General features: G+C 44.5%; 54 protein-coding genes and 2 pseudogenes (1 of these 56 running past the window's edge). 30 read left to right on the plus strand and 26 right to left on the minus strand.

The window, feature by feature from the left end; genetic code table 11:
- Both AAA943_RS18370 and AAA943_RS18375 read right to left on the minus strand, forming a co-directional pair.
- Positions 1 to 123: the 5' end (the start) of an RNA polymerase sigma factor gene (locus tag AAA943_RS18370; RefSeq protein ID WP_338225757.1), read on the minus strand. The gene continues 375 nt to the left of window position 1, outside the view; only the first 123 of its 498 coding nucleotides appear in the window; the start codon lies at positions 121 to 123; the stop codon falls past the left edge of the window.
- Complete coding sequence (locus AAA943_RS18375) at positions 120 to 947, minus strand: alpha/beta fold hydrolase (protein WP_338225758.1); 828 nt, start codon at positions 945 to 947, stop codon at positions 120 to 122. The genes AAA943_RS18370 and AAA943_RS18375 overlap by 4 nt, the downstream gene beginning before the upstream one ends.
- A 309-nt stretch (positions 948 to 1,256) precedes the next feature.
- On the opposite strand from AAA943_RS18375, the gene AAA943_RS18380 reads away from it, so the two are divergent.
- Both AAA943_RS18380 and AAA943_RS18385 read left to right on the plus strand, forming a co-directional pair.
- Positions 1,257 to 1,751, plus strand: coding sequence for an ECF-type sigma factor (locus tag AAA943_RS18380; RefSeq protein ID WP_338225759.1), 495 nt, complete (start codon positions 1,257 to 1,259; stop codon positions 1,749 to 1,751).
- A gap of 4 nt (positions 1,752 to 1,755) precedes the next feature.
- On the plus strand, positions 1,756 to 4,341 hold the full coding sequence (locus AAA943_RS18385; protein WP_338225760.1) for a tetratricopeptide repeat protein: 2,586 nt from the start codon (positions 1,756 to 1,758) through the stop codon (positions 4,339 to 4,341).
- 38 nt (positions 4,342 to 4,379) lie between these two features.
- Here AAA943_RS18385 and AAA943_RS18390 read toward each other — a convergent pair whose 3' ends face one another.
- Both AAA943_RS18390 and AAA943_RS18395 read right to left on the minus strand, forming a co-directional pair.
- Positions 4,380 to 5,918: a thiol-activated cytolysin family protein gene (locus tag AAA943_RS18390; protein ID WP_338225761.1), complete on the minus strand. Its 1,539-nt coding sequence runs from the start codon at positions 5,916 to 5,918 to the stop codon at positions 4,380 to 4,382.
- A 125-nt stretch (positions 5,919 to 6,043) separates the two neighbouring features.
- Positions 6,044 to 6,787 (minus strand): DUF4197 domain-containing protein, encoded by a 744-nt coding sequence (locus AAA943_RS18395; RefSeq protein ID WP_338225762.1) that lies wholly within the window; start codon positions 6,785 to 6,787, stop codon positions 6,044 to 6,046.
- 211 nt (positions 6,788 to 6,998) lie between these two features.
- On the opposite strand from AAA943_RS18395, the gene AAA943_RS18400 reads away from it, so the two are divergent.
- Positions 6,999 to 8,213, plus strand: coding sequence for an arginine deiminase (locus AAA943_RS18400; RefSeq protein ID WP_338225763.1), 1,215 nt, complete (start codon positions 6,999 to 7,001; stop codon positions 8,211 to 8,213).
- Positions 8,214 to 8,296: 83 nt separating this feature from the next.
- Here the strand turns inward: AAA943_RS18400 and AAA943_RS18405 are convergent, their stop codons facing one another.
- Positions 8,297 to 11,029, minus strand: coding sequence for a putative LPS assembly protein LptD (locus tag AAA943_RS18405; RefSeq protein ID WP_338225810.1), 2,733 nt, complete (start codon positions 11,027 to 11,029; stop codon positions 8,297 to 8,299).
- A 61-nt stretch (positions 11,030 to 11,090) separates the two neighbouring features.
- Between AAA943_RS18405 and AAA943_RS18410 the strand changes: the two genes are divergently transcribed.
- The 3 genes from AAA943_RS18410 (at position 11,091) to AAA943_RS18420 (ending at position 14,524) form a co-directional block, all read left to right on the plus strand.
- Entirely contained in the window at positions 11,091 to 11,891 is an 801-nt protein-coding gene (locus AAA943_RS18410; RefSeq protein ID WP_338225764.1) for an N-acetylmuramoyl-L-alanine amidase family protein, read from the plus strand.
- Between the two features lie 153 nt (positions 11,892 to 12,044).
- A complete protein-coding gene (locus tag AAA943_RS18415) occupies positions 12,045 to 13,640 on the plus strand; it encodes an acyl-CoA carboxylase subunit beta (RefSeq protein ID WP_420915619.1) in 1,596 nt (531 codons plus the stop codon).
- A 38-nt stretch (positions 13,641 to 13,678) separates the two neighbouring features.
- Positions 13,679 to 14,524, plus strand: a complete 846-nt coding sequence (locus AAA943_RS18420) for a transglutaminase-like domain-containing protein (RefSeq protein WP_338225766.1) — start codon at positions 13,679 to 13,681, stop codon at positions 14,522 to 14,524.
- Here AAA943_RS18420 and AAA943_RS18425 read toward each other — a convergent pair.
- Positions 14,518 to 15,093 carry a redoxin domain-containing protein gene (locus AAA943_RS18425; protein WP_338225767.1) on the minus strand — a complete coding sequence of 192 codons (576 nt, stop codon included), beginning with the start codon at positions 15,091 to 15,093 and terminating at the stop codon, positions 14,518 to 14,520. The genes AAA943_RS18420 and AAA943_RS18425 overlap by 7 nt on opposite strands.
- Positions 15,094 to 15,188: 95 nt before the next feature.
- Positions 15,189 to 15,818 carry a 4'-phosphopantetheinyl transferase family protein gene (locus AAA943_RS18430; protein ID WP_338225768.1) on the minus strand — a complete coding sequence of 210 codons (630 nt, stop codon included), beginning with the start codon at positions 15,816 to 15,818 and terminating at the stop codon, positions 15,189 to 15,191.
- Between the two features lie 36 nt (positions 15,819 to 15,854).
- Here AAA943_RS18430 and AAA943_RS18435 point away from each other — a divergent pair, with 36 nt between their 5' ends.
- The 4 genes from AAA943_RS18435 (at position 15,855) to AAA943_RS18450 (ending at position 18,666) form a co-directional block, all read left to right on the plus strand.
- Positions 15,855 to 16,775, plus strand: a complete 921-nt coding sequence (locus tag AAA943_RS18435) for a WD40 repeat domain-containing protein (RefSeq protein WP_338225769.1) — start codon at positions 15,855 to 15,857, stop codon at positions 16,773 to 16,775.
- A 93-nt stretch (positions 16,776 to 16,868) separates the two neighbouring features.
- Positions 16,869 to 17,837 (plus strand): DivIVA domain-containing protein, encoded by a 969-nt coding sequence (locus AAA943_RS18440; protein WP_338225770.1) that lies wholly within the window; start codon positions 16,869 to 16,871, stop codon positions 17,835 to 17,837.
- Positions 17,837 to 18,202 carry a dihydroneopterin aldolase gene (gene folB / locus AAA943_RS18445; protein ID WP_338225771.1) on the plus strand — a complete coding sequence of 122 codons (366 nt, stop codon included), beginning with the start codon at positions 17,837 to 17,839 and terminating at the stop codon, positions 18,200 to 18,202. The genes AAA943_RS18440 and folB overlap by 1 nt, the downstream gene beginning before the upstream one ends.
- 5 nt (positions 18,203 to 18,207) lie before the next feature.
- Positions 18,208 to 18,666, plus strand: a complete 459-nt coding sequence (locus AAA943_RS18450; RefSeq protein WP_338225772.1) for a DUF4268 domain-containing protein — start codon at positions 18,208 to 18,210, stop codon at positions 18,664 to 18,666.
- Here AAA943_RS18450 and AAA943_RS18455 read toward each other — a convergent pair.
- Both AAA943_RS18455 and AAA943_RS18460 read right to left on the minus strand, forming a co-directional pair.
- Positions 18,663 to 19,154: a DUF6265 family protein gene (locus AAA943_RS18455; protein WP_338225773.1), complete on the minus strand. Its 492-nt coding sequence runs from the start codon at positions 19,152 to 19,154 to the stop codon at positions 18,663 to 18,665. The two genes, AAA943_RS18450 and AAA943_RS18455, sit on opposite strands and share 4 nt — an antisense overlap.
- 38 nt (positions 19,155 to 19,192) lie before the next feature.
- A complete protein-coding gene (locus AAA943_RS18460) occupies positions 19,193 to 19,507 on the minus strand; it encodes a HesB/IscA family protein (RefSeq protein ID WP_338225774.1) in 315 nt (104 codons plus the stop codon).
- Between the two features lie 114 nt (positions 19,508 to 19,621).
- Between AAA943_RS18460 and AAA943_RS18465 the strand changes: the two genes are divergently transcribed.
- From AAA943_RS18465 to dtd, 5 genes are read left to right on the plus strand one after another with little or no spacing between them, the layout of a single operon-like run.
- A complete protein-coding gene (locus AAA943_RS18465) occupies positions 19,622 to 20,143 on the plus strand; it encodes a DUF7935 family protein (protein WP_338225775.1) in 522 nt (173 codons plus the stop codon).
- A gap of 4 nt (positions 20,144 to 20,147) precedes the next feature.
- Positions 20,148 to 20,561, plus strand: a complete 414-nt coding sequence (locus tag AAA943_RS18470) for a YkvA family protein (RefSeq protein ID WP_338225776.1) — start codon at positions 20,148 to 20,150, stop codon at positions 20,559 to 20,561.
- A gap of 40 nt (positions 20,562 to 20,601) precedes the next feature.
- On the plus strand, positions 20,602 to 21,225 hold the full coding sequence (locus AAA943_RS18475; RefSeq protein WP_338225777.1) for a thioredoxin family protein: 624 nt from the start codon (positions 20,602 to 20,604) through the stop codon (positions 21,223 to 21,225).
- A complete protein-coding gene (locus AAA943_RS18480; RefSeq protein ID WP_338225778.1) occupies positions 21,222 to 21,941 on the plus strand; it encodes a Rossmann-fold NAD(P)-binding domain-containing protein in 720 nt (239 codons plus the stop codon). The genes AAA943_RS18475 and AAA943_RS18480 overlap by 4 nt, the downstream gene beginning before the upstream one ends.
- On the plus strand, positions 21,938 to 22,390 hold the full coding sequence (gene dtd, locus AAA943_RS18485) for a D-aminoacyl-tRNA deacylase (RefSeq protein WP_338225779.1): 453 nt from the start codon (positions 21,938 to 21,940) through the stop codon (positions 22,388 to 22,390). Before AAA943_RS18480 ends, dtd begins: the two co-directional genes overlap by 4 nt.
- Positions 22,391 to 22,439: 49 nt before the next feature.
- On the opposite strand, the gene AAA943_RS18490 is transcribed toward dtd, so the two are convergent.
- Complete coding sequence (locus tag AAA943_RS18490) at positions 22,440 to 23,498, minus strand: leishmanolysin-related zinc metalloendopeptidase (protein ID WP_338225780.1); 1,059 nt, start codon at positions 23,496 to 23,498, stop codon at positions 22,440 to 22,442.
- A 214-nt stretch (positions 23,499 to 23,712) separates the two neighbouring features.
- Here AAA943_RS18490 and AAA943_RS18495 point away from each other — a divergent pair, with 214 nt between their 5' ends.
- Positions 23,713 to 25,170: a sulfatase family protein gene (locus AAA943_RS18495; protein ID WP_338225781.1), complete on the plus strand. Its 1,458-nt coding sequence runs from the start codon at positions 23,713 to 23,715 to the stop codon at positions 25,168 to 25,170.
- A gap of 1 nt (position 25,171) precedes the next feature.
- Here AAA943_RS18495 and thiL read toward each other — a convergent pair whose 3' ends face one another.
- Positions 25,172 to 26,200 (minus strand): thiamine-phosphate kinase, encoded by a 1,029-nt coding sequence (gene thiL, locus AAA943_RS18500; protein ID WP_338225782.1) that lies wholly within the window; start codon positions 26,198 to 26,200, stop codon positions 25,172 to 25,174.
- 152 nt (positions 26,201 to 26,352) lie between these two features.
- On the minus strand, positions 26,353 to 26,760 hold the full coding sequence (gene mce, locus AAA943_RS18505) for a methylmalonyl-CoA epimerase (protein WP_338225783.1): 408 nt from the start codon (positions 26,758 to 26,760) through the stop codon (positions 26,353 to 26,355).
- Positions 26,761 to 26,848: 88 nt separating this feature from the next.
- Between mce and AAA943_RS18510 the strand changes: the two genes are divergently transcribed.
- The 6 genes from AAA943_RS18510 (at position 26,849) to AAA943_RS18535 (ending at position 31,693) form a co-directional block, all read left to right on the plus strand.
- Positions 26,849 to 27,175, plus strand: coding sequence for a HesB/IscA family protein (locus tag AAA943_RS18510; protein ID WP_338225784.1), 327 nt, complete (start codon positions 26,849 to 26,851; stop codon positions 27,173 to 27,175).
- Between the two features lie 142 nt (positions 27,176 to 27,317).
- Positions 27,318 to 28,412 (plus strand): glycine cleavage system aminomethyltransferase GcvT, encoded by a 1,095-nt coding sequence (gene gcvT, locus AAA943_RS18515; RefSeq protein WP_338225785.1) that lies wholly within the window; start codon positions 27,318 to 27,320, stop codon positions 28,410 to 28,412.
- Positions 28,412 to 29,122: a 2-phosphosulfolactate phosphatase gene (locus tag AAA943_RS18520; protein WP_338225786.1), complete on the plus strand. Its 711-nt coding sequence runs from the start codon at positions 28,412 to 28,414 to the stop codon at positions 29,120 to 29,122. Before gcvT ends, AAA943_RS18520 begins: the two co-directional genes overlap by 1 nt.
- Before the next feature lie 66 nt (positions 29,123 to 29,188).
- Positions 29,189 to 29,668, plus strand: a complete 480-nt coding sequence (locus AAA943_RS18525; RefSeq protein ID WP_338225787.1) for a hypothetical protein — start codon at positions 29,189 to 29,191, stop codon at positions 29,666 to 29,668.
- 92 nt (positions 29,669 to 29,760) lie between these two features.
- Entirely contained in the window at positions 29,761 to 29,997 is a 237-nt protein-coding gene (locus AAA943_RS18530) for an HP1242/YdcH family protein (RefSeq protein ID WP_338225788.1), read from the plus strand.
- A gap of 142 nt (positions 29,998 to 30,139) precedes the next feature.
- The gene (locus tag AAA943_RS18535; RefSeq protein WP_338225789.1) at positions 30,140 to 31,693 is read left to right on the plus strand and encodes a M81 family metallopeptidase; all 1,554 of its coding nucleotides are present in this window, start codon (positions 30,140 to 30,142) and stop codon (positions 31,691 to 31,693) included.
- 11 nt (positions 31,694 to 31,704) lie between these two features.
- Here AAA943_RS18535 and AAA943_RS18540 read toward each other — a convergent pair whose 3' ends face one another.
- The 6 genes from AAA943_RS18540 to AAA943_RS18565 form a co-directional block, all read right to left on the minus strand.
- Positions 31,705 to 32,751, minus strand: a complete 1,047-nt coding sequence (locus tag AAA943_RS18540; RefSeq protein WP_338225790.1) for a BamA/TamA family outer membrane protein — start codon at positions 32,749 to 32,751, stop codon at positions 31,705 to 31,707.
- A gap of 105 nt (positions 32,752 to 32,856) precedes the next feature.
- On the minus strand, positions 32,857 to 33,183 hold the full coding sequence (locus AAA943_RS18545) for a nucleotide pyrophosphohydrolase (RefSeq protein WP_338225811.1): 327 nt from the start codon (positions 33,181 to 33,183) through the stop codon (positions 32,857 to 32,859).
- A gap of 19 nt (positions 33,184 to 33,202) precedes the next feature.
- Positions 33,203 to 33,775 carry a DUF4136 domain-containing protein gene (locus tag AAA943_RS18550; RefSeq protein WP_338225791.1) on the minus strand — a complete coding sequence of 191 codons (573 nt, stop codon included), beginning with the start codon at positions 33,773 to 33,775 and terminating at the stop codon, positions 33,203 to 33,205.
- Between the two features lie 63 nt (positions 33,776 to 33,838).
- The gene (locus AAA943_RS18555; RefSeq protein ID WP_338225792.1) at positions 33,839 to 34,435 is read right to left on the minus strand and encodes an OmpW family protein; all 597 of its coding nucleotides are present in this window, start codon (positions 34,433 to 34,435) and stop codon (positions 33,839 to 33,841) included.
- Between the two features lie 8 nt (positions 34,436 to 34,443).
- A complete protein-coding gene (locus tag AAA943_RS18560) occupies positions 34,444 to 35,058 on the minus strand; it encodes a DUF4136 domain-containing protein (protein WP_338225793.1) in 615 nt (204 codons plus the stop codon).
- Between the two features lie 121 nt (positions 35,059 to 35,179).
- Positions 35,180 to 36,451, minus strand: coding sequence for an aminotransferase class V-fold PLP-dependent enzyme (locus AAA943_RS18565; protein WP_338225794.1), 1,272 nt, complete (start codon positions 36,449 to 36,451; stop codon positions 35,180 to 35,182).
- A 140-nt stretch (positions 36,452 to 36,591) separates the two neighbouring features.
- On the opposite strand from AAA943_RS18565, the gene AAA943_RS18570 reads away from it, so the two are divergent.
- The gene (locus AAA943_RS18570) at positions 36,592 to 36,972 is read left to right on the plus strand and encodes an iron chaperone (RefSeq protein ID WP_338225795.1); all 381 of its coding nucleotides are present in this window, start codon (positions 36,592 to 36,594) and stop codon (positions 36,970 to 36,972) included.
- Here AAA943_RS18570 and AAA943_RS18575 read toward each other — a convergent pair whose 3' ends face one another.
- The 3 genes from AAA943_RS18575 to rlmD all read right to left on the minus strand — a co-directional run bounded on the left by AAA943_RS18575 (position 36,973) and on the right by rlmD (position 40,394).
- Positions 36,973 to 38,448 carry an ATP-binding cassette domain-containing protein gene (locus AAA943_RS18575; protein WP_338225796.1) on the minus strand — a complete coding sequence of 492 codons (1,476 nt, stop codon included), beginning with the start codon at positions 38,446 to 38,448 and terminating at the stop codon, positions 36,973 to 36,975.
- 165 nt (positions 38,449 to 38,613) lie between these two features.
- The gene (locus tag AAA943_RS18580) at positions 38,614 to 38,991 is read right to left on the minus strand and encodes a hypothetical protein (RefSeq protein WP_338225797.1); all 378 of its coding nucleotides are present in this window, start codon (positions 38,989 to 38,991) and stop codon (positions 38,614 to 38,616) included.
- Positions 38,988 to 40,394, minus strand: a complete 1,407-nt coding sequence (gene rlmD, locus AAA943_RS18585) for a 23S rRNA (uracil(1939)-C(5))-methyltransferase RlmD (RefSeq protein ID WP_338225798.1) — start codon at positions 40,392 to 40,394, stop codon at positions 38,988 to 38,990. Before rlmD ends, AAA943_RS18580 begins: the two co-directional genes overlap by 4 nt.
- Positions 40,395 to 40,784: 390 nt before the next feature.
- On the opposite strand from rlmD, the gene AAA943_RS18590 reads away from it, so the two are divergent.
- The 4 genes from AAA943_RS18590 (at position 40,785) to AAA943_RS18605 (ending at position 47,453) form a co-directional block, all read left to right on the plus strand.
- The gene (locus AAA943_RS18590) at positions 40,785 to 41,597 is read left to right on the plus strand and encodes an SDR family oxidoreductase (protein WP_338225812.1); all 813 of its coding nucleotides are present in this window, start codon (positions 40,785 to 40,787) and stop codon (positions 41,595 to 41,597) included.
- On the plus strand, positions 41,598 to 45,458 hold the full coding sequence (locus tag AAA943_RS18595; protein ID WP_338225799.1) for an AAA domain-containing protein: 3,861 nt from the start codon (positions 41,598 to 41,600) through the stop codon (positions 45,456 to 45,458).
- A 361-nt stretch (positions 45,459 to 45,819) separates the two neighbouring features.
- Positions 45,820 to 46,158, plus strand: coding sequence for a helix-turn-helix domain-containing protein (locus tag AAA943_RS18600; protein ID WP_338225800.1), 339 nt, complete (start codon positions 45,820 to 45,822; stop codon positions 46,156 to 46,158).
- Positions 46,152 to 47,453, plus strand: coding sequence for a type II toxin-antitoxin system HipA family toxin (locus AAA943_RS18605; RefSeq protein ID WP_338225801.1), 1,302 nt, complete (start codon positions 46,152 to 46,154; stop codon positions 47,451 to 47,453). The genes AAA943_RS18600 and AAA943_RS18605 overlap by 7 nt, the downstream gene beginning before the upstream one ends.
- Here the strand turns inward: AAA943_RS18605 and AAA943_RS18610 are convergent.
- The 3 genes from AAA943_RS18610 to AAA943_RS18620 form a co-directional block, all read right to left on the minus strand.
- A complete protein-coding gene (locus tag AAA943_RS18610) occupies positions 47,450 to 48,343 on the minus strand; it encodes a hypothetical protein (protein WP_338225802.1) in 894 nt (297 codons plus the stop codon). The two genes, AAA943_RS18605 and AAA943_RS18610, sit on opposite strands and share 4 nt — an antisense overlap.
- Before the next feature lie 270 nt (positions 48,344 to 48,613).
- Positions 48,614 to 49,957, minus strand: coding sequence for a coiled-coil domain-containing protein (locus tag AAA943_RS18615; protein WP_338225803.1), 1,344 nt, complete (start codon positions 49,955 to 49,957; stop codon positions 48,614 to 48,616).
- A 64-nt stretch (positions 49,958 to 50,021) separates the two neighbouring features.
- Positions 50,022 to 50,792, minus strand: a complete 771-nt coding sequence (locus AAA943_RS18620) for a YdcF family protein (protein ID WP_338225804.1) — start codon at positions 50,790 to 50,792, stop codon at positions 50,022 to 50,024.
- Between the two features lie 207 nt (positions 50,793 to 50,999).
- On the opposite strand from AAA943_RS18620, the pseudogene AAA943_RS18625 reads away from it, so the two are divergent.
- Positions 51,000 to 51,407: pseudogene (locus AAA943_RS18625) on the plus strand (nucleotidyltransferase substrate binding protein).
- Positions 51,407 to 51,715: a nucleotidyltransferase domain-containing protein gene (locus AAA943_RS18630; protein WP_338225805.1), complete on the plus strand. Its 309-nt coding sequence runs from the start codon at positions 51,407 to 51,409 to the stop codon at positions 51,713 to 51,715. The pseudogene AAA943_RS18625 and the gene AAA943_RS18630 overlap by 1 nt, the downstream one beginning before the upstream one ends.
- A 16-nt stretch (positions 51,716 to 51,731) precedes the next feature.
- On the opposite strand, the gene AAA943_RS18635 is transcribed toward AAA943_RS18630, so the two are convergent.
- On the minus strand, positions 51,732 to 52,040 hold the full coding sequence (locus tag AAA943_RS18635; RefSeq protein WP_338225806.1) for a DUF3784 domain-containing protein: 309 nt from the start codon (positions 52,038 to 52,040) through the stop codon (positions 51,732 to 51,734).
- Positions 52,041 to 52,166: 126 nt separating this feature from the next.
- Between AAA943_RS18635 and AAA943_RS18640 the strand changes: the two genes are divergently transcribed.
- Positions 52,167 to 55,112 (plus strand): FAD-binding and (Fe-S)-binding domain-containing protein, encoded by a 2,946-nt coding sequence (locus tag AAA943_RS18640; RefSeq protein WP_338225807.1) that lies wholly within the window; start codon positions 52,167 to 52,169, stop codon positions 55,110 to 55,112.
- A gap of 25 nt (positions 55,113 to 55,137) precedes the next feature.
- On the opposite strand, the pseudogene AAA943_RS21935 reads toward AAA943_RS18640, so the two are convergent.
- A pseudogene (locus tag AAA943_RS21935) lies at positions 55,138 to 55,300 on the minus strand (IS30 family transposase); the annotation flags it as partial.

Consider the following 55,300-nt stretch of genomic DNA (forward strand, 5'->3'; position numbering starts at 1 on the left):
CTCCTGGGTGAGATCTTTGGCCTGATCTTGATCTCCTTTCATAAAACCCATGCATAGCTGCATCACCATAGGGTAGTGGGATTGATAGAGGAAGTCAAAGTTTGTTTTTTGGCTTGGGTTCACTGGGCAAGGAAGGTCGTTAGCTGTTCATGAAACCATCCCGGCTGATCGAGCATCAGGTAATGCTTACTGTCTGCTGCCAAAGCAAATGTTTTATTGGGAAGGGTTGAATATTGATTTTTCATCGTTTCCAAGGCGCCCGGGCCAAAGGGCTGTCCTGCCACGAGGATAAGTACGGGAACTTTAATGGTAGGCAAAAGCGGCCGGTTGTCCAATTTAAGCAGATCTACATATCCATAGACAAAAGTCTTCCGATCAGCTGATGTCATCCAGGATTTTACCTGTTCTTGGTCTTCTGGTTTGGTCATCATGTTTTTGGTCATTTGATCCAAATAGGCACTTTGTGCAGCTTCATCCATTGCAAGCAATTGATCATTGTAGGGGCTTTCGTAGCCCAAGGCTTCTGCAGGTACTCCGGGCATCATCACTTCCCGCATGCAGGCAAGGGCATCCACGATCACGACTTTTTGGATTCGATTCGGAAAGTGTGCTGCCAAATCCAAAGCCAGATTACCGCCCATGCTGTGCCCGATTAGGGTAAGTTTATCCAGTTGTTGGCTTTCGATATACTGGATTAGATCGGATTTAAGCTTGCCGTACCAGGGCATTTCCACAGGAGCGACCCCACCAAAACCCGCATAGGTCACCACATGCACCTGGTGTCCCGGAACACTCTGGACGGTGGAATCCCAAACCTCTCCCGGCGTAGCAAATCCCGGAAGAAACAGAATTGGCTCTCCCATTCCGGAGGTTATGACAGAAATGGAAGATTGAGCGAAAAGTCCGGTCTGAATGGTCAAGAGGACGAGGAAAAGGTAGTTTTTCATAATCGAATTAGTTTCAAGTTTATTGAAGGAGAATCCTGTTTTTTCTACTTAGAAAACCAAAGCCTTTTTTTGTTACACTCCATTGAAAAGGATTTACTTTTTCTTCAAAAAAAATCCTATTCTGGCACCATGACTATTCATTTGCTAGAAATGAAAATGGGATAAACTACAAATCAAGAATTTGAATTTTTGAAATAATCGGCTTATAGCTAGGCTTTTATGGGTTTTGGTTTTATTTTCAATCTCACTGATTTTCTAAGGATGCGCGACGTTACGATGACGGGGAGTATGAACCCCCACTTTTCGGCAATGAAAGCCCAATTTTTGAGGTGCTACGACGAACTCTCCCGAATGGCTAGGCAAAAGCTAAGGATGGAATATCAATCGAGTACACTAGACACAGCGGCTTTGGTTCATGAAGCCTATCTGAAAATGGATAATCATGAAAAAGGCTATGTGGACAAAAATCACTTCTTAGCCATAGCCGCTATAGTTATGCGAAGGTTTTTGGTGGATTATGCCCGGCAAAAAAAGCGTCAAAAGCGTGGAGGTGACCAAATCCAATTGACCTATGGCGCAGCAAATCGGGCGGTAATGACCTCACCGGAGGAAGTACTGCAGCTGAATGATGCCTTGAATAGACTCAAAGCACTCAATAACCGGCATAGTCGGGTGGTGGAGTTCCATTTTTTTGGGGGGTACAAGCATGAGGAGATCGCCGAAATGATGGGCGTGTCCATTGATACGGTAAGGAGAGATTGGCGTCTTGCCAAAGCTTGGTTGAGTAAGGAACTAAGAACCTAAAGGGATGAAAAGAGGAGATGGAAAGTGGGATCAGGTCGAAGTACTTTTTCATGAATTGACTGTCCTTTCGCCCGAGGAGCGTACAATCCGACTCAAAGCGGTTGCTGAAATAGATCTTGAACTTTTTGATCAATTGACCTCCCTACTTCAGGCGGATATGGAATCGCATCCCCTGTTTCAGGCGGATCCAAAAAGTGTTTTTTCCATTTTGGAAAACGACCATGAACTTTTAGGCGATAGAATCGGCGCTTTTCAGTTGCAAGAGGTAGTTGGGCAGGGTGCGATGGGCACTGTTTTCAAAGGAATCAGGGCAGATGGCCAATTTGATCAGGTAGTGGCTATCAAGCTGATGAAACCTTTGCTGATCAATCCCGCTTATCGAAGTTTTTTTGAACGTGAGCGCCAAATCCTTGCGAAGCTAAATCACCCGAATATAGCCCGGCTGTATGACGGAGGTTTCACCACGGATGAAAGGCCCTTCTTTACCATGGAATGGGTCTCGGGTCTCAATTTTTTGGAGTATTGCAAATTGCATAGCTTGGGATTGAAGGAGCGGCTCAGGCTATTTGGGCAGGTCTGTCAGGCTGTTCGCTACGCCCATCAATCGCTGATCGCTCATTTGGACCTCAAGCCGCAGAATATCATTGTCAATGAAGAGGGGCAAGTCAAGCTTTTGGATTTTGGAGTCTCCCAAATGCTGGATGAAAGTCAGGAGCAGGAGGGAAGTTTTACCTTAGCCTATGCTTCTCCAGAGCAAATCGAGAGAAATCATCCCAATACCGTTTCGGATATCTATTCCTTGGGAGTGGTATTGTTTGAATTACTGACGGAGCACCACCCCTTTCAGCCTTATTTCAAGGAGCCAGATCAACTGAAAAACAAAGTTTTGACCAGTGAACATCAGTCTTTTGTCTTTTCAGCGGATTTTGGCAGAGTCCCTTTTGGGGATGAATTGAGGCTGATCTGCGGTAAAGCCATGGAGAAGTATCCGGATGACCGGTATGCCTCGGTGGATGAGCTGGTTCGGGATTTGGATGATTTCGACCAATACTACCCTGTAGCAGCCCATCCTAATCCATGGACTTACCGAGCCAAGAAATATATTCGGAGAAACAGGACAGTTCTTGCTGTGGCCTGTTCCGCCGCAATTCTGCTCCTTTCCATGGGCTTATTCTACACAATTCAGCTGAGAGAGCAGCGGAATATTGCAATAGCAGAGGCTAAGCGAGCCAATCAGATTACTAATCTCATCACTGACGTTTTTTCGGCGGCAGACCCGAATATTGGGGGCGCGGATACCATTACAGCTGTTCAGCTATTGGATGAGGGTTTGAAAAATCTTGAAAAAAACCTGGGGGACGATCCTTCCCTTTATGCGGATATGCTTCTCCGCTTGGGTCCTGCATATTTAAGTCTTGGGCAATACGAAAAAGCAAAAAAGACTATTGAGGAAGCTTATGGAATCAATCTCAGTTTGGGTGATGTATCCGAAGAGACTTTGGCTAGGAATGAGTTATTGATGTCAAGTTCTCATTTTATGTATGGAGAACCGGACTCTTCAGTTTTTTATTCAGAAAAAGCAATCAATCGACTCAGAGATGCTGGGATTAATGAGGGTGAGTTATTGGCAAGTGCTTCATTGGAACTCGGGACCGCTTATTACGAAATGGCTAGCTATTCGAGAGCGGATTCAGCTCTGACGGTAGGGTTACGCCTTTCTAAATTGGCTGACCCTAATCCTAATGTGGAATTGGCCACCCTTCTTCATATGAAAGGAGCTACAGCCCGAAAGTTGGACCGAATGGATTCCGCAAAATTGTATCTGACCGAATCATTGGAGATGAAAAGGAAGCTTTTTGATGAGCCACATCTGGAAATAGCCTATGCCTACAACTATTTCGGCAGCTTTTATCAGGACATGAATGATTACGAGCAGGCTTTGGGCTATGTGAAAAAGTCTTTGGAACAGCGGGAAGCTATTCTAGGGAAATTTCATGTCGAAACAGTGGCCAGTATGGGGAATTTGGGACGGACTTATATTGGTCTTGGGAAACCCGAAGAAGCAGTTCCATTGTACCAATCAGCCATTGCGGTGATTGATTCAATTTTTGGAAAATCCCATTACTACTACGGAGCGCTAAACGGAAGCTTGGGAAATGCCTATTACTCGGCGGGAGATTTGAAAAATGCACGGGAGGTTTATGAAATAAATCTCAAAATTTTTGATGAATTGCTTTCTGTAAAAGACCCCCGAAAGGCCAGCCCGAGGCAAAATCTGGGGAAAATTGCTATGGATGAGGGACGTTTTAATGAAGCTCGATTGTTCTTTGAAGAAAGTTTGGAAATCAGACAAAACTTGCTTCCTAAGGGTAATATTCAAATCGCCCAAAGCCAACAAGCTCTCGGAGAAAGCCTGCTAGCGATGGGAGATTTTTCTACCGCCATAGAATATCTTGAAAAAGCTTTGGAAACTGCCAGTCAAAATCCTGAAGAAAATCAAAAGTTGATCAATCAGCTGAACGCATCTTTGGCTGATGCTTTTGGAATTCAGGAAATCAGGAGAAAGCTTCCTTCTATTCCTCTCTTGTAGCAGCCGGGAATTAGGCGGTCCAATTCCCGGCCAATGAGCTAGCAATTAACCTGATTCAATACGATTTGGGTGCAAAGGTTTCTGGCAGTAGTCTCCAAACATACTTGAGTCGGTTTGTTGTAAATCCGGTCTGCAAGGAATTTCCAGGCGAAACCATCCTGAACTTCAACCGTCAATCGGATATCATATGCACCTGCAGGTACCTCTTTCACCACTTTTCTGTTTTGTACAATTTCTCCACTACTGATAGCCTTATTGGAGGGAACTCCATTTACCATGACTTTATAGGTAATTGTAAATCGGACATCTATTCCGCAAATCCCGCTTCGATTATTCAGGGAGATTTCTCTGGCTGGATGTTTCTTTTCCTCGCAGGTTTGGACGTCATATTCCGTGGTGTAACCTAGTTTGGCAGTGGTATTGTCTTTTAGATAATGGAGCTTATAGGAGATAGGTACACCCGGATTGTTTCTCGAATAGACAGCATTTTCTCCTTTGATGATGTACTCCAGGTCTGCAAAGTTTTTGGCGCTGACTGCCTCTGATGCCACTGAAGCATTGCCTCCGATCGTGACTACGGTGATGTTGGAGGTGTTTAGGATGGCCTTATACTTTGCCTCTAGGGTTCCTGAGACTTGGGTCAATCCTGTGGCATAATTCAAAGCTCCTTCCAATTCTGCGGAGGTAGCACTGGTGGTAGTGATCATCCGAAACATGATGATGCGGCCGTAATTGACTGCTTGCACATAAGCTGGTGGAGTATCCGGTCCGAACTTTTGCTCAATCTCGGTGATACTGGCATCCGGACCAAATACTTGTCCCGGACTGGTCGGAGGATCCATGGTCACCGAATAAAAGACCTGCTTGAAGGACATCATAGCCACCCTTTCGGTGTTGGAGGACTGAAAGTTGAACTGGGTTTCCACATCTCCCCGGGCCCATTCCACATTTAAGCCGATGTCCATACTTACTTGTCGGCTGCTGTAGGAAGTACGGGCAATGTAGCTTGAATTGGCAGCATTGACATAGCCTTCCTGATAGGCATTGGCATTCCACCACTCCAAGGCCTCATCGATTTTGGTTTGCACATTGGAATTGGAGGGCTTGTCTACTTTTAGACTTCCGTTTTGTCCCATTCCGGGTAGATCTATCCTCAGCGTCATCGGTGCCCGATCCACTCCTGCTGGAGTAGGAAGGCCTCCCAAAGTAGCCTTATCTGCAATCACCAAGGCTCCCGGATAGATAATCCCATTCGTAGGTCTGAGGATGGCGATATCTTCAAAGTTGTTTTTGAGGTCATATTTGATTGTTCTGCATTCCAGATTTCCGCCCGGAATAGGGGAGGAATTTACCCGGTTGCTGATTTCTGTGCGCTGAGAGCCTCCGGGGATACTTTGTACATTCAGGAGTGAATTTGGGTCTGAGTTCAACCCTCTGAGATAGTCTGTGATGCTTTCTGCATCAGGAGAGGTAAATATCGGATCATCCCCTCCTCCAAGCGTGTCACAGCCCACTAGAGCTGAAGTAAGCAAAAAGGTAAAAAGTACTTTTCGCTGATTTTTGAAAATAGCATTCATGGCAAATAGAGTTTTTTGGTTGTGACTCTATAGGCGACAAATGCTCTGGAAAGTGGTAATGAAGTCTCGAAAAAAAAATGAATTTTTATTAAAAAACGGCCTTTGGGTGGCCTAAAGCAATTATTTTATTTCTGTCGATCGGCATACCCAAACACCTTTTGCAGCAAGGGACTTGTTCTGGCACCCACATTTTGCCGGATTTTTAACTCTTCCTTTGCGATTTCCAAAAAAAGTCCATCAATGGCTTTTCTGGTGACAAAGGCTGTAAGATCCGTATCCACTCTTTTGACTAGAGGAATTTTGTTGTACTGATTCATCACGTCTGACCAGTATTTGGTCGCATCAACCTTCTTCAGACTGGTATCAATGATTGGAGAAAACTTCTCAGAAAGTGAGACTGTAGTGCTCTCCTTGAAATAAGTGGTGGCTGCGTCATTATTTCCTAAAAGGATTTTCTGAACATCCTGAAAGCTCATCTGTTTGATGGCGGCAGTAAAAATAGGCTTGGCTTCCTGAGCAGCATCCTCTGCTGCCCGGTTGAGACTGGTAATTACCTGATCACAAAGTGAGCCCAAACCTACTGACCTGAGTGTGTTTTCCACGTTTCTGGCTTCCTCTGGAAATAGGATTTTCACGTCCAAATTGCCCAAATAGCCATTTTCCAGCGATAGGCGATCCACGCTTATGCCTGTCCCTTTTTCCAGGGCTTCTTTCAGACCAGAACTGATCTCAGAAGTGGATGGATTTCCGGCCAGTTGTTCGGCTTTGTCCAACAGCTTTCCTATCTGTGCACTGGAGGAACAGGAAGTGAGGAAAAAGACAACAAAAGCAAGGGTAACCAAGAAGGGGTTGGGTTTCAATAAATCCATGGGTGATTTTATTCAGTGTCTCCTTTTAAACCGAATAAAGGAAGCCTAAGTTGCTGTTTTTTACAAATCCGGATAGCTGGGTTGACAGGTGGTTTAGATATTCACGATTCTTGGAAAGAATAATGGGGTGTTTTTGAATATAAATTAAAAATATTTTCATTTAATTTTTATTTTGAAAAAATATCAAGCTAATTTTTGAAAAAACCGAAATATGAATCTTAGAATCAACTCAGAGTATGGAACGCTGAGAGCCGTATTGATGCACCGGCCCGGAAAGGAAATAGACCGCCTTACTCCATACAACAAGGAGTTCTTACTTTTTGAGGATGTTCCTTATCTGGAAGCCTTGCAACATGAGCACGATGTATTTTCCAATCTGATCAAGGAATCTACCGGAGCTCAGGTTTATCAATTGAGGGAATTGCTGATTCGTGTTTTGTACGATCGGGAGATTTTGCTCAAACTCATGAGAGAATCTTTGAAAAGATCCGGCTTGGCCCACCTGGCTGAGGATATTCTGGAGCGGTACAGTACGGCCGAATGTGCTGGGATTTTGACAGCAGGATTGAAAATCCATGAACTGAAAAAGAAAATTCCCAATCTCAACCCCGGTGAACTGATGGATTATGCTTTCGCAATTCCGCCCTGCCCCAACCTGTATTTTCAGCGGGATCCAATGGCTTTGACTCCCGGAGGGATTATTTTCTCTTCGATGAAAATGGAGGGAAGACAGCGGGAAGCGGATTTGCTTCGCACCATTTTTGAAAATCATCCCGATTTCAAAGAGCATGTCAATTGTCTCTATCCGATCAATGGGCATGATAATCCGCCCAGCATAGAGGGGGGAGATGTGATTATTCTTTCGCATGAGGCGGTGGCTATAGGGAATTCGGAGCGGACTGACGAAAAAGCCATTTACCATGCGGCCAAAGCACTTTTGGCAGAAGGGTCAGTAAAACGGGTCTATGAAGTTCACTTACCCAAAAAGAGGAATTTCATGCATTTGGACACGGTCTTTACTGTGCTCGATGAAAACTTGGTCCTGACTTATCCCGATGCGATGAACTCGGTGCTTCAAACTTCCTTGTACACCCTTAAGGATTTGCAGGGGGATCGGGTCAATATTCGTAGGGAGATTTTGAAAGAGTCTTTATTGACAGTTTTGGAGCGGGAAATTCCCCACCTGGAAATCTTGGCTACGGCAGATGGCAATCCGGATTATTCCATGCGGGAGCAGTGGTTTGATGGAGCCAATGTATTTGCCATCGGCCCAAGAAGAGTGATCAGCTACAATCGGAATATCCACACCAATCGAGCCCTCAGAAATATGGGAGTGGAGGTCTTGGAAATTCCTAGTTCGGAGTTGTCTCGTGGGCTCGGCGGACCGAGGTGCATGACTATGCCGATTAGTCGAGCGAGAGTTTAAGGATTTCGGATGTCAGATTGAGGATAAGGGATTGGTTTGATAAGCTGATTCAAACCCTTAAACCCGAAAAAATCCCGCCTTCTCTATCGGTCTAGGAAGGATCTTCTCCTGGAGACCTTTAGATCTTGAAGGAGGCTGGATTTGACCCGAATGTTGATATTGTAAGAGGTAAATCTTCCAAATGGAATCCAGTTGACATCCATCTGCCAGCAGTGCAAGTCCCGTGCAATACCAATCATGGTTTGACGGAATTCACTCGTCTGAATGTCGTAGCTGGTATTAAAGTTGATTTTCCACTTTTCGCTGATGGATAAGTCCCCACTTACATTGACCCCTTGGGTGATATTGGTTCGATTATCCACCTGTTTGGAGTAGGCCAGATTGTAGCCCAAGGTTAGATTCCAAGGAATATTCCAGTCAATGTATTGGCTGGGATCTGCTACGATCCGATTGATCTCCATTTGTGCAAACTCATCCATCACCCCTCCTCGCTGGAGGAAGTCTTGGGTAATTTCATCCCTGACCTGCCCCGGATCAGGACCGCCTCTGGGGTTGAGGGAGGCGTTTAGGTTAAGTGAGGCATTTCGTATGGTGCCGATTCCCTGGCCATTTTTCCAAGCGTATTGATTGATCCTTCTGAAGGAGGTGGTTTCCTGATTTGCATCTGGAAATTCTCCCACGGCATAGGGGTCAATGGTGGTGCTGACATTGACGGATAATTTTCTTTCGAAAAGGCTTGTTCTTGCCGAAAGCTGAAAAGGGGCCAATTGAAAGGAATCCGCTGCGAAATTGTAGGCGGTATTAAAAATAAGAGACTCCAGAAAAGGGATTTTTTTGGTTGTGGCCTCCGTGCTGTCTGTTTCGGTTTTAATTTTCCCTTCAAATACATTTCGCACTGAAAAACTCATTGCTCTGGATTCTCCGCGTGGAGCTCCGCCGAAGATGAATCCTTGATGTCTGGAAAAAAGTTGTGTTCTTCCGCTGGCATCGGCTTGGACTCTTTGATAATACCCAAAAGAAGGGTCTGAAAAATCCGGGGTGTAATTGAAGGAAATGGTGGGGGCCATATGGTGACGGATAGTCTGAAGCTTCCCTTTTCCCCGGAAATTATAAAACCCGTAGAAGTTGGTGTTCATTGAGAATGAGCTGTTGAAAAAGCCAACCCGATTAAATCCATCCTGAGTGATTTGATCTACCCGCTGCGTGGTGGGATTGTAGTAGAAGTTGAGTCGCTGGAGGTACCAGAGTTCGGTATAGTTGAACGATGCAGTCCCAGTAAAATAGTTAAACAAAGTGAAGTTAGAGCTGACGGGGAGCGTGTTTCTGGCTCCATTATTGGCATTTTGCAAGAGCAGACCCAAGTTATCAACTGTAAACGGAATGGTCTGGGGACCATCCCCAATGATCGGGTTGTTCACCCCAAACTGCTGCTGGATTCGGTTAGTGACTGTATTTTGTAGGTTGAAATTCCAAGCCACGTTAAGTGTCTTCAGTGGTTCAAATTTGATGTTCTTGAAAGGACTTTGCCGATTCATGTTCATGGAGATGGTCGGCAGGTCTAGCCGAACCTCTCCAGTCTGCACACTTTGGGAGTGTCTGAAATTGGCAGACATGGAAAATGGGGTTCCGACAAACTGCTTGGAATAGGAAATATTGGAATTCAGGTCAGCCGTAATGTTATTGTTGAAGTTGTTTTGACTGACGATGTTGTTGAAATAACTGGTCGAACCGGCATTGACAGAAGCAGAAAATCTACCCGTACCTCTTGAAACAGGAGAGTGACTCCATTGGATTCGGAAGGTATTGTAGTCCACCGGATTCAATTCGGTCTCGGGGCTGACGAATTTTTGAAAATCCACATTGAACCCTCCAGAAAATCTGTATCGCTTGGTATAGTTAGCTTGAGATTTCACTCCCCAACCTCCTTTGGAATAGATGTCTCCGGTGATTTGGGCATGGATGTAGTCATTGAAGGCAAAGTAGTAGCCAAAATCCCTGAGAAAAAGGCCTCTTACCTGCTCTTTTCCATAGCTTGGGAAGATCACGCCAGAGGCTTTTTCCTCGGGTGTATCAGGAATGATTCCAAATGGTAAGCCCAGAGGAGTAGGAATCCCATTAAAATACAGGTTGAATGGACCGGAGACCACCTGTTTGCCGGAAATAGACTTGATTTTGGAAGAGGAAATGTGCCAATGGGGCTCGGTAAGCTTACAGGTCGTGTAGTACCCATGGTCTAGGTAAATACTGCCGTCTTGGGTTTTTTTGATCGTTTCCCCTCGAAGAATCCCATCCTGCTGCTCGGTCACTACATCCTTGATGATGGCTTTTTGAGTCTTGAAGTTGTACCGCATTTCCTTTCGGATCTCGTAGACTGTCCCTTTATCCTTGAAAAAGGGATTGCCGGTCACATTGCCCAAACTGTCGGTGACCCCGGTGGCATAGATTTCGGACGTTTCCCAGTCGATGACAATCTGATCGGCATCAAGTCGCATTTCCCCATACTCAAACCAGGCATTTTTGTACAGGTAGATTCTGTTTCTCCGGAAATCCGTGATGATGCTGTCCTCAGCGAAATAAAGAATATCGGTCTGTATATCGCTCCTGGGCATAATTTTTGCCGAATCCAACCGTGTCAAGGTATCCGCCTGAATGAGCATAGAATCCGGAATGATAGGATTGCTTGCGGGAGGAGTCAGAGTGTCCGGCAAAAACAGAGTCTTTTCCCTCCGAGGAGTGGTAGGCCGTTGTGCTTCCGCCGAAAAAGTGGAAATCCAAAAGAGGAAAAGGCTCAAAAAAAGGATTCTCAAATCCGACACTGTGGCTTGCTCTTTGTTTAATTTGGTTGAAATTTCGCGTAAAGTTAATTCGATTGCCCTCATGGAACGGTTTAATAACAAAAAAATTCTCTTAAGTTTTCTTATAACTATTCCCTTTTTATTTGGTGGATTTATTCCCAATGAAACGATGATGCCGGCATTCCGGATGAAAAAAATCGTGTTGGATGCCGGCCACGGCGGAAGTGACCCTGGGAATATCGGTTCTAAAGCCCGTGAAAAGGACATCAATCTGGCAGTGACCCTTCTCGTGGGCAAATACATCAATGAAAATATGCCTGATGTGGAGGTGATCTACACAAGAAAAGATGATAGCTTCCCGACTTTGAAAAAACGGCCTGAAATAGCCAATACCAACAAGGCGGATCTTTTTGTATCCATTCACTCCAATTCTGCTCCTAACAGATCCGCCTTTGGTACTGAGACCTTTGTCATGGGTACCAAGCACTTTGAGGCTAATTTTGACATCGTAAAAAGAGAAAACTCGGTAATCCTCCTGGAGGAAAATTACAAGGAAGAGTACGAGGGCTTTGACCCGACCTCTCCTGAATCATACATGCTCTTTAACCTTACCCAAAAGGGATTTATTGGAAACAGCCTTAGTCTTGCCGAGCAGGTGGAGACCCAGTTTAGAGACCGGGTTGGGAGAAAAAGCCGGGGAGTGAAGCAAGGACCATTTTATGTGCTTTGGACCCCCTCTATGCCGAGCGTACTAATCGAGTTGGGTTTCCTTTCCAATTCTTCCGAGGAGCAATTTTTGATGTCAAAGCAAGGTCAGGAATACATGGCTTCGGCAATTTTTCGGGCTATTCGGGATTATAAAAATTCAATTGAGGCTAACTGATTTTCAATCAGTATAAAAAGAAAATTACCCTTTTCTCCATCAGAAAAGGGCTTTTTTAATACTTTCGCTCGTAAACTTCTTCATTTTTGTGGAGTTTGCACTCTAGATAAACCCAAATATATCATGCAATCCCAAACGGAAAAAAAGCCGACTATGCAGGAACTCCTCGAGCAGCTTCAGGCCAAAATGAATGAGGTCAAGCTGGGAGGTGGTGCCAAGAGAATCCAATCTGAACATGCCAAAGGAAAGCTCACTGCAAGAGAAAGAATCGATTACCTAATTGATGATCAGTCAGATTTCCTTGAAATAGGCGCTTTTGCAGCTTACGGTATGTATGAAGAGGAAGGCGGATGTCCCTCCGCCGGAGTGGTCACCGGACTGGGATTTGTAAGTGGCAGAATGTGCATGATCGTAGCCAACGATGCCACCGTCAAGGCAGGGGCCTGGTTTCCCATGACTGCCAAAAAGAACCTTAGAGCACAGGAAATCGCCATGGAAAACAGGCTCCCGATCATTTACCTTGTGGATAGTGCCGGAGTATTCCTTCCCATGCAAAATGAGATTTTCCCGGACAAGGAACACTTTGGGCGACAGTTTCGCAACAATGCCAAGATGTCGTCCATGGGTATCGTGCAGGTAGCCGCCATCATGGGCAGCTGCGTGGCAGGTGGGGCCTACTTGCCCATCATGTCTGATGAAGCGTTGATTGTGGACAAAACCGGGTCTATTTTCTTGGCAGGCTCCTATCTGGTGAAGGCTGCAATCGGCGAAAATGTTGACAATGAAACGCTTGGAGGGGCTACGACTCATTGCGAAATTTCCGGGGTTACGGATAATAAATACGCCAATGATCAGGAATGCTTGAATGCCATCAAGCAGATTTTTTCTACGCTGGGCGATCATCCAAAAGCTGGGTTTGATCGAGTGGAGGCCAAAGAACCGGCAATCTCTCCTGAGCAATTATTGGAGATTTTTCCTCAGGATCGGGTAAAACCCTACGATATGCTGGAAATCCTGGCTGGGCTGGTCGATGGAGGAGAATTCCAGGAATACAAAAAGGACTATGGCAAGACGCTGATTTGTGCCAATGCACGAATTGACGGGTGGTCGGTAGGAATCATCGCCAATCAGCGGAAAATTGTGAAAACAGCCAAAGGTGAAATGCAGATGGGAGGGGTGATTTACTCCGATTCGGCAGACAAAGCCGCTCGCTTTATCATGAACTGCAACCAAAGAAAAATCCCTTTGGTTTTTATTCAGGATGTCAGCGGATTTATGGTGGGGTCCAAAGCAGAGCATGGGGGAATCATCAAAGATGGAGCTAAAATGGTTAATGCCATGGCCAATTCGGTGGTGCCGAAGTTTACCTTAGTGATTGGGAATTCCTATGGAGCAGGCAATTATGCCATGTGTGGGAAAGCTTATGATCCCCGACTGATTGTCTCCTGGCCTACCGCCCAAATGGCCGTGATGTCGGGAGCCTCTGCGGCCAAAACTTTGCTGCAAATCAAAGTATCTTCTTTGAAAAAAGCTGGAAAAACCATCACTGAAGAGGAGGAAAGCCAATTGTTGGAAGAAATTACCAATAAATACAACGAAGAATTGAGTCCGTACTATGCCGCTGCAAGACTCTGGGTGGATGGGGTAATCGATCCCCGGGAAACCCGAAAGACGATCAGTCTGGGAATAGAGGCTGCGAATCATGCACCGATTACAGAAAGATTCAACGTAGGCGTAATTCAAACCTGATCTTTTCTTATCTTCTACGACAAAGAATTTTGATGCCTATGGATGAGCTGACTCCTGCCGAGCTAATCGCTTTGGTTTCCCTTCTCGATGATCCCGATTTAGAGGTGAAAAATCACGTCAAAGACAAGATCGTTTCCCTTGGGTATGGGATTATCCCGTTTTTGGAACAGCGTTGGGAATCCAGTTTCAACCCTGAGCTTCAGAAGGAAATAGAGGAGTTGGTGCATGATTTGCAATTTTCCTTGCTCAAAGACCGTTTGCAGGATTGGAAAGATTCGGAGGACAGAGATTTGCTTACCGGTCTTTGGATTATCAACACGTACCAATACCCTGATTTGGAGTTTGAAAAGCTCAATGCTGAGATGCATCAGATTTACTTCGAAGTCTGGACTTCTTTCAAAAATGACTTGCAACCTTACGATCAGATTCGGATTATCAACAATGTGTTGTTCAATACACTGAGGTTTTCGGCCAATACGAAGAACTTCCATTCTCCAGGCAACAGCATGTTGTCCACCGTTTTGGATACAAAAAAAGGGAATCCGATCAGTCTCTGTGCGATTTACCTTCTGGTAGCTAAAAAATTAGGTTTACCGGTTTATGGAGTCAATTTGCCCAATCTCTTTGTCCTTACCTACAAATCCTCGGACATTACCTTCTATATCAATGCCTTTAACAAAGGCTTGATTTTCAGCCGTCAGGACATTTACAATTACCTGGAGCATTTGAAAATTGAGCCCAGGGAGGAGTTCTTCGAGCCTTGTTCTTATTTGGAGATCATCCTTCGCTCGCTGAGAAACCTAGCCCATTCATTCGAAAAGTTGGGAGAGGCAAGCAAAGTGGCTGAGATCAAGGAGTTGATCGCTATACTCAGCGATCAATAAGTTCTTAAGTTACACCCCACAGGTCTCACTTGGCTGGCAGCGGGGGATTCTCCTTTTGCAATTTGATTCATTGCTCGTTCCAAATGCCTTTCTGAGACTGCAGATTCAGCTTGGGGATTGTTGTCTAGGGCTCCTCGGTAGGCAATCTTTGGACCTGCTGTGTTGGGGATCAATACAACCACTTCCGGGATTTTGGTAATCCCGAAAGCTTTAGCCCATTCCTTAGCTGAATCGGCTAGGTAGGACATATTTAATCCACTTTGATTGATGTGATTTCTGAGAGGGAGGAAATCGGATTCGGTATTTCCTGCTTCCGGATTGACCAATGCAAAAGTAAACCCTTGATTCTGAAAATTTGCTCTGAGGGCTTTGATCCGGGCTTCATACATTTTTGCAAAGGGACATTCCATGGTATGAAAGATCAAGACTAAGCCTTTGCCCTTAACCATTGAGCTCAGTTCCATGGTTTTCCCTGTCACTGCATCTGTGGCAGTAAGCTGAGTGTAGGATTGGGATTTTACTCCAAAAGAAACTGAGAGAAAGAAAAGAAGTGGGATTAGCTTTTTCATAGTTCAAAGTGGTTTTGATGCATTTTTCTTTTCTGATTGTAATTGGACAGCCCCATGTGCCAAACCCTGCTCAGAGATTTTTTTTACTGCTCATGTTACCAAATCGTATAGGTGAGGATCACATTTTCAAGTTTCCTTACTTCTACCGTGTAATGACTGTCTGCAAACTCCGTTCCCCTAATTCGCCCCTTGATTACGGAGTCCTCCAGAGAAAATGGGGCTAGAAGGATATTTTCTCTGAAGGATACGCCTCTTTTTCCTTGGCATTTGAAGATGGACTCTTTAGCTGACCAAGCCATGGTGTAATGCACAGGGTCTTTTTCCAGAAAATCCAATTCGGAGGAGTCCAAAAACCGGAATCCGATTTTCAGGATTTTCTCCCGGATCAAATCCATATCGATTCCCACAGACTGGGTTTTATGGAAAATAGCTCCAGCAAGCCCAGGGGTATGACTGAGTGAAACATACCCGTGTCCTGACATCGATTGGGATTTGCCGTGCTCATCTTTGAAAAAGCCTGGATAGGGCTCCCCCAAGGCCTGCAGAGCTTCATAAATAGCCAATCTTGCTGTTGTCCATTCCCGTTTTTTGGCCGGATGGGAGATATTGGCCAAGGAAAGTTTTTCACGGAAACTAAGAAACTCTAAAGACTGAGGTTCATTGAAGTCGATATTCTTTAGGGCTAAAGCTGAGTAAGAATCAATTTTTTCTATTTTTGTTTGCATACGCCGGCAGGGCTCCACGGTGATTCCGTTCAATATATGGCAAAAATCCAAGTAAATAAATTACATACGCTTACCGGGCACAATGACTGCATTTATGCCCTGACCGAGGGGAGCGATCCCCGATTTTTTTATACCGGAGCAGGAGATGGAATGGTCGTGGAATGGGATATGGATCGGCCAAAAGACGGAAAGCTGATTGCCAAGCTTCCCAATTCTGTATATGCCCTGGAGGTGGATCGCGAGCGGAACCTTTTGTTTATCGGTCACAACTTCGAAGGTATCCACGTCATTGATCTGAATGAAAACAAGGAGTTGTGGAGTTTGAAGCTCACTGACCAAGCCATCTTTGATATCAAAGTGTATGGACATCTGGTTTTGGTTGCTACCGGAGATGGGGTGCTGATTATCCTTGATTTGGAAAATCGGGCCGTGAAGCAGCACATTAAGCTTAGCTCCAAGAGTATCCGGGTGATGTCTATTGCTCCCGTAAAAAAGCATTTGGCCTTGGGGCTCAGCGATCACACCATAAAAATTTTGGATTTGAATGCTTCCTTTGAGCCCATCGCTAATCTTGTCGGACATACCAATTCCGTTTTTGCCTTGGGCTATTCTCCGGATGAAAGCATCTTGGTCAGCGGGGCCCGGGATGCGCATTTGAAATTCTGGAATGCCGAGGACTACCGGCTTGAAGAAAATGTCGTGGCTCACCTTTTTGCCATTAATTTTCTATCTTTCAGAGAAGACGGAAAGTGGCTGGTCACCTGCTCCATGGACAAATCCATCAAAGTCTGGGATCCTGAAAATTACAAACTCCTGAAAGTAATCGATAAAGCCAGAAATGCTGGTCATGGTACCTCTATCAATAAGATTCTTTGGAATACTTACAATAATCAGGTCGTGTCGGTTTCCGATGATCGGACTATATCCATCTGGCAGATTGAGGAAGACCTCCTATAAATACCTAAGAATGAGACGAAGCAAAACAGGGTAACCCCTGATCTATGCAATGTAATCTTTCCTTTTTGCCATACCGAAAATAAATAAAAGCCTATGAAAATATCCCCAACTGCCATCCGTCAAAAAGCTTTTGAAACTGCTTTTAGAGGTTTTGAGAAAAAGCAAGTGACTGATTTCCTGGAGGAAATGAGTGTAGCCATGGAGCAGATCAATCAAGAAAATCTGGAATTGAGAAGCAAATTGCAACAAGTGGAAGCGGAAGCCAAAAGGCTGAAAGACGTGGAGGATTCTCTCTTCCGCACGCTCAAGACTGCCGAAGATACCGGAGCGAGCATAATCACGGAGGCATCCGAGGCAGCCGATCAGATTATTGGGGAAGCCAATCAGATTGCCGAACAGACCACCCGGGAGGCGCAACAGTATGCTCAAAACTTACAAGCTCAGGCGAATGAACATGCCCGGGTCATCACCACCGCCGCAGAAGTAAAGGCCAAGGAGACGATCAAAGAAATTCGGGAAAGCATGCAGAGTCTGGTCAGAAGCTATGATGGGTTGCTGGAGCAGCGGGAGGCTTTGGTGAAAAGCCTAAAAAGACTCTCTCAGGATGCCCTCAATCAGATCGAGCTTTCTGATGCACACTTTTTCCGCATTGATGCCAAAGCCTATCAGAGGGCAGTGGATGAACTCAGCAGATCCAGTCATTTTACTATGGCCAACCTCGCCAATCTTGCCCCTGCTGCAGGTGCGCCTCATAGTCAGGATGAACCCGAGGATCAATTTGAGGAGGATATGTCAGATGCCCATCCGGATGAAGAGACCCAAATGTCCGTAGAGGCACTCCAACACGATCTGGAAAAGCAAGGCGAACTCCCCGCTGAAGAAGAGTCGGTGGAAGTGGAAATAAGGGAGGAAGTAGAAATAGAACCTACTCCCCAGGCAGAAGCTGTCCGAGCTCAAGAGGAATCTCAAGCCGACCTCCCCGATCAGGAAGAAAAAGAGCCCAAAGCGCCAAAAGAAGAGCCTAAGAAATCTTCAGGATCCTTTTTTGACCAGTTTGACTGATGGGGAAAGTAGCACTGGAAGGGATTGAATTTCATGCCTATCATGGCGCTTATCCGGAAGAGTCTATTCTGGGTAACCGATTTACTCTGGATTTGGAGTTGGAGACTGATTTCAAAGAGGCTATGCTTCACGATAGCCTGAAAGATACCGTGGATTACGCCAAGCTCTATCAGCTGATCAAAGCCAGAATGGACGTGAAAGTCAAACTACTCGAGCATTTGGGCCATCGGATTGTATCGGATATTTTGCAGGCCTATCCCAAAGTAATAAGCGTAAAACTTACGTTGAAAAAGCACCATCCCGCTCTGGGCGGAATAGTTCAATATTCAGCAGTGACGGTTTGCTATCCAGAAGATTTTTCCTGAACTCCATGTTTTCTCGTGCCGAACTATCCAAAATCCGGACTGAGTTCTGGATTGCATTTGGGCAGTACATGAAGCCCGTTCCCAATGCCCAGGGCAGGAAAATCAACTGGCCGAACTATAAAACAGGGATCAAGGATGTCTATTTTCGAATGCGTGCAGAGCGTGGATTTGCCTCGATCGGGATTGAATTAGGTCATTCGGATCCTGAACTGCAGGAGTTGTTTTTTGATCAGTTCAAAGAATTGAAAAATCTCTTCAAAGGAAGTCTTGGTGAGGAATGGGATTGGAAGCTCCATGACCTCAACGAATATGGACAGCCCGTTTCCAAAATCGAAAAAGTCCTGGCCGGAGTTCAGGTGACCAATCGGGAAGATTGGCCAAAGATCATTTCTTTTTTGAAGCCCAGAATCATCGCATTGGATGAGTTTTGGGACAATGTAAAACCGGGATTTGAGGATTTTTAAAGTGCTTTTTTGGAATAAGTAAAAGTTTCAATTTGAGGTGCTCCCTCGTCTGAAATATTAACTTGGAAAATCAGCTGATCTCCTTTTCTTTCTATGGTCATGCCATTGAGCCAAGCTTTCTGATTACCCAGCTCGATCAGTTCAAAAGTCGTCCACTCCTCTTTTTCCTCCCAACCTGTAAGGTCAGCACCAAAATGTTTGAGCTTCATGCTTACGCTTTCCCCCTCTTGGATAAGGTTCATAAACTCCGAAAAAATCAACTTTCCATTTTCCCAAAACCGAAATGTACCGATCATGTGCCCGTCTACTGCCGGCATCCAGACCTCCTCGCAATCCCCACCCAGCCCGGGACCGCTCCAATAGCCCACCATCCAGCTGAAGTCCTCCACCGTTCCTCTGCCAGGACTTTGGTTGGGTTCGAGAGTTTTTACCTGAGCATTTGCAATTAGACTGAAAGTCACAAAAAGGAGGAGCGATAATGCCTTCATGTTCAAGAGAATGGTTTTGAACAAAAAGGTACAAAAAATCATTGATCGTGACGCTTGGGGATGTCCGGATTGACAAAAGTAAACCCCCTGGCTTCCTCACCTTCAAAGAAATCGATCTGCATTCCCATCAAAAACATGTAGTGTTTTTTCTCTATCAGGACGGGAATCCCGTTGATGTCAAACTGCTGATCCTCAGGCTTGGGTTTGTCAAATCCCAAGGCATAGGACATTCCCCCGCAGCCACCGCCCTTGACCCCCACACGGAGGAAATATTCTGCAGGAATGTTTTTGTGCAGCATGATGTGCTTGATTTCGGCTTCTGCTTTGGAAGTGATCTGAATAGGGATAAGCATGCTTGGGAAATCTGTTTTTTGGGGTTTTGGTTCAGAAATTTTAGCAAAAATACCCTTTGGGCCGGTTTTTTGAGCAATCAGAAATGCGCATATTCGACCTTCAAAAATGAACCCATGGATTTTCTTTTAGACTTGTTGAAAATAATTCTTCCGGCAGGAGCCGTCCTCTACGGAATGTATTTGGTGGTGATGTCTTTTCTTTCAAAAGAAAGAGAAAAAATGCTGGTGGACCTCAAAACCCAAAATACACAAGTGGTTTTGCCTATTCGACTTCAGGCGGCAGAGCGGCTATGTTTGCTTTTGGAGCGGATTTCGCCCAACAATCTGGTGAGAAGATCCAATCCTTCTCAGTTTACAGCTGCAGAACTTCACCCTATGCTGCTCTCCGAAGTGAGGGAGGAATTCAATCACAATCTGAGTCAGCAGGTATATTTCAGTGAGGAGACCTGGGAAGCGGTAAGAAGAGCGGTGGAGGAAGTACTCACTTTGTTGAACATGAGTCGGCAGGAGTTGGGACCGGAAGCTTCGGGAATGGAACTGGCCAAAGCGATTTTTACCCATTCTTTAGAGAAGAAAAATGATGCTGTGAGTTTTGCCCTGAAGCAGGTAAAATCAGAAATTCAGTTATATTTCTAGTCCGATGGAAAAATTTTCTGATCAGTCTCTGTCCATTCTAGACCGTGCCAAGAATCTTTTTGGTAAGCAAGTGGATGCCATTGTCCGGCAGGAACAGAAAGTGGTCGAGCTTCTCAGGAATGTGAAAGAAAAGCTGTCCAAACTGGGGAACAATCCCAAAGTCAAGAAACTGATTGAGCCCCTTTCTGTTTTCATCCGAATGATCAAGGCTCATTTCAAGGGACAGCATCGGATAGCCTATTCTACTCTTTTCCTGATCATTCTCGCCTTGGTCTATTTTCTATCTCCTATTGACCTTATTCCCGACTTCTTGGGATTTTTTGGTTATGCAGATGATTTATCGGTAGTGATGGCCGTGTTTGCCAAAATAAAGGATGAAGTAGACAGTTTTTTGGACTGGGAGAGAACCCAAGTTTAATTTTCCCTGTTTGGCTAAGGAAATAAACCAACACAGATTTATGGAGCAGCATTTGGGATCGATCACTCGAGACCTGATTCATCACGCGATGAGCTATCAGGAATACCGATTTCTTATTGACCAACTTTTGGCAGAAAATAAAACCACAGGGCACAATCATTCTGAAGCCTACCTGGACTACACCCGGATGAATGTGCAGCGAATGAATCGCTGGGACAAAACTGCTAAGGTCTCCCCCTTACTCAAAGAAACCGTCGAGGCTATTCAGGAAAATCAAATCTGGCTAGTCATTACCGAAGCCTGGTGTGGAGATGCTGCCCAAAATATTCCTTACCTAGTCAAATTGGCTGAATTTAATCCCAAGGTTCAGATCAAATTTATTCTCAGAGATGAGCATCCCGAGGTAATGGATGAATACCTGACCAATGGTACACGATCTATTCCCAAAGTGGTCGGAATGACTGCAGACTTGAGTTGTGAGCTGTTTACCTGGGGGCCAAGGCCGGCAAGTGCTCATGAATTGGTCTTGGAGTATAAGCGAGATTCCAAAGGGATGAGCTACAAGGAGTTTTCGGAAACTTTGCATCTTTGGTATGCAAGAAATAAAAATCAGGAGCTGGAAGCTGAGCTTCTACCTTTGATCACAAATACTTTGGTTTCATGAAAATTGCTCTAATTTCAGGCACCTCCGGACTGGTCGGAATGCAGCTCCTTCATCAGCTGATGAAAAGCAGTCAATATGACTTTATTCTTAGCGTAGGTCGTAGAAAACTCGCGTTGAAACACGATAAACTCATTCAGATAGAAGGCGATCTTTTTTCGCTTTCCTCTTGGGATTGGGAGGCAAAGGTTCGTGCTGAGTCTTTGGGAGGACATTACAATGAATTTATTGATGCCATAAGTTCAAAAACTGCTGAGATCCACGCTTTTTCCAGCTTGGGCACAACGATCAAAGTGGCCGGTTCAAAAGAAAGGTTTTATGCCATCGACCATGACTTGGTCATTGGATTTGCTGCTTGGGCCAAGAAGCTGGGTGCCTCCTCCTTTCTCTATGTCTCTGCAATGGGTGCTGATGCTACTTCTTCGATTTTCTACAATAAAGTCAAAGGGGAGACGGAAGAAGATTTGAAAACCTTTCAATTTTCTTATTTAGGCCTGTTTAGGCCGTCTCTTCTGCTTGGCAATCGATCAGAGTTTCGATTGGGGGAGCAGCTTGCTTCCATTTTGATGAAGCCCTTGGTTTGGTTGAAATTAGCCAAAAACATCCGTCCGATTTACGATTATCAGGTAGCCAAGGCCATGGTATCAACTGCCCTGTCACCTTCCTCAAAGTCTGTAGAAGTCGTTACTTCTGGCCAAATGCAAGACCTAAGCCAATGATTACAGTCATCCAACGTGTAAGTGAGTCCTCGGTAAAAATCGATGGTAAAATCAAGGCACAAATCGGCTGGGGAATGATGGTGCTTTTGGGAATAGAGGAGGCCGATACCCAAGAGGATATCGATTGGCTATCCAAAAAAATCGTCAACCTCCGCATCTTCCCGGATGAAAATGAAGTGATGAACAGAAGCCTTTTGGACGTAAATGGTGAGGTTTTGCTGATCTCCCAGTTTACCCTTCATGCGAGTACCAAAAAGGGAAACCGACCTTCTTATATTAAAGCGGCCAAGCCTGATTTTGCAATTCCAATGTATGAAAAGATGATTGGGGCTCTCGAAACCGGTCTCGGAAGAAAAATCAGTACGGGGGAATTCGGCGCCGATATGAAAGTCAGCCTGATTAATGATGGCCCGGTGACCCTTGTGATTGACACAAAAAACAGGGTATAAAAAAAGTCCCAAACTTGCATTTGGGACTGATTAATGAAATTTTGTTTAATTATTGCTCGTTGGAAACCACACCAATTGGAGCGAGGAGAATTTCTCCCTCTGCGATATTGATTCCTTCTCCAGATGTTCTGGCGGTGATTCCAGGCGTTCCTCTAGGCAAGTCGTAGCGTTCGCCTCTGCTGGCACTGGTATAGCCTAAGTCCCTTACAGATCCTGCGGTAATGCGGCTTAGCGGATTGGGACCAAGATTTAGAAACCCGGTCATCAATTCATTGCCCAGGATTTCTTCGTCCCAATGGCTAAGTTGTGTCCCTGGCCCAAATTCATCTTCGATAGGTAAGAAATTCAAACCTCCTTCTGAATTCCAGAAGGTATTTGCCATTTTTCCATCGAAATAAGGGAATCCTTCGGGATTGAATTTTCTTAATTCTCTGGCTCCAGGGACATTCCATAGGGTACCAATTCCCAATACGTGTCCCATTTCATGGACAATTACTTCTTCAAAAAGGTCGAATAAGTCCAAGAAGGCCAAATCATCTGTGTCAAAAAACATGACTCCAGTCACAGGAAGATTGTCTACATTTCTGACGAATACAGGACCTGCAGCACCCAACGTTCCCCCAGGGCCATCAATCGGGATCAGGGCTACTTCGATAATTATATCATCAATGGTTTCATTATTGGCTACCGGTGGTAATCCTTCGAAGGCTGAAGGTAAGGTACCTGTGATAGAAGGGACATCTCCGATGATAATGCCTTCCCATCTTCCGGCAGCCTCATCAAATACCTGAAACTGCCTTTCCGTTACCGGGGTGAGAAATTTCAGCGTGATGTTAAATCTACCGCGGTCAGGTCCACCCGCTGTGGTCGCTCTTCGGTCATTGACCATGGGGGCAGAGTCATCGTCGTATTTGACTAAGAGGTTGACAGGACCGGATTGAGGTTTCCAAAGCGTTAATTTTTCCACTTTTTGGTCTACATCCTGAATGACAGCCGGAGCCACTGTGTCTTCAGTACAACTGGCAAAAACCGCCAAAACAATACCTGCTGATAGCAGGCCCTTCCAGGAAAAGTCCCTGAAATTTAGGACAGTGAATTTTTTTTGCATACAAATAAGATTTGGTTAAACAGAAAATTTAAAGAATTAATTTACTCATTAATATCACAAATCAAAAAGTAAAGAAATTGTTATCTTTTTTCCTTTATTTATTATAAATCCAATAAATGCAGGAAATTGAGTTGTTTATACCTTATTTGAGGCAAATGATAGTGCAGGATGGTCAATATGTTTTTTTTTGATTTCTTTAATCTTATCCTAGTATATGAATCTTGCCTACTTCTTTTTCCTAACCTTTCTTCTGATTGAAGGATCGAATTATACTCATTCAGAAAAAAGAGACTCTCCAAATCTAATCATCGTTTTAGCTGACCAATGGCGTGCTCAGGAAATGGGCTATGAAGGGCAAAAGCAAATCATCACTCCCAACTTGGATCGATTTGCCAGCCAAAGCTTGATTTTCGAAAATGCTGTGGCAACACTTCCTGTTTGTGCGCCTTGGCGGGCTAGTTTCCTTACCGGGCAGTATCCTTTGACCCATGGGATTTTTTACAATGATAAACCGCTCCCCAATGAAGCTCTGACCTTGGCTGAGATTTTAAAAGCGGAAGGATATCAGACTGGGTACATTGGCAAATGGCATCTAAATGGGCATCAACGGGGAGAGGAGCCTTTTAGTGGCCGTGACAAACCCGTACCAGCCGATCGAAGACAGGGCTGGGATTATTGGAAAGTGAGGGAAGTGACCCACAACTATAATAACAGCTTCTATTTTGATGAAAAAGATGAAAAACATACCTGGCCAGGCTATGATGTATTTCCCCAGACAGACAGCGCGATCAGCTTTATCTCCAAAAACAAAAAGAATCCATTTGTCCTGATGCTATCCTATGGGCCTCCCCATGACCCCTATTTTTCAGCCCCTGAGGAGTTTCAGAAATTATATGATGCTTCCAAACTCCAGCTCCGGCCTAATGTGCCAGAGGAGTTTCAGGATAGTGCCAGAAGGGTTTTGGCGGGTTATTATGCTCATGCCACAGCAATCGACTATGCTTTTGGCAAGCTGATTCGATCTTTGGATAGTTTGGGAATTTCGGATCAAACCTTGATTTTATTCACTTCCGAGCATGGGGATATGCTTATGTCCAAAGGCGTCTTAAAAAAGCAAAGACCCTGGGATGAATCCATCAAAGTCCCCATGCTTATCCGGTATCCTGAAAAATTCGCAAATCGCTCCCGAAGAATCAAAAATCCAATTGGAACTCCGGATCTTTTGCCCACTCTTCTTGGTTTGAGTGGCGTAAAAATTCCAGAATCTGTGGAGGGAAAGGACTTTTCACCAGACTTGCTTTCGGAAAAAGAAATCTCATCAGATGCTGTGCTGATTATGCTTCCTGTTCCCTTTCATGAGTGGAGATTTGGAAATGGGGGTAGAGAATACCGAGGAATCCGAACCGATAGATATACCTATGCAAAAGATTTAAAGGGTCCTTGGCTTTTGTATGACAATGAAACAGATCCCTACCAAATGAATAATCTTGCAGGGAAACCCGAATACCAAGAACTTCAGCATCAGATGGAAAAAATTCTCCAAAAAAAATTGGCGGAAAGAAAAGATGAATTTCTCCCCGCCGATGAATATATGGCCCGATGGAATTACCTCTACGATCGAAATGACAGCCTTCGTGCCTCCAATTATTTGGAGATCAACAGGCTACCTTAAATCAGAAATGCTTCCAGCCTTGGGCTTTGATTTGAACGGCTGTTCCGCTTTTGGTGACTAAATATTTGCCTTCCTCAGCTTTGGTGATATGGCCGATAAAGTGGATATCCGGATGCTTTTCCAGCTTCGCAAAGTCTTTTTGATCGATCGTGAAAAGCAGTTCGTAGTCCTCTCCACCATTCAAAACACAAGTGATCGGGTCCAGATTGAGTTCTACTGCGGTGTCAAAGGTCTGCTTGTCAATCGGAAGCTTGTCTTCATAGATAGTGGCAGCCACTCCGGAAGCTTTGCAGATGTGGAAAATTTCAGAAGCCAAACCATCCGAAATGTCCACCATAGAGGTAGGAACGACTCCCAAATCTCTTAACTCATGAATGATGTCCATCCGGGCATCCGGCTTGAGCTGTCTGCCAGTCACAATCGTGTATTTTTCCAATTCAGGCTTCATGTCAGGATTGGAAAGGAAGACCTGTTTTTCTCTTTCTAAAATCTGTAAACCCACTAAAGCCGCTCCCAAATCTCCCGTCACGCAAAGAATATCATTGACTTGAGCACCTGAACGATAGCTGAGTTCCTCCTTTTTGGCTTCGCCAATCACAGTAACGGAAATGACCAAGCCACTTCGGGAAGCAGTCGTATCACCGCCCACCAAATCCACCCCATAATGCTCGCATGCGGCATTGATCCCGGAATACAAGGCATCTACTGCTTCTACCGAAAAGCGGTTGGATAGCGCAATGCTTACCGTGATTTGCTTGGGAATGGCATTCATCGCTGCAATGTCAGATACATTGACGGCTACCGCCTTGAAACCCACGTGAGGAAGGGGAGCATAGGCCAAATCAAAATGGACGCCTTCTATCAATAAATCTGTCGAAACTACCTTCACATGATCCCCGGCGTCGATCACTGCGGCATCGTCTCCTATCCCTTTGAGGCTGGAGGTGTTTTTGATTTTTACTTGGGTATTCAAATGGTCAATCAGGCCAAATTCTCCCAATTCACTGATTTCTGTTCTCTTATTCGACATTCGGATTTACGATTTATTTTACCTTTTATTTCCCGCAGATTTGCACAGAAAAAGACACAGATTTTCGCAGATTTTTTCTAACTCTTTTGCCTCCTTTTCAGACTTCTGAATTCATCTTTCTGACTTTCAGAGTTTCTACCAACTAAGACTGTCTATTTCTTTTCCTGGCACAGCTCGACCAGCACCCCGTTGGTACTGCGCGGATGCAAAAATACCACTAATTTATTGTCGGCGCCTTCTTTGGGTGTTTCATTCAGGATTTCAAAGCCTTCCCTTTTGAGTCGGCCCACTTCTGCATGTATGTCCTCGACGTCAAAGGCAAGGTGATGAACTCCCTCTGACTTTTTCTCCAAATACTTGGCTATCGGGCTGTCATGACGGGTAGCCTGAAGCAATTCCACCTTGGTTTCTCCAACCTGAAAAAAGCTGGTTTCCACGCCTTCTCCTTCGACGATTTCCGTCTTAAAATGCTCTTTACCAAAGAGTTTTTTGAAAAGTTGATTGGATTTTTCCAAATCCGCCACGGCAATTCCAATGTGTTCGATTTTCCGAAAGTTCATAATTTGTATCTTTGTAACTGAATCTTTTTGGGAAAGCGCATGTTTTCCCATCGTTCGAAAGTACTATCAAAGGTAAAGTATAAAAGCTATGATCATCGTTTCAGATAAGGCAAAGGATCGAATTCTTGAATTAAAAAGAGAAGAAGGCCGAACAGAAAATGAAAATATTCGGGTTTCTGTGAAAGGTGGAGGCTGTTCTGGATTGATGTATGATTTGGGTTTTGATGCACACATCGTCGATACAGACCATGTTTTCGAAGACAAAGGAGTAAAGATTATCGTGGATCGAAAAAGTCTTCTATACTTGGCAGGGACTACTTTGGAATTTTCCGACGGCCTGAATGGAAAAGGATTCCAGTTTGTCAATCCCAACGCCAGCAGAACCTGCGGATGTGGGGAAAGTTTTTCTGTATAATTACAGTCATTTTACTTACTCTAGTGAAGGCAGCTCAAACAAAAGCTGCCTTTTTCTTTTTAACCATGGTAAAAATTGAAATTCACCGAGGCCGAATTGTCCTCAATACTTACCTTTGCCCACGATAAAAAAAGACCCAAATATGGAAGAACAAGTCAAAAAAATAGCCCTTAACGACCTTCACGTAGCTCTTGGAGGAAAAATGGTCCCTTTTGCGGGCTTCAATATGCCTGTACGTTACAGCTCGGACAATGAGGAGCATCTCTGCGTGAGAAATGGAGTAGGGGTTTTTGATGTATCCCATATGGGGGAATTTTTGGTGGAAGGGCGACATGCTTTGGATTTGATCCAAAAAGTGACGTCCAATGACGCTTCCAAACTAGTAGTGGGTCAGGCTCAGTATTCTTGCTTTCCCAATGAAACTGGTGGAATCGTAGATGATTTGATTGTTTACAAGTTTTCAGAGGAGAAATACATGTTGGTGGTCAATGCTTCCAATATCGATAAAGACTGGGCTTGGGTAAACCAGCATAATACTATGGGAGCCCAATTGACCAATGTTTCTGACCAATACTCGCTTTTTGCAGTTCAGGGGCCAAAAGCTATTGAGGCAGTCCAATCCTTGACCCCGGTGAATCTTTCCGAAGTGAAATTCTATCACTTTACGGTGGGGGAATTTGCTGGTGTCCAAGACGTCATCATCTCCGGAACAGGCTATACCGGTGCAGGTGGATTTGAGATTTATGTAAAAAATGAAAATGCCGAACACGTTTGGAAGGCCATTTTTGAAGCTGGAAAGGCCTTTGATATCAAGCCGATCGGACTAGGTGCAAGAGATACCCTGAGATTGGAAATGGGATATTGCCTCTATGGCAATGACATTACTGATACCACTTCTCCGATTGAGGCTGGTTTGGGCTGGATTACCAAGTTTACCAAGGATTTTACCAATTCAGAAGCTTTGAAAGTACAGAAGGAGGCGGGAGTAGCCCGAAAGCTGGTTGGCTTCATCATGCAGGAAAGAGGAATACCAAGAGGTCACTACCCAATTGTGGATGCTGCCGGTGAGGTGATCGGTGAAGTGACTTCCGGGACACAGTCTCCGAGTATGGGTGTGGGAATCGGTTTGGGCTATGTCAAAACCGAGTTCAGCAAACCCGGAACTGAAATTTTTATCCAAGTAAGAAATAAAAACCTGAAGGCTCAGGTCGAAAAACTCCCGCTTTACAAAGGTTAATGCATCAAATCGAAATCTGTTTCAGTCCGGATCTGATTCAGCACCATGAATTGGAAGGAAAAATCGTAGTGGTAGTCGATATTTTTCGGGCTACTTCTACGATGGTTGCCGCCTTGGCCAATGGAGTACAAAAAATCCTTCCCTTTGCAGATTTAGAATCCTGCCGCCTGATGCAGGACAAGGGCTTTAGGATAGCGGGGGAACGAAATGGACATACTGCCCCAGGCTTTGAATTGGGCAATTCACCGGTTGCTTTTCTAAACAATGCCTTTGAGGGAATTCAATTGGCGATGACCACAACTAATGGCACTCAGTCCATCGAAAAATCCAAAGGAGCCCATGAAATCCTGATTGGGGCTTTTCCTAATATTCAGGCCACGGTTTCCTATATTCAAGGTCAGCAGAAGGATGTCTTGATCCACTGTGCAGGCTGGAAGGGCCGCTTTAATCTGGAAGATTCCCTCTATGCCGGAGCCTTGGTAAAATCCCTGGAATCCAGCCATCAGGCAGAGGAAGATGGAGCTTTGGCGATGAGGTCACTTTTTGAGCGGGAAGGGCATCGCTTGAAGGAATACCTCTCTCAGGCCTCTCATGCGAAAAGGTTGCAGAATCACGGCATAGAAAAGGATATTGAGTTTTGTCTGACCTTTGACTTGTATGATTTGGTGGTGAAGGTGGATCAGGATGGATTTTTGGTTTTGGTTGACTAAAATGCCAATTGAATTTGGTTAACCGGGGTATTTAAACTAAGTTTCCTAGGTATAACACTTTGGTAAATGCTCGGACTCACTTGGGGAATATTTAATCTCTTTCTAATTCTTTCCTTTTTTTATTTATTCCTTGGCTTATTGATAAAGGGTAGAAAATGGCTGCATCGATACGATCGGAGATTTACTTACGTGATTCTTTTTTTAGGTTTCCTGTCTTTAGCCGCAGGAGGTAAAAAGGACTCTAAAAACACCCACCAAATTTCAAATTTTCCTGTTATCCGTAAGTCCTATTCGGTTGATTTGGATTTTACCAATCGGGTCCATATTCGGCTATTTCAGGACCAAAGGGACAATTCCTTGCTTTTGCATAATTCTTATTCCCTTCTGTCGGGATTTGTTTTGGGAAGAGAGTGGGAGCATCTCGGTTTTTCTGAAAAAGATGATCAGCTTATCGTCCATGGGGTGATGCATTGGAAACTGCTCAGAGGCAGGATTTATTCTCAATACTTAGATTTACCGGTACCCAAGTCGTCTCAAAGTCACTAAGCCTAGAATTTATCTTTTCCAATCCTGACCTTTGTCATGAATTTCCCTTAGGTTTTGCTTTAGTATTGTCAAAAGAACAAAACCCTGAAATCATGATCAGAAAGCATCCTCTCACCGAAGAATTTCCAGAGTTTGAAAATAAAATCCTTGAGTTCAAGGTTGACAATGAGCATTTCAAAAACCTCTTTGAAGCCTATGACGAAGTCGATCACGAGATCTATCGGATCGAGTCTGATGCCGAACCAGCCTCTGACGAGACAGCCAATCAGCTTCGGATCAAAAGACTTCATTTGAAGGATGAGATTTACAGGTTTTTGAAGCAAAATTGATTCAAAGCCCGGGAAACCGGGCTTTCCTTTTTTGGACAAGACGCTTTTTCCTTTCAGCCTTTTTTGACACCTCCTGCCCGATTTTTATTCAAATAGGAGTTTGGAGTGTTATCTTCCGATTCAATACAGGAAATCCGAATCTATGAAAAACTCCTTTTTGATTCTTCTGGGGCTTGTTTTGCTTTTTTCCTGTGGGGAGAAGCAATCCGGGAAAAATTTGCCAAGAATTGCCATCGCCGGATTGGCGATTGAGTCCAGTACTTTTTCTCCTGCCCGATCCACGGCACAGGCTTTTCGGGTCCGGACGAGGGAGGAGATTTTTTCCTACTATCCTTTCATGGAGCCGGATTCCGCCAATCGTAAGCGGGCTCAGTGGTTTCCTACCCTTCGTGGCCATGCGATACCGGGGGGTATGGTGACTCGGGAAGCCTATGATTCCCTGGTTGGAGTGACTTTGGAAATGCTTCGTCAGCATCTCCCCTACGACGGTTTGTTTTTCGACATTCACGGCGCCATGAGTGTGGAGGGAATGGATGATCCGGAAGGAGATTTCATTCTCAAAGTGCGGGAGGTAGTCGGTTCGGAGACACTGATTTCTACGTCCATGGATTTGCACGGCAATGTTTCTCAGAGATTGGCGGAGCAGTCGGACCTGATTACTTGCTACCGGATGGCACCTCATGAAGATGCTCTGGAGTCAAAGAAAAGGGCCGTAAATAATCTACTGGATCGATTGGAAAGCGGAAAAGGCAAACCCCAATTCAAGGCATGGATTCCGGTGCCAATCCTTTTGCCCGGAGAGAAAACTAGTACCCGAATCGACCCCGGAAAGTCCCTATATGCCAAAGTCGATCCGGAAACCAAAAAAGAAGGTGTCATTGATGCAGCGATCTGGATTGGGTATGCCTGGGCAGATGAGCCCAGAAATCACGCCGTGGTGATGGTCACTGGAGACGATGAAAAGCAAGTCCAAGAGAGCGCGGAATACCTGGCCAAGAGCTTCTGGGAGGTCAGAAATGAATTTGAATTTGTGGCTCCTGTAGCCTATTTGGATGAAAGCTTGGAGATGGCATTGAAGAGCGAGAAAAAGCCCTTTGTAATTTCCGACATGGGGGATAATCCCACTGCCGGTGGAGCGGGGGATGTTACTTGGACTTTGAATGAGATTTTGAAAAGACCTGAATTTAAGTCCGAAAGTGGACCGGAATTGATCTATGCATCCATACCGGGACCGGAGTTAATTGAAAATGCCTTGAAAGCAGGCGTAGGAAATCCTGTGGAAGGAAAAGTGGGAGCGATGGTGGACGATCGATTTGCTCCTCCGGTTTTGCTGCAGGGAACGGTGGAATCCATCAAAGAAGGAGATAAGGATGCCGATGTGGAAGTCGTCGTGAAAGTGGGTTCTGTCAAAGTCATTGTCACCAAGCGAAGAAAGCCCTATCACTATGAAAAGGATTTTACTGATTTGGGTATAAACCCAAGAGAAGCGGATGTTTTGGTGGTTAAGATTGGGTATTTGGTACCCGAGCTCTACGACTTGCGCGGGGATTGGGTGATGGCCTTGACCCCGGGGGGAGTGGATCAGGATTTGGATCGATTGGGTTATAAGCGGATCAATCGACCCATGTTTCCCTTGGATAAGGATATGTCTGAACCGGATTTAGGTGTGAGATGGATGAAGAAATCAGGTCTGTAAAGGCGAATAGTTTAAAATGCCTCGCCAAAAGTCAAATAAAATTGAATAGGCTCTCCTGGTGAATGGGCGATATCCAGCCTCAGGTTGAGTTTTTTGGTTTGGTTTAGTTGAAATCTTCCTCCCGCCCCGTAGGCGACTTTGCTGAGCTGGATCTGAAGTGGATTTTCTTCCGAAAAGACATTGCCCAATCCTCCAAAAGCCACAAGTCCCCACCTGGTCAGGAACCTGTATCGGTACTCTGCCTGCAAGGCAAGCAGGTTTTTTTCTCTGTACTTCCCCTCAAAAAGCCCTCTGAGAAGTCTATTTCCTCCTAACATGGGAAGGGCAAAAAAGGGAACCTCTCCAATGGTCAATTCAGAAAAAGCCTGACCTGCCAAAACTTGATTTTTACCGAGGGGGAGGATTTTTCTGAAATCGGCAAAAATTCGGGTATAGGCAAACTGACCTCCAAGAGCTTTGCCGTAGCCATGAATTGCCCCTTCGAAATAGGATCCTTTTTCTGGGTACAACTGGTCATCACGAGAATCAAACAGCACCAAAGGACCCAAGCCGGAATTTCTGCCTCCATCGCTACCCACCAATGAACCAACAGCCAAAGCGCCATCTTCCTGCACCTCAAAAATATCCATATCATCAAATCTAAGCCCTGCGCCGAGATACCAATTTCGACCCAAATTGCGGGCATAGTTTATCCTAAGCCGAGGAAATTTTGCCGAATAAACCTCCTCCGTTGCATCTGTGACATTCATACCTTGCCCAAAATAGAAATAGACGTAATCGTACCACCCGATTTCTCCATAGAGCAAATGTCTGTTTTCCGGGGTGAAAACCCTTCCGCTGAGATAGCTCAAAAATTGATTTCTTAGGGAGTAGGCTACTCCGGCAGTCAGCTGACTTTCGTAAGTAGTAGATTCACCTGCTAAATTGAACGTACTGACCGCGCCTAGACCAAAAACCCATCGGGTTTCCGGGGTGTAATAGATGACCGGCAGTATCGATAAGGTTGCTTCTTCTTTTTTGTTTGGCTGCTTACCTTGGGAAAAAGCGGAAAAAGTCAAAATACAGCAGAAACAAAAAATCAAATACTTAAAGAGACAGGGTAGATGCATGCTAAAAATACGTAGTGAATGCAGAATTCCGATGATTAGGGGAGGGGTCTTAATTCATCGCAGTTTTTCATTATTCCGGTGTCTACTGGCATCTCTGATGTTCTTTTTCTCAAAATTCTTTTGCAAAGCCTGAGTCAAATCGACTCCGGTCTGATTTGCCAAGCAGATCAGCACCCAAAGCACATCGGCCATTTCATCTCCCAAGTCTTTGCCTTGGTCCGATTCCTTGAAGGACTGTTCCCCGTAGGTTCTGGCCATGATTCGGGCGAGTTCACCCACTTCCTCCATCAGGATGGTCATGTTGGTAAGTTCGTTGAAATAGCGTACCCCAACGGTATTGATCCATTGGTCCACCAGTTTTTGAGCTTCTGAGAGGGTGATTTCTTTGGTTTCCATAATTTTACTTCTTTTTCTTTATCGGCAGTCGCATAAAGATTTGAGGAATGGCTTTTTCCAAGTCTGCCTCCAAATTTGTCTCAAACCCTACTTTTTCCTGAGCCCATCCTCTCCAAAGCAGTCTACCAGTTTGGGTTTCGATCATTTCTATGGTTAGCATTCCTTCATCAAACTCCTTGGTGACCACTTGACCTCCTGATACCGGGACTGCGCCTCCAACATAGTATCCCGGTCCCCCAATTCCAATTCCCATGCTTACGCTGGGAGTCCTATTGTAAGAAATTTTGTGTTCTATTTTCGTATCAAACTGAAAGACCACCTGGGGATTGATCGTGTCGAGTTGGAAGCCCTTGGCCCTTATTTCTTCATCTGCATGTTCCAAAATAAACCGGGCATACCGCTGTTTGTTTTCCTGATCTTCCCCTACGAAATGCTTGAGATTGACCCAAGCATAAGTCTGGTATTGATCTAAGTCTACTCCTTTTGCTTTGTAAGAATTGGTAGTCAAACTCGAGCAGCTAAGCAAGCAGGTCAATAGGGAAAGTCCAATGAGGAAGGACAAAATGAATTTTTTCATAAGGTCAAAATAAAAGCTCAGAGATGGTCTTTCTCTGAGCTTCTGAAGATAAAACGAATCAATTTAATTACCCATAAATACGTATCCCAAATTGATGGACAGGTAGTTTTGGGCTGCGTCCAAGTCTCCTGCTCCAAAAGCCATGTTGTATTTGGCAGCTACAGAAAGGGAGGAGAAGGTGCTCAACTTGTACAAGAAGCCAATCTGAGGAGCCAATCCAAAACTGAATGCATCCTGTTCCCAGCGATAAATACCCATGTCTGTTGCACGTTGGGTATATACACCGCCTATTGCCGCTCCTAAAAAAGGATTGAAATCATTCCCTGGCTTGAGGTAATAATCTGTCGCGAACATGAACGGTGCGCTATTGGTGTATCGGTATTGTTTTCCGTTGATGGACTGGTTTCTTAGCGTGTACGTGTCATAGGGTTTTTCCTGATAAAATACATTCCATCCTACATAAAAACCTACGCCCAGGTTGGGTTTTACCAGTTTTCTGTAATCAAATGCAATTCCTCTCCAGCTGGCGTTTGAAATATATTCTCCCAAATCTCCAGTTGGAATCCCTATAGAGTAGGAGGTGGTGCTAAGGCTTTGTGCAGAAAGACTATTCCACAGGCAGACCAAAACAAAAGCGGCAAGAAATAGTGATTTTTTCATCTTTCTGATCAGTTGAGGTCTAAATAAGAGGATTGTTGGAAGGCTTGATCCACGGCTTTGTTGACTCGGTCTACATTATTGGAGCCCGAAAGCAGTCCATTACCAACCATAAGCCAAGCCGTTTCCGATTCGCCTACGATATTGGTCCCGGTAGGATCACTTAAAGTAATTATCACAGTTCCTGTAGTGAAGGTGGATACGGTAAAATAAGGTGGGTAATACCATCCCCATCCAGGGTAGAATCCCCCATACCACCAATCGTACCAATACGAGTAAAAAACCGAGGTGGATTTGGACGCTGAGGGTGTCATCACCATACTTGGATTTTGGGAAATGGCTACCTTGGACCAACCGTAGTTTTCCATGTTTGCCTGAATATTCTGCAGAATGGGTTCAGCAAATCGATCTTCCATGTAGATGTAGGTCGTATCCCCATTTTTGATCTCTACGTCAATAACGATTTTATCAGGCAAAGCAAATGTTGACCTGCTACCGAAGTCAAAGTTTTCATTTCTTGTGGTGTAGACGATATCGGTGTCTTCATAAAACTGAATGCCACCCGGATAGCAGCTTCCGAGTAGGCCTACAGCCAACAGGAAGAGTAGTCGGTAAAGTGTTTTCATAGATAATAACAGGTATAAATTAAAATTACTTCAAAAGTAGTAGAATGGTCTTTGTGGACTATCAAAAACTATCCTTTAACTGTAATATTACAGTAAGATTTGCTCCAAGTTCCTGTTTTTTTTAAAATCTCTTGAGTGCATCTGTCAAAAAACTGACCAAGTTCTCTATTTCTTCCTCCGAGTTGTAAATATGGGTAGATACCCGAATGGCGTTCAGCTTGGCTTCATGGATCAGCCTTACTCTAAATCCAGCCTGATTGATTAGGGTGTTTAGTTCTTCTGAGTTCACTTGGTTGCTGCGGAAGGTAACCATAGAAATCCGGGAAGCAGGCTCTTTCGGGGTGAGGATTTCCACCTTTTCCTCTAGATGACCGAGCCCTTCAATCAGCAAATCGGAAAGTTGACGGATGCGCTGTTCCACCTTGGCTTTTCCTATGGACTGATGAAAATCTGCCGCCGCTTTCGCTCCTGAAAAAAGGGCTTTGCTTTGGGTTCCATAATCAAACCGATGTGCGGTATTGACATATCCATTGAGCTTGGGAGGGATACTTATTACATCCCAACCCAAATCAGAATATCCACCTATTTGAATGGCTTGGAGCTCCTCCAGTTTTTCTTTTTTCACATAAAGAAAGCCAGTTCCACTTGGTCCTAACAGCCATTTGTGAAAGCAACCTGCATAAAAATCGCAACCCAGCTGTTTTAAATCCAAGTCAAAAGTACCTGCTCCATGCGCCCCGTCGATCGCCGTAAAAATCCCTCGGCTTCGAGCGAATTCGCTTATCTCCGGAATTGGAAATACTAAACCTGTCGTGCAAGTGATATGGGGAATGGCGATCACTTTGGTTTTAGGACCACATAGTGATTTGATCAAGTCCAAGTTTTCCTCTAGGGTATTTTTTGGACTGAAGGTTTTCAGGACGATTCCATGTAGTTTGGCCCGGTTAAGCCAGGGAAGGGCATTTCCGGCGTGGTCATGTGTGGTCAGGATCACTTCATCTCCGGCTACTAGGGGTAACCCCCAAGCCATAATATTGATCCCTTCGGTTGTATTGTGTGTAAGGCTTAATTCTTCTTTTTCTACATTTAGAAAACTGGCTAGTGCAGCTCGTTCATTATCCGAATTGCCATATTCTCCTGTACTGGAAACCGAAAGATTGATCTCTTCCAGTTTCTTCAAAACAGGATAGGGGGCAGGACCAAAAGTTCCATTGTTGAAATAAACCCGGTTTTGAGATAGGGGAAAGGCTTCTCTTAGTTGATTCCAATAGTTCGAAGTAGAAAGATTGGATTTGGGAAATTGAAATCCGGCTGAATAGTGGGAAACTTCTGACATCGCAGGAAGAAAAAGTCCCAAACCGAGCTTTTGCAAAAAAGTACGACGCTGATTCATAATACTTCAAATTCTTTTTAAAAAGCTATGAAATCTCCATCAACTTTTCTTTCCTTCTATCCAAAATTTAAAAAAATCGCCATTAATTTGATTCGGACTTCAATCAAAAAAAGAGTATTGTAGCTTAATCCCAAACAACTATGATGAATCCCAAAGCAGAATCGGTAGAGGAGTACTTAAGTTGGTTTGAAGGACCCATTCGCGAAAAACTGGATCAAATCAGGGCGTTGTTGAAGGAAGTTTTGCCTGAGGCAAAAGAGGTGATTAGCTATCACATGCCCGCCTATCGCACCACAGAGATATTGGTCTATTTTGCGGCTGCCAAAAAACATTTGGGCTTTTACCCCACTGCTTCTCCTGAAGTCGAATTCAAAAAAGAACTCCAGAGCTATGTCACTTCCAAGGGTGCCGTTCAATTTCCCTACGATCAACCTTTGCCGATGGACTTAATCCGGAATATCGCTCTTTTCCGAAAAGAAGAGGCCCTGTTTCATTCAACAAGAAAAAAGGCCAAGAAGTGATCAATCCAAGGTGAAAATCTGATCAACTGAATCCGGAATATCCTCCTGGTAGTGACTCACATAGATGAGGGTGATAGGCGTGAGCTCGAGGATTTTCTGGACGGTTTCCCGGAAAATCACCCGTTGCCGCTCATCCATTCCTTGGGAGGCCTCATCCAAAATCAGAAGTTTGGGTACTTTGATCAGTGCTCTAGCCAATAAGGTCCAGCGCTGCTGTTCCAAAGGAATACGCTGGATGGGAAGGTTTGCAAATGTCTCCAAATAAAAAAGTTGAAGCCATTGATCTGCTTTTGACTCTTGTTCAGCAGTTGTTTTTTTGAATAAACCCATCGTATCAAAAAAGCCGGAAAGAATCACTTTTCGGACGGTTTGGTTGGCAGGGAAAAAACGAACCAGTTCAGGTGCAACGAATCCAATGGGTCGTTTAAGTTCCCAAATACTTTCCCCACTTCCCCTTTTTTGCCCGAAAAGCCAAAAATTTTGAGAATAGGCTTGGGGATTTTCACCGATGAGCAGGCTGATTAAAGTTGATTTTCCGGACCCGTTTTTTCCTTTGAGTTGCCATCGTTCACCAGCATTTACCTGCCAATTGACTTGGTTGAGAATGGTCTTTTCCTCATACCGGATACTCACCTTTTCAAGCCGGATGACCTCATTTTCTGCATTAGGAAATCCTTCTAAAAGTGTATTCAGGAGCTTAAGATTCCAAGGTAGATCCAGATTTTGACCTTTGTTCAAAGAGTAGTTTTCCCGTTTCCAAACCTGAATTTTTCCACTTGATTTTAGCTCTCCTACATGCGTAATTCCAACTGGAATTTCGGAAGAAGAGGAGGTGATGAGCACATGAATTCCTTCCGAAATAATGGCCTGAAGAAAGTCTCCAAATGCTTCCCGACTTTCCTGATCCAGTCCAGTCATGGGCTGATCCATGAGGTAGATTTTGGGTTGTCGAAGCAGTCCCAAAGCCAAGGCCAAGCGTCGGGTTTCCCCGTTGGAAAGTTTCAAAATCGAGGAGTCCAAAAGGGGAGTGAGTCGAAGCAAATCGGAAACTTTTTCGAGTTTCCAAGGTCCAGGATTGGTGGTGGAATTTTCTTCTAAATACTCCCTGACAGTAGCTGCTTCATCTACTTCTGAGCTGTTAAATCGCTGCTGAAAATAGAAGTTCTGGAGGTTGGATTTATTTCGAAATCGGTACTGTTGGGAGACGTAAGCGATCAAATCCCTAAAGCTGTGAACGCTTCCATTCTCGGTTTTTTGGGAGATGTATTCCGCAGCAAAAGGCTTGAAAAATTGCCCTTCTGGTAGGTGGGTAGTTCCTCTCAAAGTCTCTAAAAAGGCAGTCAATTCTCTGCCTGAATCTCCCGTGATTGCCCAGTGTTGACCTTCATTCCAAGTGAAATTGAGCTGATCAAAAGTAGCTTTTCCCAAAAAATTCACTTGGGCGTTTTCGATTTGAATCAGAGTTTTGGAAGTCAAGGGTTTAGGCTTTGAGATGCTGGTCTAATGTAATCTCTTTTGTTCTGATAATGAAAAAGAAAGGTTTTCTGATTAAAATTAATCTAAAAGTGATTGGATATAAAATTCTGATTATAAGCAATAAAAAAGGCTTTAGCTAATTCGATGCTAAAGCCTTTTTTATACTCAGTCGTTCGGATAAGGGATATACACAAAGCTGGTAAATGCTCCGTCAATCACAAACAGACAGCAGAACTCATCCGGGTCTTTGTAGGCTTTTTTAAACTCCTCTAGAGCTTCTTCGGCAATCAGTTTTCGCTGGACAAATTCATCCACGTAGGTGATGAAATAATTCCAGTCCAAATCCTTTTCAGCTTTGCCGATGAAGATCTTTCCGATCGGCTGCATGTCTTTCGAAATCGGAAAAATCGGAAAGTCCGAGAAGCCTCTGGAGCGGACCTGATAAGAGGCTTCTTTGAGCACATCGGATATCTTGACAAAGTCGCTGGTGATGGTACCGAGATACTTCCCGCTGAGTTCGGGATCGTTGAAATCTGAGATCATGATTTGAGCGTTAAGCGTACGACATTTTCGACATGGTAGGTTTGTGGAAACATGTCCACCGGCTGGATTTTTTCCACCTGATATTTTTCTCCCAAAAGTGCCAAATCCCGGGCTTGTGTGGCCGGATTGCAGGAGACATAAACCACCGTCGGGGCCTCGAGTCTAAGGAGCATTTGGACCACCTTTTCGTCCATGCCTGCGCGAGGTGGATCGGTGATGATCACGTCCGGCTTGGCATGCTTGGCGATGAACTCATCGTTCAAAATATCCTTCATGTCACCGGCATAGAAAAGGGTATTTTCAATGCCGTTGATTTGGGAGTTGAGCTTAGCGTCTTCGATGGCGGCCTCAACGTATTCCACTCCGATCACCTGCTTAGCTTGCTTGGCCACAAAGTTGGCAATCGTGCCCGTGCCGGTGTAAAGGTCATAGACCACCTCATCGCCTTTCAGCTGGGCAAAATCCCGGGCGACTTTGTAGAGTTCGTAAGCTTGCTCCGAGTTGGTTTGGTAGAAGGATTTGGGGCCAACGCGGAACTTCAATCCTTCCATTTCCTCCTCGATGTAAGGAAGCCCTGCAAAGGTGACCAAATCCAAATCGTGGAAGGTTTCATTGCCCTTGGTATTAATGACGTAGAGTAGGGACGTAATCTCCGGGAATTTTACCTTCAAAAATTCCATCACCTGAGTAATTGACTCTGGGTCATTTTCCCCAAACTGGACAATGACCATGGTCTGACCGGTGCTGGTGGTCCGGATGATCAGGTTTCTTAAAAGGCCCACTTGCTCCCGGATGTCGTAGAAGCTGAGCTTGTTTTGCAGGGCAAATTCTCTCAGAGAATTTCGGACGTCATTGGAGTTTCCGCCTTGCAGGTAGCAATGCTCGATGTCGATGATTTTGTCAAACATCTTGGGGATATGGAATCCCAGCGCATTTCTGTCAAATTCCTCTCCGGAACGGATTTGATCCAGAGTCAACCACTTTTTGTTGGAAAAGGTGAAGTCGAGTTTGTTGCGGTAGTATTGGGTTTGAGCCGAACCCAAAATCGGAGCCACTTCAGGAATCGGCACTTTGGCGATCCGCTGAAACTGATCCAAAACTTGCTGTCTCTTGTAGGTTTTCTGCAGGTCATAGTTAATGTGCTGCCATTTGCAACCCCCGCAGGTGCCAAAATGGGAGCAAAAAGGCTCGATCCGGTCTTTGGAGTATTCATGGAATCGGATGGCTTCGCCCTCCATAAAGGAGCTTTTCCCCTTGGTAATCCGCACATCAACCACATCCCCCGGGGCTACATTGCCTACAAACACCACCTTACCCTCATGATGTCCGACGCATTTCCCCTCAGAGGCGATGCGCTCAATCATGAGATTGGTGATGACCTTATTTTTCATTTTTCTCGACATGGGCGCAAAATTAGGGAAAATGGGGCAGAAGACCTTTGCGGTTTTTAAACCTCGAAGGTCTTACTCAAAAAAGCGTTAAATTTTCCAGCCTTTTTTACTTGCGATTAGAGAATGTATTGAATCCTTGGATTACAACACAGTTTTGAAAAACCATTGAGGTAATTAAGAGAATTAAGAATTTTAATAGACCACTAAGACCTTCAAAATTCATTTTAAAGGTTTGAATTAATAGGACCTTAATGCCCTTAATTTTCTAAATGGTTAAGATCAAGTTAAGAGTTTGTAGCAGAAAAGGGTGAATTGAGCCATTGTCATATTAGCAAGGTTCTATCCTCTAAAATGAATTTACCATTCCTGGCTAATCCCTATCTTTACACCCAAATTTTACCCATGATTTTCAAAGACAAAGTCGTCATCATCACCGGTGCTACCTCTGGAATTGGCGAGGCTTGTGCGGAGGTATTTGGTCGGAAAGGCGCCAAAATCGCCATTACCGGACGTAATCCTCAAAAGCTGGAGCAAACTGCACTTAAACTCCGGTCAAAAAATATTGAAGTGCTTTCCATTCTTGCTGATGCAGGTTCGGAGGTGGATAACCAACGAATGGCCACCAATACTCTTACTCATTACGGTCGGATCGATATCCTGATCAACAATGCCGGGATTTCCATGCGGGCACTATTCGAAGACTTGGATTTGGAGGTTTTCCGAAAGGTTATGGATACTAATTTCTGGGGGACGGTCTATGCTACTAAGTTTTGCCTTTCTGCAATTTTGGAATCCAAAGGTTCCATTATCGGCATTTCCTCCATTAATGGCTATCGAGGCACTCCAGCCCGCACAGCCTATACAGCGAGCAAATATGCGATGAATGGCTTTTTCGAGTCCCTTCGAACCGAAGTCATGAAAAAGGGTGTCCATGTTTTGGTTGTTGCGCCAGGTTTTACCTCCTCCAACATTCGAAACACTGCCCTAACGGCTGACGGCTCATCTCAAGGTGAATCTCCCCGTGACGAGTCCAAAATGATGACTTCAGAAGAAGTCGCTGAGCATATTTTGAAAGCGGTTTTAAAAAGAAAGCGCGATCTGGTTCTTACAGGTCAGGGCAAATTGGCTGTATTTCTGAACAAGTGGATGCCGGGAATTATGGACGGAATTGTCTATAATCAGATGGCCAAAGAAAAAGACTCGCCCTTTAAATAAATGCCCAAATTCATCTTCCAAACCTATCTGAATCGGCTTACCGACCTGTCCACCAAAAACAGGTCTTTGTACCTGCCGAAATTGGAGGGAATGGGAATGATGGATGTTCGGGAGTTTGATTTTTTGACCGGAGAACCAGCCTTTGAGATTCTTCGAAAGTCAATCGAAGGCAAAAAGAAAATCACGCTTTCCCCCGATCTCGACCCAAGGTCAGGCGATGCTAATTTTGTATCTAAAGCTCTCGCTAGGATGGCTTTTCGGGATCAATTGACTCAGGAAGAAACTGGCGAACAAAGTCTGTATCTGGCTTGGCTTTTTGCTGAAGGAAAGCTGATCAATGGTCAACTCGTTCGTAGTCCCTTGCTCTTGAAACCGGTTCAACTCAACAAGGAAAATGGGGTTTGGATTTTGGTTTCAGAGGAAAATTGGCAGTGGAATCCGGCTTTTCTACTGGCTTGGAGTCATTCCACTGGAAAGAATTTCCCCGAATCCTTTTCCGATGAACTTCTGGAAAGTCTTCCCAAAGATGCACTTGAGTTTCGGACCGCATTGGCCAAACTGATTCCCGAACATTTTGCCATTCAGGTTCAATCTAATCTGCTGGAAGATCAGATTCTACCATTTCCCAATTCCCAGATTTCACTCGATCAGGAGCGATTTTCCGAAGGAAAAGTCATTCTCAAGCCTTACGCTGTTTTAGGTCATTTTGCCCAAAAGGGGAGTTTTCTGTATTCTGATTATGAGCAATTGATTCAGGACCATTCTGAGAGTTCCTTGGAGGATCTGTTTCAGCATCTTTTTCTTTCTGAGAAGAGAGAAACACAGATTCGGGAGGAAAACCTGTTTCCCGTTTTTCCCCTTGATGCTTCTCAGGAAAGTGCGCTGATCAAAGTTCGTCAAGGAAAAAGCTTGGTGATCCAAGGCCCTCCCGGCACGGGCAAGTCTCAATTGATCGCCAATTTGGTTTCGGATTATATCGCCCGTGGCAAAAAGGTATTGGTGGTTTCCCAAAAGCGTGCTGCTTTAGATGTGGTATTTGAGCGCTTGGAAAAAGCGGGTTTTGGTCAATTTTTGGGCTTGGTTCATGATTTCCGAGCAGATCAGAAAAACCTTTTTGGAAAAATCAAAAGCCAGATCGAATCGGTCGAGGAGTACCAAAATCAAAACCGGGGAATCGATGCAATCCAATTGGAGCGGGAGCTCAGTCAGCTTTCCAAGACTATTACCAGACTTTCGGGAAAGTTTGAGGAACTGCGAGCGGCTCTCTTCGATGAAAAGCCTGCAGGAATCCCGGTCAAAGCACTATATCTCCAAGCGGATTTGAATCAACCTGCTTTCTCCAACCCCAAATTGATTCAGTTGGATGTTGAGCAAGCCAAAGGATTTGAACAGGATTTGAAGATATTTTCAGCCTATCGAGATCGGTTTTCAGGGAGTTTTTGGGAAAAGCGGACCTCTTTTTCTGCGGTTCAACCTTCAGGGTTTTCAAAGATTTCGGAGCTGCTTTCCGGATTGGAACATCATCGAAAACAACTCTCTTCTATCCTACTTGGTGAAAAAGGAAAACCGATTCTAAGGGCTCTATGGTCCGAGCGAATGTTTTCGGACAAGTTAAAAAGCCTTCAAATTTCTTTGAACGATCTTTCTTCACCTGAGAGGGAATTTGCTTTCATTTTTCAGCCCAAAAAGCAAAAAGTACTTACCAAGATTCGAAAGTTTCTGATTCAGGCTATCGAGACATCCCAAACTTGGAAGTTTGAATTGGGGTCGGATTTGAATAGATTGAGTACAGAATTTGGGATCTTGATTCCTCGCTCCCAAAGCTTTTTTGGGAGGGTTCAGGCTAAATTATCCAAAGCTAGATTTCCCTTGGCTTTTGAGACTTTGAGCCGAAATGGCTTGGCTTTTTCTGCCCAAAACGTGCTTGATCTTCAGCTGGAATGTCAGTCAAAACTTCGGCTTCAGGCAGAATTGGAGGGATTGCCGGATTCCTCTTTTTTCAAGATGAGCGGGGATTTTGCAGAGGATTTGATTCATGTGAAAAACCTTTATGCATGGAAGGAAAGCTGGGAATCAGTTCCGGTGCTTCAGGAATTGCTTGACTGGAGAAAGCTTTCTTTTTCGGAGTTTAGGTCTTCTTTGGATCAGCTTCAGACTTGGGCTGAAGGCTTGGCCTCTGATCTCGTTTCGTATCGTCTTTGGTTAAGTGAAGCGCAGTTTTTGGAACTGATGGAAAAGGGACTGGCGACTGTTTTTCCAGTAGAACCTATAAACTGGCCTTCTGTTTTTGCCGAGCTGAAGGGGTTTGATCAGTTTTTAGAGAAGTGGGAATTTCGGGATTTGGGTGAGCGATTAGTCGAGGAATTTTCTGACTCAAATTTGGATCAACTAATTGAAGGTTTTTGGAATGCTTGGACTTTGGCCTGGATCGGAAAACTGGAGCAGCAGTATCCCGAATTGAGCGAGCTAGGAACTTTGGCTCTACATCATGAAATGGACGAACTCAAGAATGCGATCCTTGAAAAACGAAAAAATGCCCGTCATTTAGCTTTGCTTCGGCTTCGTGAACAAGTCGCAGCGCATTTGGACTACAATCGGTTGGGGAATCGGGTGACTTATCGTGAGTTGTTGCATCAAGTGAGTAAGAAGCGGCAGAAATGGCCCCTTCGAAAGTTGTTTACCGAGTTGGGAGAAGAGGTTTTTCGGGTGTTGCCCTGTTGGTTAGGTAGTCCGGAGACAGTTTCAGCGGTTTTTCCGACCAAGCAGGTGTTTGATTTGGTGATTTTTGATGAGGCGTCTCAGTGCCCTATTGAGCGGGGATTTCCCTCCATGTTTAGGGGAAAGCAGGTCGTTGTGGCGGGAGATTCGAAGCAATTGCGTCCCTCGGATTTTTATCAGGTCAAGTGGGAAAGTGAAGAGGAGGGGGCGGAATATGAGGCCGAATCCCTTTTGGAATTAGCAGGCCATTTTTTTGAAAACCTTCATTTGAAGGGACATTACCGCTCTGCAGACCCGGGATTGGTTCATTTTTCCAACGTTCATTTTTATGGGGGGCGTTTGGAGACTCTGCCGGATTATACCACTGTGAAGGCCGGATGGACTCCATTTAGCTGGGAAAAAGTGGAGGGAATATGGGAAAATCAGGTCAACAAATTGGAAAGCGAATCGGTAGTGAATGGGGTTCAGCGCATTCGAAAGGAAAATCCTCGAGATTCGATCGGGATTGTAACGGGTAATTATTTTCAGATGGAACTGATCCGTGAAATGCTTTGGAAAGCAGGTTTTCAGGATGCATCCCTGAAGGTTCGGAATATCGAAAATGTGCAGGGTGATGAATTTGATCAGGTGATTTTATCGCTTGGCTACGCCCCCAACCGAGAGGGTAAATTGGTGACTAATTTTGGACTTTTGGGTAAATCGGGTGCAGAAAATCGGCTGAATGTGGCCATCACCCGCGCCAGGAAAAAGCTGCATGTGATTTCTTCCCTCGAGCCGGAGGATTTTCGGCCCGGTCAATTGAACAATCCGGGTTTGGCTTTGCTCAGGGAATTTTTGGCTTGGGTAAAAGTACAGAGTAAAGCCAGGTTTATTCCTGCCACAGACGTGAAAGTACCTGGTTTCGAGTTGGATTGGAGTTTGAAAAACCGGCTTCTGAAGTCGGAGAAAGGGTTCTCCAAAGAAATCCCTTCAGCTGTCATGGATTTGATCTTTAGCGATGAGGGTGGGAATCAGAAGGCGATTTTGACTGATGATCAGCGATTTTTTGATGCACCTACAGCAAAGGCTGCTGTGGCTTATCATCCGATTTTGCTTGAAGAGAAGGGGTGGAAATGGGAATGGATGTGGAGTAGGAGATTTTAGTATCAAGTATCTAGATGCTAGAAACAAGAGACGAGAAGCAAGATACAATCGAGAAGCTAGTCGAGAGGTATTTCACAAGTTGCTGGGTGAGGAGGCATGAATTTTTAAAGATAAAATCTTAATCAAATCGGTGTAGTTCTCTAACAATCATCTTTTAATTACGAATGATTATTCATTCAATAAGTATATTTATATTAAATAATGAATGAATTTTAATTCATTAATCTTTTATGTAATTTTTCATTTACCCTCATTTGATTCTATATGTCTTTCGTCTTTTGTCTTGAATTTAAAGTTTATTTTTGATTGAAAAATCATTCATTAACTTGTAAAATTTGATTTAATGAATGAAATTTAAGTCATGAATATTGCACAGCTATCAGATATGGCCATTCTCCGGATGATCGGGGACTTCATCAAAAAGAAGCGGATGGCCCTCAATAAGACTCAGGACGAGATGGCCACGGAGGCGGGTATGAGCCGATCTACGCTCAGTTTATTGGAGCGTGGAGAGAAGGTTCATTTATTGACCTTGATTCAGGCCCTACGGGTTTTGGACGAGCTGCAGTTGTTGGAGGCTTTTGAGGTGCGTCAGCAGATCAGCCCCTTAGAGTACATCAAGCTTCAAAAGAAATATCAGCGGCAGCGGGTGAGGCATTCGGATCTTGCTGCCGAGGATGACCGTCCTTCAGAATGGTAATAGCAGCAGAAGTTTGGCTTTGGGATCGACTGGCTGGAGCGATTCTTTGGGATGAGGTGCAGCAGTTGGCAAGCTTTGAGTTTGATCAGGGCTTTCTGCGTTCGGGTTGGGATATTGCCCCGATTACGATGCCTCTCAGGCAGGGGAGGAGGTTGTATACTTTTCCAGAAATCCGTCGTGGACGAAATGATGCTTTTGATACATTCAAGGGGCTTCCCGGACTATTGGCTGATATGCTTCCGGACAAATACGGGAATCAATTGATCAATGCCTGGTTGGTCCAAAATGGGCGTCCGACAGACAGTTTGAATCCTGTGGAGCTGCTTTGCTTCATCGGTGAGCGGGGAGTGGGAGCTTTGGAAATCAAGCCATCACTCCGCCGGGAGTCTGCTCAAGCGAGTGCTTTGGAAATAGAAAGTCTGGTGGGAATAGCCCAAAAAGTGCTCAATACCAAAGCGGATTTCCGGACCGATCTCTCCAGGGAAGAAGAGGAGGCTCTGGCGGATATTTTGAAGATAGGAACTTCTGCCGGTGGTGCCAGAGCCAAGGCAGTTATCGCTTTTAATCCTGATACCGGAGAGGTGAAAAGCGGTCAGGTAAAGGCACCTAAGGGATTTTCGCATTGGATCATCAAGTTTGACGGAGTGCATGACTCGCAGTTTGGGGCTACAGCGGGCTACGGACGTGTGGAAATGGCCTATTACCTGATGGCCAAAGAAGCCGGAATAGAAATGAATGAATGCCGACTGCTGGAAGAAAACGGTCGGGCTCATTTTATGACCCGACGATTTGACCGAACGGAATCCGGAGAAAAAGTCCACATGCAGAGTCTCTGTGGCATTCGGCATTTTGATTTCAATCAGGTAGGTGTGTATAGCTACGAGCAAGTTTTTGAAACCATGCGGATGTTGCGATTGTCTTATCCTGAAGCCGAGCAGCTATTTATCCGAATGGTGTTTAATGTACTTGCCCGTAACTGTGATGATCATACCAAAAATTTTGCTTTTCTGATGGATCAAAGCGGGAAATGGACCTTGTCACCTGCCTACGACATCTGCCATGCCTTTCGTCCAGGAAGCCTTTGGGTGAGCAGTCAATCCTTACAGGTGAATGGCAAAAGGGAAAAAATCGCAGATTCGGATTTCTTGGAAATAGCCCGAAAGATGAATATCAAAAAGCCGGAAGAGAAAATCGGGAAAGTCAGAAGAGCTGTCCGTCAATGGGGCGAATTTGCAGAAGAGGTCAAGGTGGAATCCCAACTCCGGGATTCCATCCAGCGTACCTTGCTTGTCTAATTGTCAGGCTTGGCGCCGGCTCCTCTCAGATTGACCAGCTTGTTCAGGATCTGAAACCAAAAAGGAGCACCGACTATTCCGGCAATGATGGAAAATATCAAGCCAAGCAGTTTATTGGTAAATTCTCTAAAACTGACCTCTCCATCCCCTTTTTGCCATCCAAAGGGAAGCTTTGTAGCATCCAATGAAGCCTGAATCTCCTTCAGTTCTTTGATTTTCAAATCGATTTTTTTTTCAGTTCCAAGAGAGTCAGGGAGTGCTGCGTTGGTTTTTGGATCTAGGCTTTGGATATTTTCGCTGATTCGGTCTGCCAAGGCAGCAGATTCTGCCGGGTGGTTGTAGAGGTATTGGATGATATTGATCGTGTCCACATTGAGGAATATAACTACCGCCGTAGAAATGATGACGATGAAGTATTGGGCCTTCTTTTTGTAAGTCCCCGAGATTCTATCCATGCAGTCATTGAACCAGCCCTCAATGTCTCTTTTGACATCTTCCAATCCATTTTTGGCTTCTGAAATACTCTGCAGCAGTTTTCTTTTTAAGTCCTCGGGCAGATCAGAAGTGACTACGGACTCCTGGAGAGAAGATAAATCATACGGCAAATCCTTGTCATTGACCAAGTCCAATAAGACTCCCGAAAAGACCTTGGAGGGAATATAGCTGGCTCTTCTTCCCTGAGCTGTAAGCCCGTCAATCAGTCGGTGGGAAAGAAACTTTTCTCCGAAATTATTTTCCCTAAAGGTGTCCTTAAGCCATCTCTCCAGATTTTCTGCCCGCATATCGAGGTAGTGAGCAATCAGTTCCTGAATGGTCGAGCAGGCTAAGGCGATGAGGAAATAAATGAAAACAAGACCAATGACGAGATTTAAAATGGAGGCAAAATCCATAAGGCTGAGTTTTGAAATGAAAAAACCAAAGAAAGTCCAAGGATAGTTACGCAATATCCCTTTGAAAATCAATAGGTTGATGAATAAAAATTGTAATGGTCTGCAATCCCGCCACTAGGGCAGATTCTAGGTATATATCTTGCTGATATTTGTCTTTGGATGACAAGCTAAAGCCCACAATACTTCCAGATCGGTTGGGGTATAAAGCTAATTCCTCTACTGGGAGGAAGGCGGGTTTCAACCGTTGAAATAATAAAAGATCCGATTGAATTAATTCCCACAGGGATTGGTCATAATTGGAGTCAATTCCTGATTATACACATTCATTTTTTTGAGAAAAACCTGTTGAAGATCTGCTCCGTACTGTCGGTCGATTTCGGTGAATTTGTCATAAATCCCCTCAAAAATTACCAAGAGCTTCTTCTGGCAGTCGATGGATTTTTGCTTTGCATCCCGTTCTTTTGAATCCAGCGAATTGCCCAAGAGCGCTTTTTCATCCTTTAGAATATTCTCCTTGAGCTCCAGTTTTTGAATTTCCACAAACTCATTTCCTTCAAACATGGCCTCCAAACCCTCCTTTGCTGATTCTAAGGAACCCTGCTTTTTGCTGTATTCTTTGGATTTGCTGATTGCCTTGGACTCGAGGGTTTTCTTTTTTTCGAGGATTTGCTTTTTTATTTCTACGATCTCCACATCGATTTCAGCTCTTCGGACATCATTACCAGTCGGGGATGCAGTGGCCAATCGCTGTCTTGCAGCCGCCTCCTGTCTGGCAAGCGCATCGGCTTCTTTTGCTCGCGCAGCATCCATTTTTTCACCTGTTTCTACGATTTTTGCTTCGATTTTCTCCTGAAGCGGCGTATACTCCTTCCCTTTGAAGGTGAAATTAACATCTTCGATTTTTTCCAGCCTGCTGACATAGTCGTCGCTTTCCCAGCCGGTGATCAGGTAGGTTTGATTCTCAAAAAAGACATAACCAATGCCAAAAGGACTCAGGATCAACTTGCGGTTTTCCGGATTCATCTGGAAGTCTGTGTTTTTGGAAAACCAGACCAACATATGTCCACCGGCTTCCAAATTGACTCCCTGAAAGCTTTCGGACGGAAACTGGGACTTGTCCCCCACGTAGGTTTTATTCCCATCCCGCTCCATATAATCCTTAAAAAACTCCGGTTCACTTACTCCTTCCAAATAATCTGGCAGATAGGAAAGCATCTCGTAGGCGATCATTGCAATTCGATCTCCTGTCCGCTGTCGGGTAGTGTAGGTGAAAAACTCACCCGATTCCAGCTCTATCGCAAAATCCATTTCATTAAAAAGCTCTGATCCCTTTTGCCGTTTGAGCTGCTCAGCGAGGTCCTTGTCGATTCCAAACAGACCGTTTTTTGTATTGAGATAGAAATAGGAATCCACCTGTACTTCCGAGGTTTTGGCCGTGAAATAAAACTTCTTGTTGAAGAAAAACTCTTGGGTAAGGGTATAGGGGGATTTCAGCGAAGTTTCCAGGAGTTGGAACTTGTCTTTGTCAGACTTCTCCTTCAGCCCTTGGGGAACTTGGCTTTTGACCAACTGAAAAATCAGGACAAAAATCAGAGAAAGGATAGCTCGATTCATGATCAATTACTTTTCTCCTAACTAGGAATAGAAAGTGAAAAGTACCTGTAAAAACCCGCTAAAATTACATGTAGCCAACTACCTTATACACTAAGATTCCAGTCCACTCCTTGAACAGCTTGGTCCAATACTCTAGAGAATAGGAATCCGGGAAAATAAGCGAAGGCAAATCATACATCACCTCATGGGAGTAGTAATCCGCAGGGAAAGTGACTGTTTTCAGGCCGACCTTGTCAAAGCATCCTTTGGCCCGAGTCATATGGAAAGCAGAAGTAATCAGCACAAATTCCTGATCGGCGGATATTCCGTTTTTCTCTAAAAAAGCTTTGGTAAACCGTGCATTTTGGGCTGTGTTTTTACTTTGATCTTCAATTAAGATGTCCGCTTCAGGCATCCCGGTCATGATTAAAAATCGCTTGAGTAATTCCGCTTCGGTTTGTGGATTGACCGGATTGAGACCTTGTCCACCGGTGATCAGGATTTTTTTGATTTTCCCCATGCGGTAGAGTTGGAGGGCATGGGTGATGCGGTCTGCACCTTTGTTGAAAAAGGTGCGATCATAGGTAGTTTTGCTCAGGTTAGTCACCCCCGTGAGGACGATGCCGATTTCATGATTTTCTATTCCTTCGAAAGACTTGAAATCAGGTTCCCAAGCCAATAAAGCCAAATTGGAAAGGAACGGATTGGTGAAAAAGAGTAGAAGTCCGATTCCTGCCCACAGCAACTTTTTACCCCATTTTCGCTTTAAAAAAATTGTCCCTGATAGAATAAGGATCAATACAATCGTAAGCGGCATCGCCAAAAAACTCAAAAACTGGGAGAGGTAGAAGAACATGAAGTTGGTTTGTTTTATCGACAAAAAAGGTGTTAAATGATCAATTTTCAAACTCAATTTTCAATTATCAAGGGTTTGGCATACTTGATAATTGTTCATTGAGTTTGGTCATTGATAATTGGTCATTCCTTAATAGCGTTGGCCGTTTGGTCTTTGATTTTTCTCTCAAAGTAATTGTGGTAAATTGAACAATCAATTCAGGAGTTTATGGAAAAGGATATTCGTTGGATTCAGCGTTTGGATAATTTCCTCAAGGCGGTAAATCTCCTTGTGGAAGTAGAATCTATGGATTTGGACGAACTTTCTCAATTAGAAAAAGAGGGGATTGTCCAGCGATTTGAATATACGTTAGAGTTAGGTTGGAAGACACTGGAAGATAAAATGGAGTCTGATGGCTTGATTTTGGATCGTATTTCTTCCAAAGTGGTCGTAAAGGAAGCCTTTCAGGCTAAGTACATCGATTAAATTGAGGTTTGGCTGGAAATGATCAATGATCGGAACATACTAAGTCATAGTTATGATCTGGAAACCTTTGAATCCGTTATTCCCGATATTCAGTCTGTTTATACACCTATGTTAGCCTCACTGGCAAAAAAACTTTCAGAAATTCACTAATGGAAACCTTTGGACTATCTGATAAATCCTTCCAAATCCTTCTCGATATTTTCAGGAATTACCCTGCTGTTTCTGAGGTGAAAGTCTATGGTTCGCGTGCCAAAGGAACATACAGCGATCGCAGTGATTTGGATTTGGTGATTCTTGATGAGATAGATCGAAAGACCTTAGGTGAAATCTGGATGGAGGTCAATTCGAGTGATTTTCCCTTGACAGTCGATCTTCAGGTTTGGAAGGATATCAAAAATGAAAACCTTAAAGAACACATTCAAAGAGTTGGAAAGATGCTTTATTCTGCCTCTCAGTAGAAAATCAAGATTTAGCTTAGTTTATTTTATGATTTATCAAAAAATTCCCCCCAACCACAGCAATAATTAATCCTGTAAAAGTGACAATTAGGGTAATGTTTGAACCCAATTTTGGGTCCTCAAGCAAAATAGACAGAATTGAAGAAACCAAGCAAATTGCCCCCATAGCTGTAAATAAGATAAAGCCGAAAAATGGCAGCCTATTTTTCTCAGCATTTTCTTGCTCTTTTTGGGATAGACTATTGTATCCGGCAAGGATATTCGGATAAACTCGAACAGTAAGTCCGACTGCCAAAAAAATGACTCCAGAGATAATTGCCCCCATGATTTGCGAGGTTACGGGTGTATATTTAATTGTACTTTAAAGATAGTTGAAAAACTTTAGGGAACAAGTTTTTCAGTAAGCTATTATTTCCGCAATTATTTTATTTCCGATCTGTATTTTTACTCCATGCTTTCAGACCAACCTAACCTAGTACCTTATTTGGAAAAACTAGCTACCCAATTGGAGGGTAGTTTGCAGTTTGACCGACTCACAAGGACCCTGTACGCCACCGATGCATCTGTCTATCGAGAGATGCCCTTGGCAGTCGCTTTTCCTAAGTCCGAATCCGATATCCAAAAACTGATTCACTTTGCTACGGAGCACGGCACTTCCCTGATTCCTCGGACTGCAGGTACTTCCCTTGCCGGACAATGCGTGGGAAATGGCATCGTAGTCGATGTGTCCAAGCATTTTACCCAAATCTTGGAATTTAATAAGGAAGAACGCTGGGTTCGTGTGCAACCAGGGGTCGTTCGGGATGAGCTGAACCGTTACCTCAAGCCACATGGTCTATTTTTCAGCCCGATCACTTCCACTGCCAACCGGGCGATGATTGGTGGTATGGTTGGAAATAATTCTTCTGGCACGACTTCCATCGTATATGGTGTGACTCGAGATAAGGTTATTTCCCTGAATACCATTCTCAGTGATGGAAAAAAGGTCGTTTTCGGAGACATCTCTCAGGATGAGTTTGATCGGAAGTGTGGGCAAAAAGACCTGGAAGGAACAATCTATCGTCAAATCTTCGACGAACTCAATAACCCTGAAATTCGAGAAGAAATCCACGCTCAATTTCCCAAAAAGTCCATCCATCGCCGGAATACCGGGTATGCAGTGGATGAATTGCTGAAAGCGGAACTTTTCGAAGGCAAGGAAAAATTCAACTTCTGCAAGTTATTGACAGGTTCGGAGGGGACTTTGGCCTTTACTACCGAAATCAAAATCAGCCTGGATGCCCTTCCTGATCCGGTGGAGATTGTCGTTGCTGCACATTTCGAAACGATCAGTGAGAGCATGAAATCCGCACAAGTCGCTATGAGGCATCCGGCGACGGCTGTGGAATTGATGGATAAAATCATTTTGGACTGCACTAAGGAAAGTATAGAATATTCTAAAAACCGCTATTTCGTGGAGGGAGATCCGGAAGCGATCCTGATGATCGAGTTTCGAGGAAAAACGCTGGAGGAGGCAATGAGCAAAGGGGAAGCTTTGGTTGCAGACCTGAAAAAAAACAAGCTCGGCTATGCCTACCCGATCATTGAGCCTGCCCGAGTGGCTTCTGCCTGGGCGCTTCGTGCAGCGGGTTTGGGGCTTTTGGGGAATATTCCCGGTGATCCCAAAGCGGTGGCCTGTATCGAAGATACTGCCGTGGATATCGAAGACTTAGCGGATTACATCGATGAAGTTGATGCCATGATGGAAGGTTTCAATCAAAAGCCCGTTCATTATGCCCATGCCGGAGCTGGAGAGATCCATTTGCGTCCTATTTTGGATTTGAAAAAAGCGGAGGATGTAGAGGAGTTTTACAAGATTTCCTTGGCTTCTGCCCAGTTGGTGAAGAAATATCAGGGTTCGCTTTCAGGCGAACATGGAGATGGACGAGTACGGGCTGCCTTTATTCCATTAATGGTTGGGGAAAAGAACTACGAGCTTTTCCGCCGAATCAAATACACTTGGGATCCGAAAAACATTTTCAATCCTGGCAAAATTGTGGATGCTGCTCCGATGAACAAATTCCTGCGCTATGAACCGGGAATGCAAACTCCGGATCACAAGACGGCTATCGATTTTTCCCACGTGGGAGGGATTCTGCGTTTAGCAGAAAAATGCAACGGTTCAGGCGACTGCCGCAAACTTCCGGGTTCTGGTGGCACAATGTGCCCGAGCTATATGGCCACCCGTAACGAGCGGGATACCGTTCGAGGTCGGGCTAATACTTTGCGGGAGTTTTTGACTTTGGATAAAAAGGAAAATGCTTTCGATCATCCTGAGATTAAAGAAGCATTGGATCTCTGCCTGAGTTGCAAGGGCTGTACTGCCGAGTGCCCTTCCAACGTGGATATGGCGAGTATGAAGGCGGAATTCCTCTATCAATACCAAAAAACGAATGGAGTCCCTCTTCGCTCGAAGGCTTTTGCCTACATCAATGAGCTGAATGAATTGGGAGCCAAGGTGCCTAGGATCGCCAATTTCTTCCTAAGCAATTCGCTGACGGGTGGGCTGATGAAATCCATCTTGAACGTAGCCCCAAGCCGAAATCTGCCTGAAATCAGCTCGATCAGTCTGAGAAAGTGGTACAAAAAGAACTATGCATCTTTGCCTGGACCTGCCAAAGGCATCAAGTCAGTTTATTTCTTTGTGGATGAATTCACCAACTATAACGACACTCAAATCGGGATTAAAGCGATTTCTTTGTTGAAGAAATTGGGTTACGAAGTCAAAGTTATTGACCACGAGGAAAGCGGGCGATCCGCACTTTCCAAAGGTCTTTTGGAAAAAGCAAAGAAACATGCCGAGGCCAATGTGCGGATTTTTGAGAAACTGATTGATGGAAACACACCCTTGATCGGGTTGGAGCCTTCCGCGATTTTAAGTTTCCGGGATGAATATCCACGGATTGTAAGCTCTGAATTGGTGCCTGCAGCAAAGAAGCTTAAGTTTCATGTGAAGTTGATCGACGAGTTTCTCGGACAGGAAGTGGCTACTGGAAACATCAAACCGGAGTCTTTCACCTCCAAATCCCAAAAGATCAAGCTGCATGGGCATTGCCATCAAAAGGCACTTTCCTCCTTGACTTGGACTCAAAAAATACTCTCTCTCCCGGCTAATTATACCGTGGAAACCATCCCAAGCGGCTGTTGCGGAATGGCTGGTTCATTCGGGTACGAAGCCGAGCATTTTGAAGTTTCTCAGCAAGTAGGGGAGTTGGTGCTGTTTCCTGCGGTAAGAAAGGCCGAAGCGGATACGATTATCGCAGCGCCAGGTACGTCCTGCCGTCATCAGATTGCCGATGGTACCGGCCGAAAAGCCAAACATCCCGTAGAGATTCTTTGGGAGGCACTTCATCGTTGAGGTTTTAAACTCTTGAAAGCCATGTTCAACTTATAAGTGCAACACCTAATTTTTGTTTGAGTTTTTGTATTGGACTAAGGTAATTAAACTTTCTAACGGGTCTGTTATTGATTTTAGCTTCGATTGCTTGTATTTGTTCTGTTGAGATTTCATTGAGGTCAGTTTTTTTAGGTAAGAAAGCTCTAATC

Origin of the sequence: Algoriphagus confluentis (genome assembly GCF_036245625.1) — a bacterium.
Classification (GTDB): domain Bacteria; phylum Bacteroidota; class Bacteroidia; order Cytophagales; family Cyclobacteriaceae; genus Algoriphagus; species Algoriphagus confluentis.

Excerpts from the sequence above, each read along its gene's own strand:
- AAA943_RS18475 (WP_338225777.1), top strand. The coding sequence starts at position 20,602 with ATGGAGCAGCATTTGGGATCGATCACTCGAGACCTGATTCATCACGCG.
- AAA943_RS18380 (WP_338225759.1), top strand. The coding sequence starts at position 1,257 with ATGAAAGCCCAATTTTTGAGGTGCTACGACGAACTCTCCCGAATGGCT.
- dtd (WP_338225779.1), top strand. The coding sequence starts at position 21,938 with ATGATTACAGTCATCCAACGTGTAAGTGAGTCCTCGGTAAAAATCGAT.
- AAA943_RS18610 (WP_338225802.1), bottom strand. The coding sequence starts at position 48,343 with ATGGATTTTGCCTCCATTTTAAATCTCGTCATTGGTCTTGTTTTCATT.
- AAA943_RS18400 (WP_338225763.1), top strand. The coding sequence starts at position 6,999 with ATGAATCTTAGAATCAACTCAGAGTATGGAACGCTGAGAGCCGTATTG.
- AAA943_RS18605 (WP_338225801.1), top strand. The coding sequence starts at position 46,152 with ATGGTAATAGCAGCAGAAGTTTGGCTTTGGGATCGACTGGCTGGAGCG.
- AAA943_RS18510 (WP_338225784.1), top strand. The coding sequence starts at position 26,849 with ATGATCATCGTTTCAGATAAGGCAAAGGATCGAATTCTTGAATTAAAA.
- AAA943_RS18525 (WP_338225787.1), top strand. The coding sequence starts at position 29,189 with ATGCTCGGACTCACTTGGGGAATATTTAATCTCTTTCTAATTCTTTCC.
- AAA943_RS18495 (WP_338225781.1), top strand. The coding sequence starts at position 23,713 with ATGAATCTTGCCTACTTCTTTTTCCTAACCTTTCTTCTGATTGAAGGA.
- AAA943_RS18490 (WP_338225780.1), bottom strand. The coding sequence starts at position 23,498 with ATGCAAAAAAAATTCACTGTCCTAAATTTCAGGGACTTTTCCTGGAAG.
- AAA943_RS18570 (WP_338225795.1), top strand. The coding sequence starts at position 36,592 with ATGATGAATCCCAAAGCAGAATCGGTAGAGGAGTACTTAAGTTGGTTT.
- AAA943_RS18520 (WP_338225786.1), top strand. The coding sequence starts at position 28,412 with ATGCATCAAATCGAAATCTGTTTCAGTCCGGATCTGATTCAGCACCAT.
- mce (WP_338225783.1), bottom strand. The coding sequence starts at position 26,760 with ATGAACTTTCGGAAAATCGAACACATTGGAATTGCCGTGGCGGATTTG.
- AAA943_RS18640 (WP_338225807.1), top strand. The coding sequence starts at position 52,167 with ATGCTTTCAGACCAACCTAACCTAGTACCTTATTTGGAAAAACTAGCT.
- AAA943_RS18595 (WP_338225799.1), top strand. The coding sequence starts at position 41,598 with ATGCCCAAATTCATCTTCCAAACCTATCTGAATCGGCTTACCGACCTG.
- folB (WP_338225771.1), top strand. The coding sequence starts at position 17,837 with ATGGGGAAAGTAGCACTGGAAGGGATTGAATTTCATGCCTATCATGGC.
- AAA943_RS18430 (WP_338225768.1), bottom strand. The coding sequence starts at position 15,818 with ATGCAAACAAAAATAGAAAAAATTGATTCTTACTCAGCTTTAGCCCTA.
- AAA943_RS18620 (WP_338225804.1), bottom strand. The coding sequence starts at position 50,792 with ATGTTCTTCTACCTCTCCCAGTTTTTGAGTTTTTTGGCGATGCCGCTT.
- AAA943_RS18600 (WP_338225800.1), top strand. The coding sequence starts at position 45,820 with ATGAATATTGCACAGCTATCAGATATGGCCATTCTCCGGATGATCGGG.
- AAA943_RS18460 (WP_338225774.1), bottom strand. The coding sequence starts at position 19,507 with ATGCTTATCCCTATTCAGATCACTTCCAAAGCAGAAGCCGAAATCAAG.
- AAA943_RS18425 (WP_338225767.1), bottom strand. The coding sequence starts at position 15,093 with ATGAAAAAGCTAATCCCACTTCTTTTCTTTCTCTCAGTTTCTTTTGGA.
- AAA943_RS18470 (WP_338225776.1), top strand. The coding sequence starts at position 20,148 with ATGGAAAAATTTTCTGATCAGTCTCTGTCCATTCTAGACCGTGCCAAG.
- AAA943_RS18465 (WP_338225775.1), top strand. The coding sequence starts at position 19,622 with ATGGATTTTCTTTTAGACTTGTTGAAAATAATTCTTCCGGCAGGAGCC.
- AAA943_RS18390 (WP_338225761.1), bottom strand. The coding sequence starts at position 5,918 with ATGAATGCTATTTTCAAAAATCAGCGAAAAGTACTTTTTACCTTTTTG.
- AAA943_RS18630 (WP_338225805.1), top strand. The coding sequence starts at position 51,407 with ATGGAAACCTTTGGACTATCTGATAAATCCTTCCAAATCCTTCTCGAT.
- AAA943_RS18565 (WP_338225794.1), bottom strand. The coding sequence starts at position 36,451 with ATGAATCAGCGTCGTACTTTTTTGCAAAAGCTCGGTTTGGGACTTTTT.
- AAA943_RS18615 (WP_338225803.1), bottom strand. The coding sequence starts at position 49,957 with ATGAATCGAGCTATCCTTTCTCTGATTTTTGTCCTGATTTTTCAGTTG.
- AAA943_RS18530 (WP_338225788.1), top strand. The coding sequence starts at position 29,761 with ATGATCAGAAAGCATCCTCTCACCGAAGAATTTCCAGAGTTTGAAAAT.
- AAA943_RS18435 (WP_338225769.1), top strand. The coding sequence starts at position 15,855 with ATGGCAAAAATCCAAGTAAATAAATTACATACGCTTACCGGGCACAAT.
- rlmD (WP_338225798.1), bottom strand. The coding sequence starts at position 40,394 with ATGTCGAGAAAAATGAAAAATAAGGTCATCACCAATCTCATGATTGAG.
- AAA943_RS18440 (WP_338225770.1), top strand. The coding sequence starts at position 16,869 with ATGAAAATATCCCCAACTGCCATCCGTCAAAAAGCTTTTGAAACTGCT.
- AAA943_RS18550 (WP_338225791.1), bottom strand. The coding sequence starts at position 33,775 with ATGAAAAAATTCATTTTGTCCTTCCTCATTGGACTTTCCCTATTGACC.
- AAA943_RS18455 (WP_338225773.1), bottom strand. The coding sequence starts at position 19,154 with ATGAAGGCATTATCGCTCCTCCTTTTTGTGACTTTCAGTCTAATTGCA.
- AAA943_RS18450 (WP_338225772.1), top strand. The coding sequence starts at position 18,208 with ATGTTTTCTCGTGCCGAACTATCCAAAATCCGGACTGAGTTCTGGATT.
- AAA943_RS18560 (WP_338225793.1), bottom strand. The coding sequence starts at position 35,058 with ATGAAAACACTTTACCGACTACTCTTCCTGTTGGCTGTAGGCCTACTC.
- AAA943_RS18590 (WP_338225812.1), top strand. The coding sequence starts at position 40,785 with ATGATTTTCAAAGACAAAGTCGTCATCATCACCGGTGCTACCTCTGGA.
- AAA943_RS18415 (WP_420915619.1), top strand. The coding sequence starts at position 12,045 with ATGCAGGAACTCCTCGAGCAGCTTCAGGCCAAAATGAATGAGGTCAAG.
- AAA943_RS18375 (WP_338225758.1), bottom strand. The coding sequence starts at position 947 with ATGAAAAACTACCTTTTCCTCGTCCTCTTGACCATTCAGACCGGACTT.
- gcvT (WP_338225785.1), top strand. The coding sequence starts at position 27,318 with ATGGAAGAACAAGTCAAAAAAATAGCCCTTAACGACCTTCACGTAGCT.
- AAA943_RS18535 (WP_338225789.1), top strand. The coding sequence starts at position 30,140 with ATGAAAAACTCCTTTTTGATTCTTCTGGGGCTTGTTTTGCTTTTTTCC.
- thiL (WP_338225782.1), bottom strand. The coding sequence starts at position 26,200 with ATGTCGAATAAGAGAACAGAAATCAGTGAATTGGGAGAATTTGGCCTG.
- AAA943_RS18420 (WP_338225766.1), top strand. The coding sequence starts at position 13,679 with ATGGATGAGCTGACTCCTGCCGAGCTAATCGCTTTGGTTTCCCTTCTC.
- AAA943_RS18395 (WP_338225762.1), bottom strand. The coding sequence starts at position 6,787 with ATGGATTTATTGAAACCCAACCCCTTCTTGGTTACCCTTGCTTTTGTT.
- AAA943_RS18410 (WP_338225764.1), top strand. The coding sequence starts at position 11,091 with ATGGAACGGTTTAATAACAAAAAAATTCTCTTAAGTTTTCTTATAACT.
- AAA943_RS18385 (WP_338225760.1), top strand. The coding sequence starts at position 1,756 with ATGAAAAGAGGAGATGGAAAGTGGGATCAGGTCGAAGTACTTTTTCAT.
- AAA943_RS18480 (WP_338225778.1), top strand. The coding sequence starts at position 21,222 with ATGAAAATTGCTCTAATTTCAGGCACCTCCGGACTGGTCGGAATGCAG.
- AAA943_RS18635 (WP_338225806.1), bottom strand. The coding sequence starts at position 52,040 with ATGGGGGCAATTATCTCTGGAGTCATTTTTTTGGCAGTCGGACTTACT.
- AAA943_RS18580 (WP_338225797.1), bottom strand. The coding sequence starts at position 38,991 with ATGATCTCAGATTTCAACGATCCCGAACTCAGCGGGAAGTATCTCGGT.
- AAA943_RS18555 (WP_338225792.1), bottom strand. The coding sequence starts at position 34,435 with ATGAAAAAATCACTATTTCTTGCCGCTTTTGTTTTGGTCTGCCTGTGG.